This is a genomic window from Flavobacterium sp. W22_SRS_FK3 (assembly GCF_052113665.1).
Lineage (GTDB): Bacteria > Bacteroidota > Bacteroidia > Flavobacteriales > Flavobacteriaceae > Flavobacterium.
In genome coordinates this window covers 1-57,671 of record NZ_JBGQOF010000012.1, presented here as the reverse complement: position 1 = coordinate 57,671, position 57,671 = coordinate 1, and the positions used below count along the sequence as shown (strand labels likewise).

57 protein-coding genes (1 of these 57 running past the window's edge) are annotated in these 57,671 nt (G+C 34.0%); 28 read left to right on the top strand and 29 right to left on the bottom strand.

What is annotated here, in order from left to right; translation table 11 throughout:
• Nucleotides 1-916, bottom strand: the 5' portion of a protein-coding gene (locus ACEN2I_RS13175) for a PSP1 domain-containing protein (protein WP_441766562.1). 419 nt of this gene lie to the left of the window's left edge; 916 of the gene's 1,335 nt are visible here — the first part of the coding sequence; the start codon lies at nucleotides 914-916; the stop codon falls past the left edge of the window.
• Between the two features lie 380 nt (nucleotides 917-1,296).
• Between ACEN2I_RS13175 and ACEN2I_RS13170 the strand changes: the two genes are divergently transcribed.
• Both ACEN2I_RS13170 and ACEN2I_RS13165 read left to right on the top strand, forming a co-directional pair.
• On the top strand, nucleotides 1,297-1,836 hold the full coding sequence (locus ACEN2I_RS13170; protein ID WP_441766561.1) for a hypothetical protein: 540 nt from the start codon (nucleotides 1,297-1,299) through the stop codon (nucleotides 1,834-1,836).
• Between the two features lie 170 nt (nucleotides 1,837-2,006).
• A complete protein-coding gene (locus ACEN2I_RS13165) occupies nucleotides 2,007-2,759 on the top strand; it encodes a hypothetical protein (protein WP_441766560.1) in 753 nt (250 codons plus the stop codon).
• Nucleotides 2,760-2,870: 111 nt separating this feature from the next.
• On the opposite strand, the gene trhO is transcribed toward ACEN2I_RS13165, so the two are convergent.
• From trhO to ACEN2I_RS13130, 7 genes are all read right to left on the bottom strand, one after another.
• Complete coding sequence (gene trhO / locus ACEN2I_RS13160) at nucleotides 2,871-4,229, bottom strand: oxygen-dependent tRNA uridine(34) hydroxylase TrhO (RefSeq protein WP_441766559.1); 1,359 nt, start codon at nucleotides 4,227-4,229, stop codon at nucleotides 2,871-2,873.
• Nucleotides 4,230-4,491: 262 nt separating this feature from the next.
• Complete coding sequence (locus ACEN2I_RS13155; protein ID WP_056247939.1) at nucleotides 4,492-4,902, bottom strand: BrxA/BrxB family bacilliredoxin; 411 nt, start codon at nucleotides 4,900-4,902, stop codon at nucleotides 4,492-4,494.
• A 140-nt stretch (nucleotides 4,903-5,042) separates the two neighbouring features.
• Complete coding sequence (locus tag ACEN2I_RS13150; protein ID WP_441766558.1) at nucleotides 5,043-6,206, bottom strand: lycopene cyclase family protein; 1,164 nt, start codon at nucleotides 6,204-6,206, stop codon at nucleotides 5,043-5,045.
• Nucleotides 6,207-6,224: 18 nt separating this feature from the next.
• Nucleotides 6,225-6,689: a thioredoxin family protein gene (locus ACEN2I_RS13145; protein WP_441766557.1), complete on the bottom strand. Its 465-nt coding sequence runs from the start codon at nucleotides 6,687-6,689 to the stop codon at nucleotides 6,225-6,227.
• Between the two features lie 249 nt (nucleotides 6,690-6,938).
• Complete coding sequence (locus ACEN2I_RS13140) at nucleotides 6,939-9,236, bottom strand: TonB-dependent receptor (protein WP_441766556.1); 2,298 nt, start codon at nucleotides 9,234-9,236, stop codon at nucleotides 6,939-6,941.
• Between the two features lie 250 nt (nucleotides 9,237-9,486).
• Nucleotides 9,487-10,395: an NAD(P)/FAD-dependent oxidoreductase gene (locus tag ACEN2I_RS13135; protein ID WP_441766555.1), complete on the bottom strand. Its 909-nt coding sequence runs from the start codon at nucleotides 10,393-10,395 to the stop codon at nucleotides 9,487-9,489.
• 19 nt (nucleotides 10,396-10,414) lie between these two features.
• Nucleotides 10,415-10,759, bottom strand: a complete 345-nt coding sequence (locus ACEN2I_RS13130; protein ID WP_441766554.1) for a MerC domain-containing protein — start codon at nucleotides 10,757-10,759, stop codon at nucleotides 10,415-10,417.
• Between the two features lie 94 nt (nucleotides 10,760-10,853).
• On the opposite strand from ACEN2I_RS13130, the gene ACEN2I_RS13125 reads away from it, so the two are divergent.
• The 3 genes from ACEN2I_RS13125 (at nucleotide 10,854) to ACEN2I_RS13115 (ending at nucleotide 13,941) form a co-directional block, all read left to right on the top strand.
• Nucleotides 10,854-11,252, top strand: a complete 399-nt coding sequence (locus ACEN2I_RS13125) for a Fur family transcriptional regulator (protein ID WP_441766553.1) — start codon at nucleotides 10,854-10,856, stop codon at nucleotides 11,250-11,252.
• A 66-nt stretch (nucleotides 11,253-11,318) separates the two neighbouring features.
• Nucleotides 11,319-13,190 carry an Nramp family divalent metal transporter gene (locus ACEN2I_RS13120; RefSeq protein WP_441766552.1) on the top strand — a complete coding sequence of 624 codons (1,872 nt, stop codon included), beginning with the start codon at nucleotides 11,319-11,321 and terminating at the stop codon, nucleotides 13,188-13,190.
• Nucleotides 13,191-13,287: 97 nt separating this feature from the next.
• Nucleotides 13,288-13,941, top strand: a complete 654-nt coding sequence (locus ACEN2I_RS13115) for a metal-dependent transcriptional regulator (protein ID WP_441766551.1) — start codon at nucleotides 13,288-13,290, stop codon at nucleotides 13,939-13,941.
• Nucleotides 13,942-14,101: 160 nt separating this feature from the next.
• Here ACEN2I_RS13115 and ACEN2I_RS13110 read toward each other — a convergent pair whose 3' ends face one another.
• The 10 genes from ACEN2I_RS13110 to ACEN2I_RS13065 form a co-directional block, all read right to left on the bottom strand.
• The gene (locus tag ACEN2I_RS13110; protein ID WP_441766550.1) at nucleotides 14,102-14,536 is read right to left on the bottom strand and encodes a DinB family protein; all 435 of its coding nucleotides are present in this window, start codon (nucleotides 14,534-14,536) and stop codon (nucleotides 14,102-14,104) included.
• 65 nt (nucleotides 14,537-14,601) lie between these two features.
• A complete protein-coding gene (locus tag ACEN2I_RS13105; protein WP_441766549.1) occupies nucleotides 14,602-15,003 on the bottom strand; it encodes a hypothetical protein in 402 nt (133 codons plus the stop codon).
• Between the two features lie 120 nt (nucleotides 15,004-15,123).
• A complete protein-coding gene (locus ACEN2I_RS13100; RefSeq protein WP_441766548.1) occupies nucleotides 15,124-15,906 on the bottom strand; it encodes an enoyl-CoA hydratase/isomerase family protein in 783 nt (260 codons plus the stop codon).
• Nucleotides 15,907-15,917: 11 nt separating this feature from the next.
• The gene (locus ACEN2I_RS13095) at nucleotides 15,918-17,333 is read right to left on the bottom strand and encodes a sensor histidine kinase (RefSeq protein WP_441766643.1); all 1,416 of its coding nucleotides are present in this window, start codon (nucleotides 17,331-17,333) and stop codon (nucleotides 15,918-15,920) included.
• A gap of 132 nt (nucleotides 17,334-17,465) precedes the next feature.
• Nucleotides 17,466-18,014 (bottom strand): CopD family protein, encoded by a 549-nt coding sequence (locus tag ACEN2I_RS13090; RefSeq protein WP_441766547.1) that lies wholly within the window; start codon nucleotides 18,012-18,014, stop codon nucleotides 17,466-17,468.
• Between the two features lie 34 nt (nucleotides 18,015-18,048).
• The gene (gene hemH, locus ACEN2I_RS13085) at nucleotides 18,049-19,062 is read right to left on the bottom strand and encodes a ferrochelatase (RefSeq protein ID WP_441766546.1); all 1,014 of its coding nucleotides are present in this window, start codon (nucleotides 19,060-19,062) and stop codon (nucleotides 18,049-18,051) included.
• 142 nt (nucleotides 19,063-19,204) lie between these two features.
• A complete protein-coding gene (locus ACEN2I_RS13080) occupies nucleotides 19,205-20,071 on the bottom strand; it encodes a helix-turn-helix domain-containing protein (RefSeq protein WP_441766545.1) in 867 nt (288 codons plus the stop codon).
• Nucleotides 20,072-20,202: 131 nt separating this feature from the next.
• Nucleotides 20,203-20,742, bottom strand: coding sequence for a YceI family protein (locus ACEN2I_RS13075; protein ID WP_441766544.1), 540 nt, complete (start codon nucleotides 20,740-20,742; stop codon nucleotides 20,203-20,205).
• A gap of 159 nt (nucleotides 20,743-20,901) precedes the next feature.
• Complete coding sequence (locus tag ACEN2I_RS13070) at nucleotides 20,902-21,447, bottom strand: YceI family protein (protein WP_441766543.1); 546 nt, start codon at nucleotides 21,445-21,447, stop codon at nucleotides 20,902-20,904.
• A gap of 14 nt (nucleotides 21,448-21,461) precedes the next feature.
• Complete coding sequence (locus ACEN2I_RS13065) at nucleotides 21,462-21,830, bottom strand: hypothetical protein (protein ID WP_441766542.1); 369 nt, start codon at nucleotides 21,828-21,830, stop codon at nucleotides 21,462-21,464.
• 168 nt (nucleotides 21,831-21,998) lie between these two features.
• On the opposite strand from ACEN2I_RS13065, the gene ACEN2I_RS13060 reads away from it, so the two are divergent.
• The 15 genes from ACEN2I_RS13060 to ACEN2I_RS12990 all read left to right on the top strand — a co-directional run bounded on the left by ACEN2I_RS13060 (nucleotide 21,999) and on the right by ACEN2I_RS12990 (nucleotide 33,774).
• On the top strand, nucleotides 21,999-22,388 hold the full coding sequence (locus ACEN2I_RS13060; RefSeq protein ID WP_441766541.1) for a hypothetical protein: 390 nt from the start codon (nucleotides 21,999-22,001) through the stop codon (nucleotides 22,386-22,388).
• A gap of 29 nt (nucleotides 22,389-22,417) precedes the next feature.
• Nucleotides 22,418-23,257, top strand: coding sequence for a DUF5777 family beta-barrel protein (locus ACEN2I_RS13055; protein WP_441766540.1), 840 nt, complete (start codon nucleotides 22,418-22,420; stop codon nucleotides 23,255-23,257).
• A gap of 148 nt (nucleotides 23,258-23,405) precedes the next feature.
• Entirely contained in the window at nucleotides 23,406-23,840 is a 435-nt protein-coding gene (locus tag ACEN2I_RS13050; protein ID WP_441766539.1) for a hypothetical protein, read from the top strand.
• A gap of 19 nt (nucleotides 23,841-23,859) precedes the next feature.
• Entirely contained in the window at nucleotides 23,860-24,447 is a 588-nt protein-coding gene (locus ACEN2I_RS13045) for a hypothetical protein (RefSeq protein WP_441766538.1), read from the top strand.
• Between the two features lie 360 nt (nucleotides 24,448-24,807).
• Nucleotides 24,808-26,112 (top strand): glutamyl-tRNA reductase, encoded by a 1,305-nt coding sequence (gene hemA, locus ACEN2I_RS13040; RefSeq protein ID WP_441766537.1) that lies wholly within the window; start codon nucleotides 24,808-24,810, stop codon nucleotides 26,110-26,112.
• Nucleotides 26,113-26,160: 48 nt separating this feature from the next.
• Nucleotides 26,161-27,084, top strand: coding sequence for a hydroxymethylbilane synthase (gene hemC / locus ACEN2I_RS13035; protein ID WP_441766536.1), 924 nt, complete (start codon nucleotides 26,161-26,163; stop codon nucleotides 27,082-27,084).
• Nucleotides 27,084-27,758, top strand: coding sequence for a uroporphyrinogen-III synthase (locus ACEN2I_RS13030; protein ID WP_441766535.1), 675 nt, complete (start codon nucleotides 27,084-27,086; stop codon nucleotides 27,756-27,758). The genes hemC and ACEN2I_RS13030 overlap by 1 nt, the downstream gene beginning before the upstream one ends.
• Nucleotides 27,759-27,881: 123 nt before the next feature.
• On the top strand, nucleotides 27,882-28,910 hold the full coding sequence (hemE, locus tag ACEN2I_RS13025) for a uroporphyrinogen decarboxylase (protein WP_441766534.1): 1,029 nt from the start codon (nucleotides 27,882-27,884) through the stop codon (nucleotides 28,908-28,910).
• A 75-nt stretch (nucleotides 28,911-28,985) separates the two neighbouring features.
• A complete protein-coding gene (locus tag ACEN2I_RS13020; protein ID WP_441766533.1) occupies nucleotides 28,986-29,369 on the top strand; it encodes a hypothetical protein in 384 nt (127 codons plus the stop codon).
• A complete protein-coding gene (locus ACEN2I_RS13015) occupies nucleotides 29,366-29,917 on the top strand; it encodes a GNAT family N-acetyltransferase (protein WP_441766532.1) in 552 nt (183 codons plus the stop codon). Before ACEN2I_RS13020 ends, ACEN2I_RS13015 begins: the two co-directional genes overlap by 4 nt.
• The gene (hemF, locus tag ACEN2I_RS13010; RefSeq protein WP_441766531.1) at nucleotides 29,907-30,809 is read left to right on the top strand and encodes an oxygen-dependent coproporphyrinogen oxidase; all 903 of its coding nucleotides are present in this window, start codon (nucleotides 29,907-29,909) and stop codon (nucleotides 30,807-30,809) included. The genes ACEN2I_RS13015 and hemF overlap by 11 nt, the downstream gene beginning before the upstream one ends.
• Before the next feature lie 101 nt (nucleotides 30,810-30,910).
• Nucleotides 30,911-31,798 carry a fructose bisphosphate aldolase gene (locus ACEN2I_RS13005; protein WP_441766642.1) on the top strand — a complete coding sequence of 296 codons (888 nt, stop codon included), beginning with the start codon at nucleotides 30,911-30,913 and terminating at the stop codon, nucleotides 31,796-31,798.
• A 55-nt stretch (nucleotides 31,799-31,853) separates the two neighbouring features.
• Nucleotides 31,854-32,846 carry a porphobilinogen synthase gene (gene hemB / locus ACEN2I_RS13000; protein ID WP_441766530.1) on the top strand — a complete coding sequence of 331 codons (993 nt, stop codon included), beginning with the start codon at nucleotides 31,854-31,856 and terminating at the stop codon, nucleotides 32,844-32,846.
• Nucleotides 32,847-32,849: 3 nt separating this feature from the next.
• The gene (locus ACEN2I_RS12995; protein ID WP_441766529.1) at nucleotides 32,850-33,359 is read left to right on the top strand and encodes a DinB family protein; all 510 of its coding nucleotides are present in this window, start codon (nucleotides 32,850-32,852) and stop codon (nucleotides 33,357-33,359) included.
• Nucleotides 33,360-33,366: 7 nt separating this feature from the next.
• Nucleotides 33,367-33,774, top strand: a complete 408-nt coding sequence (locus ACEN2I_RS12990; protein ID WP_441766528.1) for a c-type cytochrome — start codon at nucleotides 33,367-33,369, stop codon at nucleotides 33,772-33,774.
• Nucleotides 33,775-33,858: 84 nt separating this feature from the next.
• On the opposite strand, the gene ACEN2I_RS12985 is transcribed toward ACEN2I_RS12990, so the two are convergent.
• Complete coding sequence (locus ACEN2I_RS12985; RefSeq protein WP_441766527.1) at nucleotides 33,859-35,916, bottom strand: M13 family metallopeptidase; 2,058 nt, start codon at nucleotides 35,914-35,916, stop codon at nucleotides 33,859-33,861.
• 168 nt (nucleotides 35,917-36,084) lie between these two features.
• Here ACEN2I_RS12985 and ACEN2I_RS12980 point away from each other — a divergent pair, with 168 nt between their 5' ends.
• From ACEN2I_RS12980 to ACEN2I_RS12965, 4 genes are all read left to right on the top strand, one after another.
• The gene (locus tag ACEN2I_RS12980) at nucleotides 36,085-36,750 is read left to right on the top strand and encodes an SCO family protein (protein WP_441766526.1); all 666 of its coding nucleotides are present in this window, start codon (nucleotides 36,085-36,087) and stop codon (nucleotides 36,748-36,750) included.
• A 104-nt stretch (nucleotides 36,751-36,854) separates the two neighbouring features.
• A complete protein-coding gene (locus ACEN2I_RS12975; RefSeq protein WP_441766525.1) occupies nucleotides 36,855-37,094 on the top strand; it encodes a FeoA family protein in 240 nt (79 codons plus the stop codon).
• Nucleotides 37,094-39,193: a ferrous iron transport protein B gene (gene feoB / locus ACEN2I_RS12970; RefSeq protein ID WP_441766524.1), complete on the top strand. Its 2,100-nt coding sequence runs from the start codon at nucleotides 37,094-37,096 to the stop codon at nucleotides 39,191-39,193. Before ACEN2I_RS12975 ends, feoB begins: the two co-directional genes overlap by 1 nt.
• 6 nt (nucleotides 39,194-39,199) lie before the next feature.
• Nucleotides 39,200-39,322, top strand: coding sequence for a FeoB-associated Cys-rich membrane protein (locus tag ACEN2I_RS12965; RefSeq protein WP_393046336.1), 123 nt, complete (start codon nucleotides 39,200-39,202; stop codon nucleotides 39,320-39,322).
• A 125-nt stretch (nucleotides 39,323-39,447) separates the two neighbouring features.
• Here ACEN2I_RS12965 and ACEN2I_RS12960 read toward each other — a convergent pair whose 3' ends face one another.
• The 3 genes from ACEN2I_RS12960 to ACEN2I_RS12950 all read right to left on the bottom strand — a co-directional run bounded on the left by ACEN2I_RS12960 (nucleotide 39,448) and on the right by ACEN2I_RS12950 (nucleotide 41,995).
• Entirely contained in the window at nucleotides 39,448-40,101 is a 654-nt protein-coding gene (locus ACEN2I_RS12960) for an HD domain-containing protein (protein WP_441766523.1), read from the bottom strand.
• A gap of 107 nt (nucleotides 40,102-40,208) precedes the next feature.
• Nucleotides 40,209-41,201, bottom strand: a complete 993-nt coding sequence (locus ACEN2I_RS12955; protein ID WP_441766522.1) for an acyl-ACP desaturase — start codon at nucleotides 41,199-41,201, stop codon at nucleotides 40,209-40,211.
• A 53-nt stretch (nucleotides 41,202-41,254) separates the two neighbouring features.
• Entirely contained in the window at nucleotides 41,255-41,995 is a 741-nt protein-coding gene (locus tag ACEN2I_RS12950) for a lysophospholipid acyltransferase family protein (protein ID WP_441766521.1), read from the bottom strand.
• Between the two features lie 126 nt (nucleotides 41,996-42,121).
• Here ACEN2I_RS12950 and rnpA point away from each other — a divergent pair, with 126 nt between their 5' ends.
• From rnpA to ACEN2I_RS12930, 4 genes are all read left to right on the top strand, one after another.
• Nucleotides 42,122-42,526, top strand: coding sequence for a ribonuclease P protein component (gene rnpA, locus ACEN2I_RS12945; protein ID WP_441766520.1), 405 nt, complete (start codon nucleotides 42,122-42,124; stop codon nucleotides 42,524-42,526).
• 80 nt (nucleotides 42,527-42,606) lie between these two features.
• Nucleotides 42,607-43,398 carry a DUF4349 domain-containing protein gene (locus ACEN2I_RS12940; RefSeq protein WP_441766519.1) on the top strand — a complete coding sequence of 264 codons (792 nt, stop codon included), beginning with the start codon at nucleotides 42,607-42,609 and terminating at the stop codon, nucleotides 43,396-43,398.
• A gap of 3 nt (nucleotides 43,399-43,401) precedes the next feature.
• Entirely contained in the window at nucleotides 43,402-45,039 is a 1,638-nt protein-coding gene (locus tag ACEN2I_RS12935) for a S41 family peptidase (RefSeq protein ID WP_441766518.1), read from the top strand.
• Between the two features lie 3 nt (nucleotides 45,040-45,042).
• Nucleotides 45,043-45,846 (top strand): OmpA family protein, encoded by an 804-nt coding sequence (locus tag ACEN2I_RS12930; protein ID WP_441766517.1) that lies wholly within the window; start codon nucleotides 45,043-45,045, stop codon nucleotides 45,844-45,846.
• Here the strand turns inward: ACEN2I_RS12930 and ACEN2I_RS12925 are convergent.
• The 7 genes from ACEN2I_RS12925 to ACEN2I_RS12895 form a co-directional block, all read right to left on the bottom strand.
• Nucleotides 45,843-46,289 carry a GNAT family N-acetyltransferase gene (locus ACEN2I_RS12925; RefSeq protein WP_441766516.1) on the bottom strand — a complete coding sequence of 149 codons (447 nt, stop codon included), beginning with the start codon at nucleotides 46,287-46,289 and terminating at the stop codon, nucleotides 45,843-45,845. The genes ACEN2I_RS12930 and ACEN2I_RS12925 overlap by 4 nt on opposite strands.
• A gap of 139 nt (nucleotides 46,290-46,428) precedes the next feature.
• Entirely contained in the window at nucleotides 46,429-47,070 is a 642-nt protein-coding gene (locus tag ACEN2I_RS12920) for a DUF1579 domain-containing protein (protein ID WP_441766515.1), read from the bottom strand.
• A 51-nt stretch (nucleotides 47,071-47,121) separates the two neighbouring features.
• The gene (locus ACEN2I_RS12915; RefSeq protein ID WP_441766514.1) at nucleotides 47,122-48,096 is read right to left on the bottom strand and encodes a DUF4837 family protein; all 975 of its coding nucleotides are present in this window, start codon (nucleotides 48,094-48,096) and stop codon (nucleotides 47,122-47,124) included.
• 48 nt (nucleotides 48,097-48,144) lie between these two features.
• Nucleotides 48,145-49,989, bottom strand: a complete 1,845-nt coding sequence (locus ACEN2I_RS12910; RefSeq protein ID WP_441766513.1) for a LysM peptidoglycan-binding domain-containing protein — start codon at nucleotides 49,987-49,989, stop codon at nucleotides 48,145-48,147.
• A 110-nt stretch (nucleotides 49,990-50,099) separates the two neighbouring features.
• Nucleotides 50,100-51,287, bottom strand: coding sequence for a phosphoglycerate kinase (locus tag ACEN2I_RS12905; protein ID WP_441766512.1), 1,188 nt, complete (start codon nucleotides 51,285-51,287; stop codon nucleotides 50,100-50,102).
• A gap of 440 nt (nucleotides 51,288-51,727) precedes the next feature.
• Nucleotides 51,728-52,702, bottom strand: a complete 975-nt coding sequence (locus tag ACEN2I_RS12900; protein ID WP_441766511.1) for a PorP/SprF family type IX secretion system membrane protein — start codon at nucleotides 52,700-52,702, stop codon at nucleotides 51,728-51,730.
• A gap of 43 nt (nucleotides 52,703-52,745) precedes the next feature.
• A partial coding sequence (locus tag ACEN2I_RS12895; RefSeq protein WP_441766510.1) for a T9SS type B sorting domain-containing protein occupies nucleotides 52,746-57,671 on the bottom strand: 4,926 nt, incomplete at its 5' end.

Below are 57,671 nucleotides of genomic sequence, written 5' to 3'. Positions count from 1 at the left end.
TATTGGTGTAGGCAAACCACATTAAACCTTTAAAAATATCTTGTTTTTGACAGATTGCATCTCCTTTTTCGGTTACTAGTTTCGTGTCGTAATCCGGAAAGTCTTTCAAAGCATCCATGTACGTATCTAACTCATAGTTCAGACAACACTTTAATTTTCCACATTGTCCGGCCAATTTTTGAGGATTCAAAGAAAGCTGCTGGTAACGTGCTGCTGAAGTATTTACACTTCTAAAATCGGTTAACCAGGTCGAACAGCAAAGTTCACGACCGCAAGAACCGATTCCGCCCAAGCGAGCCGCTTCCTGACGAAAACCAACTTGTTTCATTTCGACTCTCGTACTGAATTCTTTAGCAAAATCCTTAATCAGCATTCTAAAATCCACACGATCGTTTGCTGTGTAGTAAAATGTTGCCTTTGATCCGTCTCCCTGAAATTCAATATCAGATATTTTCATTTCTAATTTATGCTGAATCGCTAATTCACGTGCACGGACTTTCATTGGTTCCTCGCGATCACGCGCAACCGACCAGATATCAATATCTTTTTGCGAAGCTTTTCTGTAAATTTTAGGAACGTCGTTACTTTCGTGATTAACCCCTTTTTTCTTCATTTGAATTTTTACCAATTCGCCTGTCAGAGTCACTATCCCGATATCATGTCCTGGTGAAGCAACAGTTGCTACAATATCACCAATACTTAAAGTTAATTTTTCTGTATTTCTAAAAAATTCCTTGCGTCCATTTTTAAAACGAACCTCAACACAGTCAAAAATTGCTTCTCCATTAGAAGGGCTCATGTTTGAAAGCCAGTCAAAAACCGTTAATTTATTGCAGCTATCGGTGCCGCAAGTCCCATTATTTTTACAACCTTTTGGTGCGCCGCCATCTGAGGTTGAACAACTTGTACATGCCATAATTCTATATGTAGTGTTGCAAAAAAGCAACTTAAGTTCATAAACGTTTGATCGGTAAAGATAGTATTTTTTTTAGTTTGCTTTTTACCGATTAATTGTAAAGGGCTGTTAAATAAAAAGCCTGTCCTTTTTTAAATCGAAATCATTTCAAATTTCCCTTCTTTTATCCTAAATTTTAAACATATTCGTAAAAAAAGAGAATTCTACTTAGTCTGCACATAAAAATGTACTTTATACTTTTATCCTGAAATATCTTTTTCATTTTAATGTTTTATCTTACAACATAGTTTTTCAAAGTAAAATTCAGAATTTAGACTTTGATAAATAATTATGAAAAAAAATAAAATTTTAAAAGGATAAATACTAAACAAACTTAAAAAATGAAAAAGACCTTAAATAAATCCTTCTTAGTATTAATATTAATCGCCGCAAGTGTAGTTTCTTCCTGTACAAACCTTTCGCCGGAAAAAACTTTTGAAATTGCTGCACTAAACTCGAATTTGTTATCGCGATTTGGCAGTAAGGATATCAATTTTAAATTGGAGTCTGAACCTCAGATATATGATGAAACCCAAAAAAAAATGGTTACATCTTCTTATTATGATTATTTTAAATTTGATATAGCTAATTTAGATACTCAGTTTAACAGAATTAAAGAAATCAATGAAGATGATGACAATAGAGAAATTCTTCAGGCATCGAAAGACCTATTTGCGTATGCGATTGCTAAAGAAAAAGAAGGTTATTTGCCAATTGCTAAAATGAAGGATGAAAAGGCTTCGCCTGGACAAATACAAAAAGCAATAGCAGATTTTGACACTACAACTCAAAACGAAATAGATACCAAGTTTACAAAATTGAAGAATGCTGCAAAAGCATATGCTGAAAAGCATAATATTGATGCGGAAATTGGTGCTTAATCATTTCAGAAAGCTTTTGATAAAAAAAGAAAAAGCTGTTTTTCTAAAGAAAATAAATCAAAGATAAATATCATATTGGTCTTTTCTGATATTTATTTCTTATTCCCAAATTTATAAAACTTGTATTTGATCCATTGTAAACCTAAAATCCACTTAAAAAAACATTAACTATGATCAAGAAATACTTCACCATTACTGGAACAATTCTTCTGCTGTCTATGATTACTAGCTGTAAAGACTCCAAAAGCAATGACAAAGAATCGAATAGTGAAGTCACAGAACTGAAAGATATTCCAGAAGTTGAAGAATCAACTATCGAAATCAAAAAAGATATTGCCGATTTTATACCCAAAAACTATGTCTCTTTCGATACCATTTATGGCGATCTAAACAAAGATGGATTAGAAGACTGCGCTTTAATCATTAAAGGCACGGATAAAAGCAACGTTATTACAGATGAATATCGCGGTAAACTAGACCGTAACCGAAGAGGAATTATCATTCTTTTAAATAAAAAAAATGGTTACGAATTATTTGTAAAAAATGAAAATTGTTTTTCATCTGAAAATGAAGATGGCGGCGTTTATTTTGCACCAGATTTAAGTGTTGAAATAACTAAAGGAAAACTTTTTATCCACTATGGACATGGAAGATATGGCTATTGGCAATATATGTTCAGACTTCAGGACAGTGATTTAGCACTTATAGGTTATGATGCAAGCAGAAATAATGGTCCGGTTGTAAATGTTGAAACCAGCATAAATTTTTTGACAAGAAAGAAGATAACTAATGTAAATACAAACGAAAATGCCGATGATGGAGAGGAAGTTTTTGAGAAAACCGAAACAAAAATCACCCGAAGTAAATTGATTAAATTATCTGAAATTAAAGATTTTGACGAACTCCGTTTTTTTGATGAATAAGCTAAAAAAAAACCGGATTTGACAGATACAAATCCGGTTTGTAAAATATCTTCATTTCTATAACCGTATAATTATATCAATATCAAAATTTTATTTTTTTATACGTATCGGCTAATTTAAAATTTTATACAATTTATCCGATAAACGGATACGAAACGGAACCTCAAAAGTAACCTTATCGCCAATCTTAGCGCTAATAGTTTTTGCTCCATCGACAACCATTTTCTCTAAAATCAATTCCTGATTTCCTGTTGTTGGTCCGGAAATTAAGATTTTATCGCCTATGTTCAACTCCTGATTTTCAATAATGAACTGTCCCACTTGCGCTTTTACATAATAATGTTCTGCTTTTCCAAGAAGTACTTTCTTTACCTTTACTTTTTGACGAATATCTACAGGTTTATCAGTTGTCGCCAAAGCAGTATTTGGCAGCTCGCCTGAATGTTTGAATTTTAAATTTTCTGATTTTCCTTTTCTAAAAACTTTATTTCCAACTTCTTTTCCGGCCCTCATCCTAACCTGATCAACCAGGGGCATGTGAATAATTTCAAGACATTCTGTAGAGCAGCAGTTTTCCATTGCAGCTTTACATTCGTCACATTGAATAAACAACAAATGACAGCCGTCATTTTCGCAATTGGTATGATTGTCGCAAGGTTTCCCGCATTGATGGCATTGCGAAATAATATCATCTGTAATTCTTTCGCCAAGACGATTATCAAACACAAAGTTTTTTCCTATGAATTTGCTTTCCAATCCTTCTTCTTCAAGTTGTTTGGCGTAATTAATGATACCGCCTTCTAATTGAAAAACATTTTTGAAACCCTGATGTTTGAAATATGCACTTGCTTTTTCACAACGAATTCCGCCTGTACAATACATAACGAGGTTTTTATCTTCTTTATGATTTTGAAGCTGTTCGTTGATTATGGGTAAACTTTCTCTGAAAGTTTCAACATCCGGCGTAATCGCATTTTTAAAATGCCCTACTTCACTTTCGTAGTGATTTCTAAAATCAACTACAATCGTATTGGGATCCTCCAGAATTTCATTAAATTCTTTGGCTTTCAGGTGAATGCCTTTATTCGTTACATCAAAAGTTTCGTCGTTTAAACCGTCAGCAACAATTTTGTCACGAACTTTAATCGTCAATTTTAAAAAGGAATGGTCATCATGCTCTACGGCTTCATTCAAACGGATGCCCTTCATGAAATCATACACTTCAAGAGTAGCTCTAAAAGCTTTCAGATTTTCCTCAGGAATACTCATTTGAGCATTTATTCCTTCGGTTGCGACATAGATTCTACCTAAAGCATCGAGGTTATTCCAGGCTATAAATAAATCGTCGCGAAATTTTTTGGGATCTTGAATTTTGGCATACGCATAGAAAGACAACGTTAGTCGTTGTTTACCGGCATCATCGATCATGATGGCTCTTTCTTCTGCGCTCAAAGTGTTGTACAGTTGCATGCTATAAACAGTTTTAAGTTTAGAAATTATTTTTGAAAGCGCAAAGTTAGGAAAAAGCTCTTAAGCTGCAAAGGTTCTGAGTTCCTAAGTTTTTAAATGCATTGAAAACCTAAAGGTCTGTGCTGCCTTGATTTTTAGACCGGATGGGAACGACATCCTTTTGTGACGGGTTTGGCGCAAAAGATATAGTGGACAGCCGGAATAGCTTCAAATAAAAAAGACTGCCTAAACAGACAGTCTTTGTATTTATTTTATTGGGAAATTAGCAAAATTCGTTGAATGCATCTTGCAAATTCTCAGCGATCAATTCAGCCGGACGTCCTTCGATGTGGTGACGCTCTAACATGTGAACCAATTCTCCATTTTTGAACAAAGCCATAGATGGCGATGATGGAGGAAAAGGAAACATATGCTGTCTTGCAGCATCAACCGCTTCTTTGTCAACACCAGCAAAAACTGTAATTAAGTGGTCTGGTTTTTTAGCACCTTCTAAACTCATTTTTGCTCCCGGACGTGCATTTCTTGCCGCACAACCACAAACAGAGTTTACAACTACTAAAGTGGTACCTTCAGCTTTGATAGCGTTATCTACAGCGTCAGCACTATGTAAATCTTGAAAACCTGCAACTGTTAGTTCAGCCTGCATTGGTTTTACCATTTCTTCTGGATACATATTTTTTTATTTTTAAATTTTACTTTGATTGTGCAAAGTTACAAAGTTTACCCGCAACTAGTTAATTTGAAGTATAAAGTTTTGTTATAGTTCGATTGATAAAAGTCGAAAGTTAAAATAGATTGTGCAACAATATGTTTTCATTTCATCAAAACACGCAACAATGCTTTTATAAATGGCATTTTTGGGCATTTCAAAATCACTTTCAAATCTTCTATCAAACTCGTTTCTTCATCTAAAAACTTAAAGATCAAAGCCGGATTTCCTTTTTTAAATAAGGATGAGAATATGGAACTTCCCAGTTCATTATGGCGGTAAAGTATATCCAAAAGCAATAAATCGTAAAACCAGAATCGTTTTTTTTTATGAAACAAAGACATTTTAGGCGAATTCGAATTTTCAAGAAACTTAATCAATTCAGATGATTTTTTATCCGAGTTTCTAAAGGTATAACCCGTACTGGCTTTGGTCCATCCTCCTGCTGTTCCAATATTCAAAACTCTTTTGGTGTTTTTCTTCCAAAAAGGGAAACAGGTCATTGGGATACTTCCTTGTTCCTTTTCAATTATTTCATATTGATCTGCTCCTAAGTTTCTTAAGTAGATTTGAATCTCATTTTCATATTCTTGTTTTGGAAGAAGGTTTTCAGAAAACAACGTATATTCTACCAAAGCTTCGGTTTTGGAAGTTGGCAACACATACATAAAACGCGTATTTCCTCTTTGTTCAACAGAAAAATCCATGAAAGTAGCTTCTTCCGGATTAAAGATTTCTTTTTCTGATTTTACAAACCAACCTACAAAATGCTGTTGTAAAACCGGATATTTAGTTTGATTTTGGACTGTCGCTTTTGTGTAAATACTGTTGAATAAATTATCGCAGGTATATCTGTTTTCTTCAGTTCCAACAAAAACATGGGTTTCGAGTTCGTTGATATCCGTTACTTTCTCTTTTAAAAAAGTAATATTCTTATGTTTTGAAATTTCTTTAAAAACAAAATCATAGAAATCAATTCCTCGAATTTGATTGTATTGATAAGGATTTAAGTCCAAATCTCTCTTGAAATCTTCATTGGCAAACAGAGCCAAATCCCATTTTTTAGAAATGATAGAATTCCAAATTGTTACTTCTTTTGCCCAAAAACACCAGGTTCTGTCATTAGTTTTCTTCTGATTTTCATCTAAAAGCAAAATAGATTGGTGAGCAAATTTTCCAGATAAAACCATTTTATAAACGGTCATCAATGCTGATAAGCCCGATCCTGTAAAAATGTAGTTGAAATGTTTTATTTGTGAAGAAATCATTCTCAAAAATAAGGAATTTTATTCTTTCAATTTTTCTAAAAGCAGTTTAAAATCTTTTGGGCTGAGGTAATTGTTATACTGTAGAATAATTTCGTATTTCTCATTCAAAATACACAAAACCGGATATACAATTTGGTTGTTGATTGTTCCTAACTGCAAAGCTAATTCATGAACACCAACATTATTACCTGATGGTTTATATTTAAAAGTCTGATTATTAAATATAATATCTCGTTTTTCCTCGGCATTCAAATCCAAAAAATAAAAATCTGAATTCAGTTTTTGAATAATTTCCTGATTTTTAAAAGCAATTTGTTTCATTCGTTGGCAAAACTGACACCAATCAGTATGAATAAAAACGATTATATTTCTATTTTGAATTTGCTGTAAATCCTCAATTTCTTCAAAAGTTATGCTTTTAATCTGACAGAATCCTGTTGAAATTATTCCGAAGAAGAAGATAAGTATCATTAGTTTTTTCATTTTTTGGGAGTTTGTAATTGAATAACAAAGTTATTTAAACACATAGCTAAGTAAGTCAAAAGTTTAAAAGTCGTAAAGTCAAAATAACCAATATTGTCAATAGCTGTTTAAAATCATGTATTACTTCATATCAACTGATTTTAAAATGCGACATTACAAGATGATTGTTACTTATGTGTATGGTTTTGTCATTTATTTTAACCTTAATCAAAAAGAGAAAAAACTATGTTTATCTATGTGTTTAAAAATTTATCTGAAATTATATCGCAATCCGAAAAACCCGCGAATCGACTGATTTTGTCCATAAACATAAGTTGTGTCAAAAGTCAATCCGTATGGATTATCCGGAGTGTCAACAACCTGCCCTTGAGGCACTACTTTTCCATAAATACCAACATTGGTTCCATCTGAAATCTGTACGTTTTTATCAAAAGGGTCATTCGCTCTTGAAATCAAAAATGGATTATTTTGTTTTGGAGTAAAGTTCAAAAGATTCTTGATTCCTCCATAAATTTCAAAATCTTTCCATCCCGTGTAGGTAAACTGAATATTCTGAATACTGTACCAAGGCGATTTTGGATTTCTGGGATCATATTCGCTCAGCAATGGCAGTTTCATTGGACTGTAAACATTTCCGGTGTAATCGAGCAGTAAATTCCACGGTTCGATTTTATAAGAAATGCTCCAGGTTGCTGTAAAATTCTCTGTCAAAAAAGGTTGTTCTGAAACTCCATTTTCAACATTTTTATTATCCAGAACCGTTGCGCCCAGTATAAACTTTAATCCATTGGTGAAATTCAAATCAACATTGGTGCTAATTCCCTGACTTATGGCATATCCGTCGATATTATCATAAATGATTTTGTTCGGATCAGTTTCATAGTCGGATATGATTTTATTGCTGAATCTGGTATAAAAAGCCGTGGTTTCAATTCCGATAAAAGTGCCATTTGTAAAATTTATTTTTTGAATGTAATTGAGATTCGCATTTATTGATTTTTCAGGATTCAAATTATTTGCAATCACAACATCTCTAGAACCTGTAAGTGCCGCGTGATCTTCGGTAAATAAATTGACAACCCTAAATCCGGTTCCGGCGTTTAATCTAAAAATAGTATTTTCATTTGCCTTAAATCGATAGGCTGCTCTTGGGGTAAAAATCGAACCGTGAATCGAGTTGTAATCGTAACGCGCGCCAAGCAAAACCTGACTTTTTGGTGAAACTGTTATTTCGTCCTGAACAAAAATTCCCGGCAACCAGGTACTTTCGGCTTCTTTTGTTGCCGTTGTATTGTCATCGTAATAGGTATAACGGCTGGCAATTCCGGCAAGAAAATCATTTCGCCCTAATTTTTTATCCCAGGTCAATTGCAAAAAACCTATTTTTTGATTGGCGATATACGATGTTGTTCCGTAACGGCTATCCTGATAATGAACATTTCCGGAGAACGAAAGCATCAGTTTTTCTTCAAAAGGCAATTGATAACTTCCTATCAATTCTCCTCTTTTGGTATAAATGCTTTCACCGTAAATTTCATCGCCTCCGCGGAATTTTTTCTCCCAACGCACATCTCCGCCCCAGCGATCTTCATACATTACGCGTGCTGCGATAGTAAACAATCGATTATTATTTCGCTGAAAACTCCATTTATTGAAAACCGAAATACGTTCAGATAAAGTCACATCAGTAAAATTATCGTGGTCTTTATCAATAACCTGATCGTAATTGAAGTAATTTATACCTAAAATTGAAGTTGCTTTTTTTCCGGTATTAAACTTCATTCCGAGATCAAGATTACTTTCAAAATAAGATGTTGTAAAATAATCCGCAGAAAAAACCGGCGCATTCTTTGGGTTTTTAGTGATAATATTGATCAGACCGCCAACGGCTTCACTTCCGTACAAAGACGAAGCCGGGCCTTTTACGATCTCAATTCGTTCTACCAAAGAATTCGGAATTCCGGATAATCCGTAAACCGTCGAAAGACTGCTCACGATGGGCATTCCATCAATTAAAACCAAAGTATACGGTCCCTCCAAGCCATTTATGTGAATATCGCCCGTATTACAAACACCACAATTAAGCTGTGGTCGAACGCCATTGATATTTTGCAACGCTTCGTAAATACTCGGAGTTGGATTTTTCTTGAAGAAAACAGGCGAATAAACCTCAACTGGAACAGCACTTTCTAATCGTTTTACAGCTTTTAAAGTTCCGGAAACCACCACTTCATTTAATTGATTATCATTATCTGTCAATTCAAAATCAAATGAATTTATAGAATCTTGGACAACTTCAATTTTCTTCTTCAAAGTTTGAAAACCCAATTGAGAGATTTGAATTGTATAATTTCCAACAGCAACATTTTCCAACAAATAATATCCCAGACTATCCGTCACTGTTTTTTGATTTGTTCCTAATAAATGAACATTCGCGGCATGTATTTTTCTTCCTTTTCCAGAAACAAAGCCAGATACAGTAGTGGTTTGCTGCGCATAAGAAAATTGTAAAATAAACAGAATCAATATCACTATTGAATTTTTCATTGTTATAAAATTAAATTTAGACAAAACTAAAAATTAAATTTGACAAACAATAATTAGAAACAAAAAAATCAATTGAATTTAAATCAATATTTAGGATTTTTGTTTAAGCACATAGAAAAATAGCTTTATTAGTTCTGTTATAAAGATTACTAAAATGGCTAGCTTTCACACATAACTATGTTTTTTTAATGCAAGTGAAACGTCTTTTTACTGAATACAAAGACTATTATTCTATATGTCTAAAAAAATTTCAAGCAAATGATTCCTCAATAAGTTCTTTATTAATAGAAGCTCCAGCAAATGATCCGGAAGAAACCGCCATCGCCACAGATCTCGCCTGGATAACACAATCACCGCTTGCAAAAACTCCGGGGATACTCGTCTTCTGCATAATATCGACTTTGATCAAACCTTGTTCTGTTAAAGTACAACCTAAAACTTCAGGTAAAGAACAATGCTGTTCAAAAGGAGACCTGAAATAAATTGCTTTTAGAGTTATTTTTGATTGCTTTTTGAAGATTACCTGCTTGATATTTCCATTTTCATGTTCCAAAGATTCAATTTCGTCTTCAATGATTTCGATTTGATGTCTTTCAAGAACCTTAGTTTGTTCCGATGTTAATGTTGATTTTCCATTGGTTAGTAACCTTAAATCTTTTGTCCAGTTCGAAATTAGTTTTGCATACTCAAAAGCCATTTCTCCATTAGCGATAATACCGGTTTTCTCAGTTTTAACTTCATAACCATGACAATAGGGACAATGCAATACTGAAATCCCCCAACATTCAACCAAACCATTGATTTCCGGAAGTACATCCTTTACACCTGTAGCGAACAAGAGTTTTTTAGAAGTGAATAGTTCTCCGGATTCAGTCTTAATTTCGAAACCATTTTGTGTTTTAACAGCTTCAATGGCAAGTCCGTTGAAAAACCGAACTGTTTTATAAAAGTCAACTTGTAATTTGGCTTTCTCCGAAATAATAGCAGGACTTTCACCATCTTGTGTAATAAAATTGTGCGAATGTGGAGTTTGTCTGTTGCAAGGTAAGCCACTGTCAATAATTAAAACCTGACGTAAAGAACGACCCAAACTCATAGCCGCAGATAAACCGCTGTAACTTCCGCCTATTATTATAACTTCAAAATTTTTATTTTTCATGGTTTTCTGTTTTAATGATTTATTTTTTATGCATTCTATAATTTATTAAATGGCCAATAATCATTCCGATTCCTCCAAAATAAATTAGATGCAGATGAATTTCTAACAAGATCTCACACAAAATACTGCACCAAATTAAACTAATTGAAACAACCAAAATTGAGGAAACCAATGGACTTGATTTTTTCGTAATTTTGAAAATCGCGAATATTCCTATTGAAGCAAAAAATAAATCGATAACAGGATTATCATTTAAGCCTAGAGGAAGGATTGTGAGAAGCGGAAAAATAAGGCAATGAATTAAACAAATTGTTGCACTTGAAATTCCTAAAATATCGTAAAAAGATGATGTTATATTCTTCATTTTTTTTAAATTTAATTAATGCAATTTTGTTGCAAATATACACATTAAAACTTATCGCAATATAGTTGCGTTAAATATTTTTAGACAGATAAAAATGAAAACAGCAAGAAATACTACAGCAAAGACAGCCGTTTTAGAGATTTTTGGAAAATCCAAAACGGCTCTGTCTCACACCGAAATTTACAAACAAATAGGAGATGTATGTGATCGCGTTACTGTTTACAGAATTCTGGACCGTCTCGTTAACGATGATATTGTTCACAAAATCGTTGACCTTGACGGAACAGTAAAATATGCCAAATGCCATCATAATGCACAGAGGGTACACATTCATAATCATGCCCATTTTAGTTGTGAAAAGTGTCTTGAAATAACTTGTCTTGAAAATGTAAAACCAAGTTATATTATGCCTCATAATTACAAAGTCACTAATATAAATTTTACCCTATCAGGATTATGCCCTAATTGTTTAAATTCAAACATCTCAATTTAGACTTGTCTAAAAATTTTGTTGTGCAAATATAATTTTTATCTATATTTGTTTAAACAACGTTTTAAAATGAGCAGATCTTTAGATGAAGTAAACCAATCGGTTGCTACAGAACATAAAAAAACTGGATTCCGTAAAATATTAGCCTTTTTGGGTCCCGCATATTTAGTTAGTGTTGGTTATATGGACCCCGGAAACTGGGCTACTGATATTGCCGGTGGTAGCCAGTTTGGATACTCTTTACTTTGGGTTTTGTTAATGAGCAACTTAATGGCTTTGCTGCTGCAAAGTTTGAGTGCACGGCTGGGAATTGTTACTCAGCGAGATTTGGCTCAGGCCTCACGCGAAACCTATTCAAAATTCATCAATTATATATTATACTTTTTAGCCGAAATTGCCATTGCTGCATGTGATTTAGCAGAGGTTTTGGGAATGGCAATCGGAATTAACTTATTATTTGATATTCCGCTTATTGAAGGTGTTTTAATTACTGTTTTGGATACTTTTCTATTGCTGTTTCTTATCAATAAAGGAATCCGTAAAATGGAAGCTTTTATTATTGTATTAGTTGCTATTATAGGTTTCTCTTTCATTTTTGAAATGATTTTTGCCGAACCGGAACTTGACAAAGTGATTTATGGATTGGTACCTTCAATTCCGAGTTCAGCTGCTTTATACATCGCCATCGGAATTATTGGGGCAACCGTAATGCCACACAATTTGTATCTGCATTCTTCTTTGGTACAAACCAGAAAATTCGACAGAACTCCAGCCGGAATAAAACAAGCACTAAAATATAACTTTATAGATTCAACAATTGCCCTTAACCTCGCCTTCTTCGTCAATGCAGCCATTTTAATTTTGGCAGCAGCCACATTTTACAAAAACGGAATGTTTGAGGTTGCCGAAATTCAGGATGCACATCAGTTTTTAGAACCTTTGTTAGGAACTAAATGGGCGCCCATTTTATTTGCCGTTGCTTTGATTGCCGCAGGACAAAGCTCAACAGTAACCGGAACTTTAGCCGGACAAATTGTAATGGAAGGATATTTAAACTTACGGATTCAGCCTTGGGTTCGCCGAATTATAACACGTTTAATCGCTATTATTCCTGCTGTTGTTGTGATTTTAATTTATGGAGAAAGCGTAACCGGAAAATTATTGATCTTAAGTCAGGTTATTTTAAGTTTACAATTGGGATTTGCGATTATTCCGTTAATACATTTTGTGAGCGATAAAACCAAAATGAAAGGTTTCCATATTTCAAAAACCACACAAATCGCCGCCTGGATTATTGCTTTAATTATAGTTTCATTAAATGCTAAATTGGTTTATGATGAAATTACTTCCTGGCTCGAAAGCTCTAATAATCCTGCAATACTTTGGATTACCGTTGTTCCTTTAGCCTTTGGATTTCTTGGATTACTGCTTTACATCGTATTCAAACCTTTTATTGCAAGAGCAAAATCAAATATTGAAAATCACTCTCCGCATCATTTAAAATTAGAGTACACTCCAAAAGAAACTTACAACAAGAAAAACATTGCTATTTCAGTCGATTTTTCAAAAGCTGATGAAGCCGCATTAAATAACGCCTTTGAACTGGGCGGAATTGATGCTGAATATACCTTAATACATGTTGTTGAAACCGTTGGTGCCCTAATGTACGGTGTTCATGTTGACGATCATGAAACAACAATAGATGAAAAATTATTATTAGAATATAAAGAAATGCTTTCGCAGAAAGGCTTCAGGATTAAAACTGAACTTGGTTTTGGAAAACCCAATAACGTGATTCCGAAGATAATCAATCAAGGAAATTTTGATATTTTAGTAATGGGAACCCACGGCCACACTGGTCTAAAAGATATTTTATTTGGCACAACCGTAGACAAATTGAGACATAAAATTTCGATACCTTTGTTGATTGTTAAAAAATAGCTGCTAAAGCACTAAGTTGCTAAGATACTAAGGTTTTTTTCCTGAATTCATTCGACTTAGCAACTTACTATCTCAGAACCTTAGAAACTTTCAAAAAATGACTTTCTCAGAAGAAAACTACCTTAAAGCGATATACCATCTTACGGCTTCCTTAGAAACAGAAGTCAGCACGAATGCCATTGCCGAAATGATGGAAACCAAAGCTTCATCGGTTACGGATATGCTTAAAAAGCTATCGGAAAAGGATTTGGTGAACTATAAAAAATATCAGGGAGTTTCATTGACAGAGAACGGAAAACTCTCTGCAAAAATGATTGTCAGAAAACATCGGTTGTGGGAAGTTTTTTTGGTAGAAAAATTAAATTTCAGCTGGGATGAAGTCCACGATATTGCAGAACAGCTTGAACACATCAAATCAGAACAATTGATTAACCGTCTGGATGATTTTCTGGGCAATCCTACAGAAGATCCGCACGGAGACCCCATTCCGGATGCCAATGGCCGTATCATTAAAATTGAAAAATACTTACTTTCAGAATTAGCAGAAAACCAAACCGGTGTTTGCGTAGGCGTAAAAGATACTTCTTCAGAATTTTTGAAATATCTTGACAAGCAGGAAATTGCTCTGGGTTCGCAAATTGAGTTTCTCTCTAAAGAATCTTTTGATTTATCTTTGAAAATTAAAGTAGATGGCAATGAATTGTCTATTTCAAATAAGATTGCTTCGAATTTGTTTGTAAAACTGGTTTAGAAGTTATTCCACAGAGATTCGCAAAGACTTCGCAGATTGAACACAAAGATTCCAATATTTCGTATTTTTTTTAAAATTGAAGAGGAACAATTAATATTGCAGCGACTCATTTTAATTCGTTCCAGATAAAAATATAATATTGATTCGAAATTAATCTATTCTAATATCTTTTATCCGTTTGAGAAATCCATATCCCGGCAACATCTTCATTTTGTCTCAATAACAAATTCAATTGCCCCACATGATGCTGGATATGTCGCATGTTGTAAATGATCATTTCGATCCTGCTGTAATTTTTCTTTTTGGTGATGAATCTTTCTTTTGCCGTTTCTTCAGTTAGACCATCAATTAAAATGAAGCCTTTTTTACGCGAATACTCAAGATATTCCAGCAATTCTTCTTTTGAATAAATTCTTTCTGGAAAAATTCCTTTTGGATCAAATTCAGATAGAGAAAAGGGTTTAGGAGGAGAAAATGTCTCCGGTTCAGTAGATGAATAATAATCTAACCAAAAAATAGTGTGATAAACAAAATACCAAAACTCTTTTTTTTCCCAGAAGCTTTCCGGACAAACTGAAATAGAACTTTCAAGCATATCAATGACAGCTCCAAATTGTTTCCATAGTATTTTTTAAGTTCATCCATACTATCTTTTTAATGTTATACAATCCCTCTTTCAATCATTTCCAGCATTACTGGTGAAGCATTTTTGAATGTTGGCGGCTGTTCGATAATGCTTCCGGCATTTTTCTTGTTTACTTTGAATGTTACATCATTATCTGTTGTAAATAAAAGTGCCGTCAAAAACGGATTTTTAATATGAGAACCCAATATCAGTAAAGCTTCATCTAAAGTGTGAATACTTTCAATTTCTTCGGTTTTATAGCGAGTGGTTAAGGAAATTGACCAAGTATTGTCTTCATTTAAAATCAAACGGAAATAAATATTCTTGATTTCTGTATCTCCAATCGTTTTGGCAAGTGTTAATTTGGCAAATGTACCGCTTTGAATGCTTTCTTTGACACGTTCGCAGAAGAGAGCAAATATTGGTTCGTATGACATAGTAATGTATTGTTATATTTAACCACAAAGGTCGCTAAGATTTACGCAGGGTTTGCTAAGTTTTTTTAATTTACTTGCATTCTTGGCATAATACCTTGCGGACTTTTCGGTTAAGAAAAATTATTTTCCTGTAAATTCGGCTTTTCGTTTTTCTAAAAAAGCGGTAGTTCCTTCTTTAAAATCCTGAGTTCCGAAACATTTTCCGAATGATTTTATTTCGACTTCAAAACCGTCTTTTCCGTCTTTGTAATTAGAATTGATGGCTTTTATCGCTTTACTGATGGCAAACGGTGCATTTTTAATTATTTTTTGGGCAATTACATTTGTAAAGGATAAAAGTTCCGCCTGTGGTACTACGTAATTTACCAAACCATATTGTTTCGCTTCTTCAGCAGAAATCATTCCTGCAGTCATGATCATTTCCATAGCACGTCCTTTCCCTATTAATTGCGGCAGACGCTGTGTTCCTCCATAACCCGGAATCAATCCTAAAGAAACTTCCGGCAAACCCATTTTGGCTTTGTCAGAAGCTACTCTAAAATGACAGGCCATTGCCAATTCTAATCCGCCGCCCAATGCAAAACCATTTACGGCTGCAATTACTGGTTTTTTTAAACCTTCAATAAAATCAAACAATGTTTCCTGGCCTTCAGCAGCAAGTTGTGATCCTTCTACAATAGTATAATTTGCAAATTCTGAAATATCCGCTCCGGCTACAAATGCTTTTTCTCCACTTCCGGTTAAAATGATAACGCGAACATCCTCATTTTTTCCTAATAATTTGATTGCTTTACTCAAATCACTAATTGTTGCTTTGTTTAAGGCATTCAACTTTGTAGGTCGGTTAATGGTTACGGTTGCAATTCTTTCTTCAATAGAAATTAAAACGTTTTCGTAGTTCATGACGCTGTTTTTTATGAGTTTGTGATAGGCAAAGAAACTCTAAAAGTGGTTCCTTTTCCGTAAGTTGACTCAAAGGTAATTGTTCCTTTGTAATTTTCGATGATGTTTTTTATAATTCCTAAACCAAGTCCCATACCGCTGGTTTTGGTGGTGAATTTTGGTTCAAAAATTCGGCCGGTATCCAGCTTCTGAATCCCGATTCCGTTGTCTTTTACTGCAATTTCAACATGATCATTAATGCGTTTTACGGTAACTAAAATTGATTTATGAAATTGGCTTTCCGGAATTGCCTGTGTTGCATTTTTAACCAGATTGGTAATCACACGAATCAGTTGCGTACGATCCATTTTAGAAATGATTTCTTCTTCGTCGCTTTGAAACGAAATATAATCTTCATTGAAAATATCCAGCGCCAATTCTACAACCTCAACAACATTTAAAGTCTCATTTTGCTGTGCAGGCATTGAAGCAAAATTCGAAAATGCCGAAGCCACCGCAGTCATCGTATCAATTTGCTGAATTAAAGTTTCGGAATAATCGTTCATTTTTTGTTTGACATCTGGATCATTCGGATCAAACTTACGCTGAAAACTCTGAACTGTTAATCGCATCGGGGTAAGCGGATTTTTAATTTCGTGCGCAACCTGTTTCGCCATTTCGCGCCAGGCTTCCTCACGCTCGCTTTGTGCAAGCTTTATGGCGCTGCTTTCTAATTTTTCAACCATTCCGTTGTATGCCTTAATAAGGAAATTAACTTCCTTGCTGTTGGCTTCTAAAACAATTTTCTCGTTTTTCTGGTCCAGATTGGTCTCTTCCAATCTGTCAGAAATTGTTTTTAATGATTTTGTGATGTAAGTCGAAAGGAAATATGCCAATGCAAAAGCGACAAGCAGCATAAACGAATATACCTGACTTAAACGAATCAGGAAAGTATTCAATTCGTTGTCATAATACCCGTCATCTTCTAAATAAGGAAGGTTTAAAATACCAAGAGGCTTGAATTTTTCGTCTTTGATTAAACTGTATGAAGATCTGTTTTTGATGCCATCAATAGTTTTAATGTCTACAAAACGCTTTTCTATTGAGGATTTAACCAATTTCAGAATATAATCCGGAACAGGAGGTGCTACTTTATCAACTGCAAAAGACTCCTTGGATGATTTGAGTAACTTACCGTCAAGACTGTAAATATTGATTTCTATTTTGTGAATTTGAGCTAATTCATGAATTTTATCTTTAAAAATCAAATCCAGATTTCCGGTTTTTAAAGGATAGGTTGTAGTAGCCAGAACGTAATTGATGTGCTCTTTTACAGCATTCTCTTTTCGTTCTAAACGTTCCTGATGGTATTCTTTGGCTTCATTTTTAAATTGAATAATCGAAATCGATGCCAATAAACAAGATGCCACAACAATCAATACAATCATCGACAGGAAAATCCTGGTACGTAACGAAAGCATTGACATTTTTAAGTTGTTCATTTAATTCGTGATTAGTGAATAGTAATCAGTGATTTACAAAGCTTAAAAATGCTAATAACTAATCACTGTTTTTACTAATTACTTCTTTTCTCTTATTCTTTTATAAAACTTATAGCCCAGCATTAGTAAAACCGAGAATAAAATGATTCCAATTACACCGAAAATCCAGTTTATGGCACTTTTTAAAACGACTAAAAAAACTACTGCAAAGAGAATAATAGTTGCGCCTTCATTCCACAAACGCATATAACTACCGGAATATTTTACCTTATCATTTTGCAATTGCCTGAAAATTTGATGACATCTTAAATGATATAAATATAATAAAAACACAAAACACAATTTTACGTGCATCCAGGGCATTTTGAGCCACGCATTTCCTAAATCCGTGAAAAACAGCATCCAAAAAGCAAAAATACTTGCTAAAATTGCTGATGGCCATGTTATAATATACCACAGACGATAACTCATTATTTTGTATTGCGCCTGTAAAATTTCTTTTTCAGGTGATGGTTTTTCATTGGCTTCAATTTGATACACAAATAGGCGTACAATATAAAACAATCCTGCAAACCAAGTGATTACAAAGATTAGATGTAGTGATTTTAAGTAGTTATAATAATCCATTTAAGTCTTTTTTCTTTACTCTTTCTTCTATTATCTATTTAGCCCAATCATTAATCCAATTACTAACCGTCTCACACCACTCGTCATCATCATTCAAACACGGAACAGCAAGAAACTCTTCTCCTCCATTTGCTTCAAAATCTTCTTTGGCGCGCATGGCGATTTCTTCCAAAGTTTCCAAACAATCCGAAACGAAAGCAGGTGTTACAACGGCCAGATTTCTGATTCCCTTTCCGGGCATTTTATCGATTTCTATGTCAGTGTATGGTTCTAACCATTTATCACCTGCTAAACGGGATTGAAATGTCAAACTATATTTATCTTCAGGGATACCTAATAACTTCACTACTTGTTTGGTTGTTTCATAACATTGATGGCGGTAGCAAAACTCATGAGCCGGTGAAGGCGTATTACAGCAGGAACCATCAATTTTGCAATGCGACTTGGTTATATCGGTTTTGCGGATATGACGCTCGGGGATTCCGTGATACGAAAACAACAAGTGATCATAATCAAATCCAACTAAGTGTTTTCGAATAGAATCTGCTAAATTCTTGATGTAATCTGGTTTGTTGTAAAAAGCCGGAACATCGGTAAAAGTCATGTTTGGAAATTTCTTTTTACGGATTTCCTCAGCTTTAACTAAAATAGTCAAAGTCGAAGCCATCGCATATTGCGGATATAATGGAAAAAGCATTACTTCATCCACACCTTTATCATGTAATTCCTGAAGTCCTTTTTCGATAGTCATTGATCCGTAGCGCATGGCCAAAGCAACCGGAACATTTACCAAAGGCTGTACTTTTTTCTGCATTCTTTCAGAAAGCACTACTAATGGAGAACCTTCTTCCCACCAGATTTTCGCATAAGCGTGCGCTGATTCTTCAGGTCTTTTTCTAAGAATAATACCGCGAACCAGTAATGCTCTTAACAAATACGGAACGTCGATTACGTATTTATCCATTAAAAATTCGTCTAAATATGGTTTTACATCTTTTGGTGTTGGACTTTCTGGAGATCCTAAGTTTACTAATAATACGCCTTTCATTGATTTTTTTGCTTTAGGCTTTAAGCTTTAGGCTTTAAGCATTTGTTGGTTTAAATTTTCGTCAAAAGTAGATTTCTCAACTTTCTGGAAATATGATAAATGTTATTTTTTATTTATGTTTTGATATATAAAAGTGATGCCTTTACACATTCGTATTAATCGACATCAAATATTTTTTTGGAGTTGTCGCAAACTTCTTCTTGAATGCCGCAATGAAATGACTTCCTGTACTGTAACCAATTTTCAATCCCACTTCGTTTACGTTGTAAGATCCGCTGTCCAGCAGTTTTCTGGCAAAATCCATTTTGTAATCGAATAGAAAACCGTAAACCGTATCGCCGTAAATTTGTTTGAAACCCATTTTGAGTTTCTTCAAATTCAAACCAATTTCATCGGCCAACTCCTGTAATCCTGGAGGTTCGGCCATATTCGCGATGATGATTTCTTTCGCTCTTCGGATTTTCAAAACATTGTCTTCATCAACCAAAAACGGACATTGTTCTGCATTTGGGTCTTCGGTTCGATTAAAATACAAACTCAATAATTCATATCCTTTTCCTTTGTAATACAGGTTTTTTATGGATGGGTGAAGGTTATAATGAAACAGCTGACTCAACACAATAGCCATAGAAGGACTGATATTTCCTTCGTTATAATATTTTTTGTCCTTATTATCAGGACTTAAAAAAGTAATATAATCTGCTTCTGCAGAAAACAGCGCATGAAATTTCTTGATCGATACAATTACGGAGATTACCCAGGAATTTGGAGTGAGTTCTAAATTTAGAGGTAATTCTTTTTGTGGATTATACAAAAGCAATGATTTTTCTTCCTTCAAATCTAAAGCATAATTGCCTTGGTTGAATAAAAATTTAGCATTGCCTTTTAGTCCGAAATGAAACTGTATCAAACCACTACCCACTTCGCGTTGTGCAAAAAAAGGCTTTGAACTGTCGTTTTGAAAACGAATAAGTGTAAAGTCGTCTTCAATTTTTATTTCCTCCTCCATTTTTGATTTACTTTCTAGTTACTATTGCCGTTTTTTACAAAACGAATAATTGGTCTTTCAAAATTAAATCTTTTTGATGGTTTATTGTTTACTTGCTTCTAAATTTATAAAATCTTTATTGTTTTGATACATTATTTTAAAGTAGCAGCAACTTTAATATTTATTTTATTAGAAACTTTGTTTTTAACGAGTGAAGGTATTGCAATATTAAAATCACTGGCGTTTACAGCAAAATCAGATACAATACTAATTGCCGATTCTGACATGCTTATTTGCGCTGTGGTCGATATATCTTTCAATTTTCCATGAAGCTGTAAAGTCCCTTTTATAATAAAATCTTTAGGACCGGCAGTAAGGCTGTTTAAATCGAAGTCTTCTATTTTTCCTTTAAATATTGCTTTTGGATATTGATCACTTTCAATATAATTTTCGTTAAAATGTTCTTCCATCAAAGCAACTTTAAATCGAAATCCTTTCATTAAGGCTAAACTTGCAATTTCACCTGTAGCCGGATTCAAAACAAAAGTTACGTTCGTATTGGTTGCTTTAACTTCTTCAAAGGAAGGAACTGAAGCTTCAAAAGTAATCTTTCCTGTTTTACTGATCCTTTTTTGTTGCGAAAAGCTAATTGTAGAAACACATAATAATGCTATAAGTATGAGTTTTTTCATGTCTTTGATTTTAAATTATTATTCAGGTTTTTAATTAATTTCAACGGATAAGCAATTATCTCTTTGTTTTCCAACAATTCGCGCTTTGAAATGTCAAGTTTTATTAATGCTCAGGATCATTGCAATTTTGCATTTTGCTGATTTTTAATTTCAATTGTTTTAGCTCTGTTTTAAAACAGCAATAATCTGAACCTTGACTTTATCATCAAGTTTATACTTAATAAGCGATGGAATCGGGATGCTAAAATCACTTGCATTTACGGCGAAATCTGAAATAATAGTAATTCGGGAACTCGTTTTGGTGATTTTTGCAGTAGCATTTACATCTTTAGATTTTCCATGAAGTTCTAATTTCCCTTTTATCACATAATCTTTATAATCTTCCGTCAGCTTATTAGCATCAAATCCTTCTATTTGTCCTCTAAAGATGGCTTTCGGAAATTTATCTGTTTCCATATAATTTTCATTAAAATGTTCTTCCATCAAAGCCATTTCAAACTGGAATCCTGTTATTAAAGCCAGGCTTGCAATTTCTCCTGTTACCGGATTTAGAACAAAAGTCACATTACTGTTAGTTCCCAGAACCGGCTGAAAAGAAGGAACTGAAGCTTCAAAAGTTATTGTTCCTGATTTAGTTAACATTTTTTCCTGCGAAAAAACGATCAATGAAGCCAATAACATTGGTATCAGTACGATTTTTTTCATGTTTTTATTATAGATCATTTTTCTAATAATCCATCCTGTTGCCACATTGCAATCACATCTATAGTAGTTTGTGGCAATCTAGGTCCGCCTTGTGGCATTAAGGAACTGTTTCCGTTTTCTAAAGAAATTCGGGTAAGCAACCCACGATTTAAAACCGCATTTTTTACCTGGTCATAGGTAACCAAAGACATAGGAGCTCCATTTTTAGGAACTGTTGCATGACATACAACGCAATTATTGTCAATAATAGATTTCACATTCTGATTGTATGTAGCCAAACCTGTAATTAGCGTAGTATCAATTAAAGTGCTGGGATCATCATTAGCACAGCTCACAATAACTGAAGCAAATGATAAACCGGCGAAGAGTGTTTTTAGATTCATAACGATTGGTTTTTAGTTAAAGATTAAATGATTTTACGAATTGCAAAATCATTTTAAAAACATATACGTTGAAATGAATGATATAGATTTTTGGAGAGACGTATTTGGCAGTTTAAATCCAATAGATACTTTTTAACGTAGATAATTTAAGCATTAAAAAAAACAGCCATGACAAAAAAAATACTTACAGCAATCTCACTTTTCCTACTACTTGCTATTTCGGTTTATCTCTACAGCTACAAAGGGCACCGGGATATCGAATCGGAAACTGCAGATTATGTAGTGACCGTTTACGAACTCGAAAAAGAATTTGCTTCGAATGACAGTCTGGCTTACATCAAATATCAGGACAAAACAATTGAATTAACGGCACAAGTAACCACTATTGATAGTGCCAGTAATGGAATTGTTATTGGCGAAAAAATATTTGCAACATTCAAAGATTCTTTACCAAGAGATATCACATCCGGTAAAATGCTAAAAATCAAAGGACGTTTTTTAGGATATGATGAACTGTTGCGGGAATTTAAAATAGATCAATCTTCAGTAGTACACTAAAAAACAAATAACAATTTAAAACTAACCTCATGAAAAAGCTCATTCTATTATTATTTTTATTTCCACTACTAACCTATTCCCAGGAAGACTTATTATCCGGAGTAGAGACGCCTGTTACAAAAGAAAAGGTGACATCTGCATTTAAAGCATTGAAGATTGTTAACCTCGAATCTACAAAACTGGCGGCAAAAGGAGATTTGTATTTTGTTGTTGCGCATCGGTTTGGTTCTGTAAAAGATGGCTTCGAAGGCTTCTACGGACTGGATAATGCCAATACTCAAATAAAATTCATATACGGATTAACCAACGGACTTAATATAAGCGCTGCCCGAAGTGAGTTTGCTTATGACTTTGCAACAAAATACACTTTGCTTCCTCAAATAAAAGACGGATTTCCAGTTGCTATTGCCGGCTTTAATAGTTTGTCTATTAACAACACACTAAAAGAAAGTCTGTATCCTAAACTTCAATTTAAAAACAGGCTTACTTATGTAGCACAACTCTTAATTTCCAGAAAGTTTTCTGAAAAGCTCTCTTTAGAAGTCGTTCCAACATTTTTTCATGAAAATTTTGTTGAAAATGTGGATCAAAGCAATTCACAATATGCAGTTGGTTTTGGGGGAAGGTATAAGTTTTCTAAACGCTGGTCATTAAATGTTGATTATGCAGCACACTTAAACAGAAGTCCAACTTCTCTTTATAAAAATCCATTATCTGTAGGTTTTGATTTAGAAACCGGTGGACACGTTTTTCAAATGCATTTTACCAGTTCTCAGGGAATTGATGAGGCAGGATATCTTGGCAGAACAACTGGTGACTGGACAAAAGGCGATGTTTTTTTTGGATTTAATCTTGCAAGAGTATTCTAATAGTTTCTTGAGTAAAACATAAAGATACCACGTCTATAATGTTTTAGTTATTTAAAACAATTCTAAACTGATCTTTTTGTCCATATAAATAAAACCAAGGTAAAAAAGCAACCGTATATAGTTTTTAAATCAAATTATTTTAAAAATTATGAAAACGAACAAAATAATAAAAAAAGCACTTTGGACGGGACTAATAATTACTGGGTTATTTTTTGCCATTCTTGTTTTTCACATTATTACGGCTAAGCCTGCTGTTTATGAGAGTCCGAATCTGCAAGTAAGCCGAATAGATTTTAAAGCAAATATAGATTCTCTTCAGGCCAAGCAAATATGTTCTGATTTAAGATCTATTAAAGGATTGACATCAGATTCTATTATTGTTAAAAGAAATGTAGTTGTGTATTTCCACAATAATAAAATCACTAATTCTGAAAAAGTATATAACCAATTAATGGCAAAAAGACATTACGAAGCCAAGCGTTACATTTTACCTACAAATTTAGCAAACAAAGAAGTTTGTCCTGTCAATCAAAATAGTTTGAGTTACAAACTATCTCAAAAAGTAAATCAATTTTTTAATTAACCCTTTAAATATTATTATTATGAAAATTTATTCTAAAATTACACTTAGTGTATTACTACTTTCATCGGCTGCTTTTACTTCCTGCAGTAATGATGATGATCCGGCACCAGAAGTAAAAGCTTCTATTTATACACGTTTAGGCGGTACGACTATGGTTGCTGATCCAGATAATTCAGGACAAATGATTGAACAAGGACGTTTATCATTTCGTAAAGTTGTAAACTCAACTATAGGGCTTATTGTTGCAGATGTTCAATCGAATGCATCTGGAAACTTATCAGCGCATTTCGCTCCACTTTTGGCAGAAACAGGCAATACCCAAGCTACTAATATTGCTAAATTATCAGATAATCTTACTGACTTCTTTTCGTTCAATACGGGAGGGACTAATGCTGTAAATACGTATTCTGGTTTGAACATGGTAGCAGCACATAATCCTGCAACAAATCCTCGTATGGGAACAAAAGCAAGTAGTGCGGATTATACAAAATTTGAAGGTTACGTAGGCGCTGCAGCCAATGCAAATGGTGTTGCTTCAAACACAGAACTTTACACTGATATTGTTGCTGTTTTAGAATCATTGAGAACGCCGATTGTTCAAAAATAATTTTCTTCTAAAAACGCTGCCTGTTTCAGGTAGCGTTTTTATTTAAAAAGTCTGCTTTTTTAATCCACAAAATCTTAGCAGCGATGTGAAAATGAATCATTTATAAAAAATAATTTCATTTTAAGACCCCATAGCGATATTTTTCGCTAATCATTTTTAAGCAAAAACAAGGTTTTTATTTAGAACAAGTATATATAACAAGTTATTGAATGCTTGATTTCATTATAAAAGGCAGAAAATACGATTTAAAATTGCCAATTTGAATCAATTTGTCCAGTAGCGATATAAAAAGTACCTCTAGCGTTGTTTTTATAAATTAGTTAATAATAATTTTGTTGAACTTTTTAAGGAAAGTATAATATGGAAAATTTTAATATGTCCAAAACTACCACTTTTTACGCTTTAGGTTTAAGTTATAAAAAAGCAGATGCCACAATTAGAGGAAAATTTAGTTTAGATACTAAAGCACAATCTGATTTGCTGATACAAGCCAAAACAGAAGGTATAGAATCATTGATTGTTACTTCAACGTGCAACAGAACTGAAATTTATGGTTTTGCCAATCATCCATATGAATTAATCAAATTACTTTGCGACAACAGCAACGGATCTGTAGAAGAATTTAGGGAAGTTGCGTATATATATAAAAATCAGGAGGCAATTAACCACATGTTCCGTGTAGGAACAGGTTTAGACAGTCAGATTTTGGGTGATTTCGAAATCATCAGCCAAATTAAAATTGCTTTTAATAACAGTAAATTAGAGGGTCTGATAAATACATTCCTTGATCGTTTGGTTAACTCGGTTATTCAGGCAAGCAAAAAAATCAAAACAGATACTGAAATTTCTTCTGGTGCAACATCTGTTTCGTTTGCATCAGTTCAATATATTATTCGAAATGTAGAAAATGTTGGAAATAAAAATATTCTATTATTCGGAACCGGAAAAATAGGCAGAAATACGTGTGAAAATTTAGTAAAACATACTAAAAATGGCCATATTACGCTTATAAACAGAACAAAAAACAAAGCTGAAAAATTAGCTGGAAAATTAAATGTTATTGTAAAAGATTACGCCAATTTACAAGAAGAAATTCAACAAGCTGATGTTCTCGTCGTAGCCACAGGAGCAAAAAACCCTACTATCGACAAAACATTACTGAATTTAAAGAAACCTTTATTGATTTTGGATTTATCAATTCCAAGAAATGTAAATCCGGATGTAGAACAAATACCGGGTGTAACTTTAATACATTTGGATTATCTGTCTCAAATTACAGATGATACTCTGGAAAGAAGAAAACAGCATATTCCTGCTGCCGAAGCTATTATCGAGGATATGAAATTAGAATTGAATACCTGGATAAATGGTCGAAAATATGCTCCAACTATTCATGCTCTAAAAGCAAAACTAAACGATATTGTAGCAAACGAATTAGCTTTTCAAAAAAAGAAAACAATCAATTTTGATGAAGTACAGGCTGATTTAATCAGTTCCAGAATTATTCAAAAGATAACAAATCACTTTGCAAGCCACTTAAAAAATGAAAACACTTCATTAGATGAAAGTATTGAGTTCATTGAAAAAGTATTCCAAATTGGACAGCTTGCACCAAAAAATACGCCTTCACCAGTCGAAGAAAAATACAAAATCAATCTCTCATAAATAGTTTAAAAAAGAATGTTCCTTATTTTCTAGGATTTCAAAAATAATATGGTTCAAAAAGTTATTAGAATAGGAACGCGCGATAGCGAATTGGCACTATGGCAAGCACATACTGTCGAAAAAAAATTAAACGATTTAGGATATAAAACAGAGATTGTTGCCGTAAAATCTACAGGTGATATTATTCTTGACAAACCTCTTTACGAACTTGGCATTACCGGAATTTTTACTAAAACCTTAGATGTAGCCATGATTAAAGGTGATTGCGATATTGCGGTTCACTCCATGAAAGATGTACCTACAGCTTTACCAAAAGGAATTGTGCAGGCTGCCGTTTTAGAAAGAGCAAATGTTTTAGATCTTTTGGTTCATAAAAGTAATCCTGATTTTGACAAGCCAAGTACAATTGCAACAGGCAGTTTACGTCGTCAGGCAATGTGGCTAAATAAATACCCAAATCATACTGTAGTGGATTTACGAGGAAACGTGAATACTCGCATGCAAAAATTACAAGACAACAACTGGGATGGAGCTGTTTTTGCTGCCGCAGGATTGGAACGCATCAACCTGAAACCTGAAAATTACATCAATTTAGACTGGATGATTCCTGCACCTGCACAAGGAGCAATGCTTGTTGTCGCAATGGAAAATGACAATTATACTTTAGATGCACTTTCACAATTAAATCATATTGAAACTGAAATTTGTACTTATATCGAGCGTCAGTTTTTGAGAACTTTAGAAGGTGGCTGTACTGCGCCAATTGGAGCTTTAGTAAGATATAATGAAGACGAAGACACTTTGCATTTTCAAGGTATTTTACTTTCTGTTGATGGAAAACAAAAACTGGAAATCAATAAAACTGTTGATATTAGTGAATGGAAAAAGTTAGGATTTCATTCTGCTCAGGAAATCTTAAACAATGGCGGAGCTCAATTGATGACATCAATTAAAGAAACCCTGAAAAAATAATGTCAAAATCAATTCAAATATTATCTACTAAAATACTTTCGAATAGTCAAAAGCAAGAATTTGTAAAAGCCAATATTGAAGTAATCGAATCTGATTTTATTCAAACTCAAAGTAAATCTTTCGAACTTAAAGACCTCAACCTAAATCTGATTTTCACAAGTCAGAATGCTGTTCATAGCGTTTTATCAAATCCAAATGCGGAAGAGCTTAAAAGTAAAAACGTTTTTTGCGTTGGATTAAAAACTAAGATTCTCCTTTCTGAAAATGGTTTCGATGTAGTTGCTTATACAGGCTACGCTTCAGATTTAGCTGAAATCATCACTTTGATTTACCGCAATGAAAGCTTTACTTTTTTCAGTGGAAATCTTCGCAGAGAAACGTTGCCAAAAGCTTTAAAAGATGCCGAAGTAAAATTCAATGAAATTCAGGTTTACGATACATCATTAACACCTCAGAAAATAAAAACTGCAGTTGATGCAATTCTATTTTTCAGTCCATCTGGTGTTGAAAGTTATCTGAAAGACAACACCATCAAAAAAGAAACATGCTTTTGCATTGGAGAAACCACTGCCGAGGCTTTACATAAAATTACCAAAAACATTATTATTGCAGATCAGCCAACGGTTGAAGATGTGATTGAAGATGTGATCACTGAGTTCAGCAATACGCTTTAAGCCTTAGGCAATAAGCAAAAAATTAATACAGCTATAGGCTTTAAGCAATAAGCCATAAGCAAAAAAAAGTATAGTTAAACATAGCTTAAAGCCTAAAGCTTAAAGCCTAAAGCAACAAAAAAAATGTTAAAAAACGACCTATTTTTACGCGCCTTAAAAGGAGAAACTGTTCAACGCCCACCCGTATGGATGATGCGTCAAGCTGGAAGATATTTACCGGAATTCAGGGCTTTGCGTGATAAATATGATTTTTTCACCAGATGTGAAACTCCTGAATTAGCGGCAGAAATCACTGTTCAGCCTATACGCAGAATTGCTCCGGATGCTGCTATTTTATTCTCAGATATTTTGGTTGTGCCTCGTGCCATGGGAATTCACGTAGAACTGAAAGACAACTTAGGTCCAATTATTCCGGATCCCATTCGTACTATGGAACAGGTAAACCAGGTTTTTGTTCCGGATGTTAATGAAACTTTAGGATACGTTTTTGACGCTATAAAATTGACTAAAGAAATGCTGAACGATGAGGTTCCACTTATTGGTTTTGCTGGTTCTCCATGGACCATTTTTTGCTACGCTGTTGAAGGAAAAGGATCTAAAAGTTTTGACACTGCAAAAGGATTCTGTTTTTCAAACCCGGTTGCAGCACACTCTTTATTACAAAAAATTACAGACACCACTATTTTATACTTAAAAGAAAAAGTAAAATCGGGAGTTAATGCCGTTCAGATTTTTGATTCCTGGGGCGGAATGCTTTCTCCGGTTGATTATCAGGAATTCTCATGGAAATACATCAATCAAATCGTTGACGCCTTAGCTGAGGTTACTCCGGTTATTGTTTTCGGAAAAGGATGTTGGTTTGCATTGAACGAAATGGGCAAAAGTAAAGCTTCTGCGCTTGGTGTAGACTGGACTTGTTCTGCCAGAAATGCACGTTACTTGTCTGGTGGAAATGTTACTTTACAAGGGAATTTTGATCCGTCAAGATTGCTTTCTCCAATTCCAACCATCAAGAAAATGGTTCACGAAATGATCGACGAATTTGGAAAAGATAAATATATTGTAAATTTAGGTCACGGAATTTTACCAAATATTCCTGTAGATCATGCAAAAGCGTTTATTGACGCTGTGAAGGAATACGGAGTAAAATAGTTAATAGTTTGTGGTTGATAGTTGTTGGAAACTCATAACTATCAACCAAAAACTGTCAACCAAAAACTAATATAAATGCTCAACAAAGGCCTTAGAGACGAAGAAAGCATCAGAATAGAAAACACGCTTCGAACTTTGCACGCGCTTGTTTTTGTGCCAAGATTTTGGAACGCTGAAGATATAAGCCTTGTAGATGAGCAACTGAAGGGTTTTGGTTTAAGTTTAGAACGAACAATTGAAATTCCAGAAGAAGAATTAATTATTCTGCTTCAAAAATATCATTTAGATTGGAATCAGCAAGAGCAGTTTGCCGATATTTTGGTCAGATTATCTCAAGAAAAACAATTTGATTTCTTAGGTAAAGCACTTGCTATTTACCAATACGTCCAGCGAGAAAGCAAAGTTTTCTCCTTTGGAATAAATGCCAAAATCGCATCGGCCAAAAACAAAAAAAAATGAGTTTTACAGATTGGAAAATAGACCGAATTGAACATGTTCTCACTGAAGAATTTTTCAAACTAATTGACAAGAATAGAAATCATATTGAAAAAACTTTTCCGGTAACGTTAGCCAATTCTGATTCTTTAAAAAAAGCAGAAGATTTTCTGGCAATTAGTCTTAACAAAGAAAAAAACAGTGAAGGGTTTTATTTTTATGCTAGAGAAATCAAAACCAATCACTTAATTAGTTATTTAACTGTAAAGACTATTGATTATCGCATTTCTAAATGTGAATTAGGTTATTTTGTTGATGAAGAGTATCAGGGAAAAGGAATCACATCAAAAATGGTTTCAACTGCACTTGAATTTTGTTTCAAAGAATTGATGCTTAACAAAGTTTTTATCTGCACATCAGAAATTAATTTGGCAAGCCAAAGAATTGCATTAAAACATAACTTCAAACAAGAAGGAATTTTACGAGACGAATTCAGAAATGGTGACGGCGAATTGCAAAACACTGTTTATTTTGGATTGCTTAAATCAGAATATAATACTCATGAAAGATAAATTTTACACTTACATACAACAATTACAAGACCAAATCTGTGCCGGATTAGAAGCTGTTGACGGAACTGCAAAATTTCGTGAAGATCTTTGGAAACGTCCAGAAGGCGGCGGCGGAAGAACGCGCGTTATTGAAAATGGAAATGTTTTCGAAAAAGGAGGTGTCAACATTTCGGCCGTTAACGGAAAATTACCGGAAGCCATGCAGAAAATGTTTGGCGTTGGCGAAGCTGATTTCTTTGCCTGCGGATTAAGTTTGGTTTTACACCCTAAAAATCCAATGACACCAACGGTTCATGCGAATTGGCGCTATTTTGAAATGTACGATGAACATGGAAAAGTGATCGAACAATGGTTTGGCGGCGGACAGGATTTAACGCCGTATTATTTGTTTGAAGAAGATGCAACTCACTTTCATCAAACTTGTAAAACGGCTTGCGACAAACATAACCCGGAGTTTTATCCAAAATATAAAAAACAATGTGATACCTATTTTTGGAATGCTCATAGAAATGAAGCCCGCGGAATTGGCGGTTTATTTTTTGATTATTGCAAAGCAAATGAGTCAATGTCAATGGAAGATTGGTTCAATTTCGTTTCTGAAGTTGGGAATAGTTTCTTAGAAGCCTATGTTCCGATTGTAGAAAAAAGAAAGAATTTAGAATATACTCCGGAAAACAGAAACTGGCAGGAAATCCGTCGTGGACGTTATGTCGAGTTCAATTTGGTTCATGATAAAGGCACCTTATTCGGCTTAAGAACCAACGGAAGAATCGAAAGTATTTTAATGAGCCTTCCTCCGCACGTACAATGGGTTTATGATCATCATGCAGAACCTGGAAGTGAAGAAGAAAAATTAGTAAATGTGTTAGAAAATCCCCGGGAATGGATCTAAAAATTAAACACAATATTCATTTAACTTCTTTGTAATCATAAATTTAAATTGTAATTTAATCTATAATTCAGTCTAATTTAAATAGTATGAAAAATAGAGAAATGAACATGGCACAATTAGATCGCATGCATTCCGGAAAAGGATTTATCGCCGCATTAGACCAAAGTGGCGGAAGTACTCCAAAAGCATTAGCACAATACGGTGTTCTGGAAAGCAGTTTCACGAATGATGATGAAATGTACACCCTTGTACATGAAATGAGAACCCGAATTATTAAGAGTCCTGCTTTTGAAAGCAACTCTATTTTGGGTGCGATTTTGTTTGAAAACACTATGGATCGCAAAATCGACGGACAATGGACGGGCGATTATTTGTGGGAAAAGAAAAATATCGTTCCGTTTTTAAAAGTCGACAAAGGACTTGCAGATCTTGCCAATGGCGTGCAATTGATGAAGCCCATTTCCAATTTAGAGGAATTGTTGACACGAGCTGTAGAGCGAAACATTTTTGGAACCAAAATGCGCTCTGTTATTAAAGAAGCAAATGCCGAAGGAATCCGTAGAGTTGTAGAACAACAATTTACAGTTGGTAAACAAATTTTCGAAAAAGGACTTGTTCCCATCATTGAACCGGAAGTTGATATTTATAGCGTTGACAAAGAAAAGTCTGAAGAAATACTAAAAGAAGAAATCAAGAAGCAGCTTAATTTATTGGATAAAGATGTAAAAGTGATGCTGAAACTCTCTATTCCTACTGTAAATGACTTTTACAAGGAATTAATCTCAGATCCGCATGTCGTACGTGTTGTGGCATTGTCCGGAGGATATACTGAAAAAGAGGCCAATCATAAGCTTTCACAAAACCATGGATTGATTGCAAGTTTCTCAAGAGCATTGTCTGAGGGGCTTTCTGCTGGTCAAACTAATGATCAATTTAACAGCAAGCTTGATAAAACAATCAGAGAAATTTACGATGCCTCAATCACATAAAATATAGAATAACTTCAGGATAAAAACTGAAACATGAAACTTTAAACAAGAAAATATGTTCCCATTACAAAGAAACCGCCGTTTAAGAACCAATGACTCCATTCGTTCATTAGTTCGTGAAACTAGTTTAAGTCCACAAGATTTTATGCTTCCAATGTTTGTTGCCGAAGGAAAAGATGTAAAAGTCGCTATTCCGTCAATGCCTGGAATTTATCGCCATTCATTGGATCACACCATTAAAGAAGTAAAAGAAGCCTGGAATCTTGGAATCAAAGCGGTGAATATTTATGTCAAAGTGAGTGATAATCTTAAAGACAATAAAGGAGTTGAAGCCTGGAATAAAGACGGCTTAATGCAGCAAACTATCCGCGCTATTAAAGACGCTGTTCCTGAAATGATTGTAATGCCGGATGTGGCTTTAGACCCCTATTCAATTTATGGACATGACGGAATTATAGAAAACGGTCAATTGATTAATGATGCTACAGTGGATGCTTTAACCCGAATGAGTTTAAGTCATGCCGAGGCCGGAGCCGATTTTGTAGCACCAAGCGACATGATGGACGGAAGAGTATTAGCTATAAGAAAAGCTTTAGAAGAAAACGGATATCATAATGTAGGTATTATGAGTTACAGTGCTAAATATGCATCTGCATTCTACGGACCCTTTCGCGATGCATTGGATTCCGCTCCGGTAGATTCTCAAAATATCCCTAAAGATAAAAAAACGTATCAGATGGATTATGCCAATCGAATTGAAGGAATTCGTGAAGCATTATTGGATGTTGAAGAAGGAGCTGACATTGTAATGGTAAAACCCGGTATGGCGTATTTAGACATTGTCCGTGAGGTAAAAAATGCCGTTCACGTACCGGTTGCGGTTTACCAGGTATCTGGTGAGTACGCTATGGTAAAGGCCGCAGCAGAAAAAGGATGGCTCGATCATGATAAAATTATGATAGAGCAACTTTATTGCATTAAGCGTGCAGGAGCAAGTATTATCTCTACTTATTTTGCGAAAGAAGCTGCTGTAATTTTAAATAAGTAAATAATGAAAAAGACTTTATTTTTAATGGCAGTTCTCTTTGGTAATTTACTTACTGCTCAAGATTTAGTGAATGAAACTTTTGTAGAAAAATGGGATAACTCTAAAACATATATTTTGGATATTCTAAAAGTGATGCCAGAAGAAAAGCTCGATTATAAGCCTACCCAAAGAGAAATGAGTTTTAAAGATCAAATATTTCATATATTAGATAATATGGCTTGGTTGAGTACTACTTATTTTACAAATGAAAAACACATTAAAAAAGACCATTCTTCGATTGTTCGAAAAGAAGATATTCTAAAAGAAATTGAAAATTCATTTGATAATACAAAAAAGATAATTGAAGCCAACAAAGGAATTGATTTAAGTCAAAAAGTAGATTTTTTTGCCGGACAGAAAACAAAACTTCAAATTCTGAATTTATTGCAAGATCATGTTACACATCATCGTGGACAATTAATAGTTTATTTAAATTTAAACCAAATTCAACCTCCCAAGTATGTTGGTTGGTAAATCAATTATGAAAAAAATAGTATTCTTAGCAACAGTTTTAGCTTTTGTTTCTTGTAAAAAAGAAAGCAAGGAACCTTTTGAAAAAACTACAGAAAGTACAGAAGCTTATTCTGAGGGAGAATCAGCAGAAACCAAAACACCAGAAGAACTAGGTAAATCGATTTTTGAAGGAAAAGGTAATTGTACTTCTTGTCATCAGCCTGATCAAAAAATAATTGGTCCAAGTATTCAGGAAATCGCCAAAATTTACAAAGATAAAAATGCTGATATCGTTACTTTTTTAAAAGGAAATGGTGAACCAATCGTTGATCCGGATCAGTTTGCTATTATGAAAACCAATTTTCCGGTTACACAGTCAATGTCAAATGAAGAATTAAAAGCAATTGAAACTTATATCTACGGTCATTTGAAATAATAAATATCACATTTCATTTATATTCAAAATAGATCTTAAAATAAAACGGCGCTACAACAGCGCCGTTTTTACCTTTATAAAAGATTACCAGATTTTAACCCTTTTTTCAGGTTCTACATACATAGCATCTCCCTTTTTGATTTTGAAAGCTTCATAAAAAGCATCCAAATTCTGAATTGGCACTATCGCCCTGTACATTCCCGGAGAATGTGGATCTGTTTTAACCTGACTTTTGATAGCCTCATCTCTGGATTTTGTTCTCCAAACTGTAGCCCAGGAAATAAAGAAACGCTGTTCCGGAGTAAATCCGTCAATTAAACCTGGATTTCCTTTTTCTTTCAGATACAATTGCAAACCGTCATAAGCAGCATTTGTACCTCCTAAGTCTCCAATATTTTCTCCAAGAGTAAATTTACCGTCTACATGAATTCCTGGTAAAGGCTCTAATGCGCTGTATTGTGCTGCAAGGTCTCCTCCAAGAGCAGTAAATTGTTTTAAATCATCAGCTGTCCACCAGTCAACCAGGTTTCCGTCTGCGTTGTAGCGTGCTCCTGAGTCATCAAATCCATGAGAAATTTCATGACCTATTACAGCTCCAATTCCACCATAATTTACAGCTTCATCAGCCTGATAATTATAGAAAGGCGGTTGTAAAATAGCAGCAGGAAAAACAATCTCATTATAAGATGGGTTGAAATAAGCATTAACAGTCTGCGGAGACATTCCCCATTCCGTTTTATCTACTGGCTTACCTAATTTAGCCAGATTTTCTGAATAAGCCCATTTTGATAAGCTTTTCATATTATCAAAATAAGTCCCACCTTCAGAAACATTTTTAAGTTCCAAAGCCGAATAATCTTTCCATTTATCCGGATATCCGATTTTGACTGTCAGTTTATTTAACTTTTCAATAGCTTTAGTCTTCGTTTCTGATGACATCCATGGTAAAGCATTAATTCTGTTTTCATAAGCCCGCATTACGTTTGCAATCATATTTTTAGCTTTTTCCTTAGCTTCAGCAGGAAACAATTTCTCCACATAAAGTTTTCCCAATGCTTCTCCGGTAGCTCCATTAATAACCTGTAAAGCCATTTCTTCACGTGGACGCTGTTTCAAAGCTCCTGTCAATGTTTTTCCGTAGAAATCAAAATTTGCATTTTCGATATCAGTGCTCAAAGTAGAAGCTGCTCTGTTCAACACTGACCATTTTAGGTATTCTTTCCATGCTTCAACTTTCTTTTCAGTAAACGTCTTTTCAAGGGCTGTCATATAACGCGGCTGTGCAACATTTACCGTATCTAATTTTGTCATTCCGATACCTGCAAAATATTTCTCCCATTGAATCGAAGGTGTATTCTTTTTCAAATCTGCAACAGCTGTAGGATTATATTGTTTTCTGCGGTCTCTTCTTTCAACACGATCCAGCCTTGGAGCTGACATTTCTATTTCTAAAGCCAGGATCTGTTTAGCACTTTCTTTTGCTTTTGCAGGAGATTCTCCAATAAATTGCAACATCCTTGCAACGTGAACTTCGTATTTTTCACGTTTTTCTTTAGAATCTTTATCGTCAGAATTGTAGTAATCTTTATCAGATAATCCTAAACCTCCGGGACTTAGGGTAACGGAATTTTTATTACTGTTTTTAGAGTCAGCTCCAACATGTACTCCAAAGAAACCAATACCTCCCTGAGGCTGCATTTCAATTAATAAATTTTCAAGATCCGTCACGTTTTTAATAGCGTCGATTTTCTTTAGATAAGGCTTAAGAGGTGTAATACCCCTTTTATTTCTCCCTACAGTATCTAAAATAGTGTTGAACAAAGCAATTGCCTTACCCTGATCTGTATTTGATTTATATTTTGGATCTTTTGAAGCTTCTTTTAAAATTGCCAAAGCATCATTATCTGTTTTTTGACGTAATTCATTAAAACTTCCCCATGAATTTCTATCATTAGGAATTTCAGTCTGGTCTAACCAGGTTCCGTTAACATATTGAAAGAAATCCTGACCTGGACTAATTTCTTTATTCATAAAAGAAACATTAATACCTGGTTCTTTTGTTGTATTTTGTGCCTGAACTACGGTTATTGAAACCATTGCAGAAAAGGCATAAAACATTGAATTAGTAAGCTGTTTTATCATTTTTATTTAATCTTTAAGTGTATCTGCAAACATATCGCTAATATTTATAATTTTTTGTTAATTTTTAAAATTATAAACACTCTTTTTAAAGTTAATTATTTGGTTAAAAGCAAAGTTCTATTTGCCTTATAAAAAGTGCTTTTTGTACTTTTGCATCAAATCATGTTTATGAAATCTTTATTATATAAATATCGAAAATTCCTTATTGCTTTAAGTGTGTTTTCAGTCATTACAATTTCGCTGTTTTATTTTGCTTTAAAACCTCAAAAAAATTTACCTGTTTACAATCCGGCTGATGTAAATCCTGAATTGGTTGACAGTACGGTACAATACAAAAGTAAATATCATACGATTGCTGATTTCTCATTTGTAAATCAAAATGGAGATACGATTACGCAAAAAAATTACGAAGGAAAAATTTATGTAGCCGATTTTTTCTTCACCACCTGTGGATCTATCTGTCCGAAAATGACAACTAACCTTGAAGAAGTTCAAAAAGCAGTTCTCAATAATCCAAAAGTAATGTTGCTTTCTCATACTGTTTTTCCAGAAGTAGACAGTATTCCGGTTTTAAAAGCATATGCGATAAAGCATGGAGTTGTTGACAGTAAATGGAACTTGGTCACTGGTGATAAAAAAGAAATTTACACGATGGCCCGAAAATCATATTTGGCTGTAAAACTGGGAAGACCGGATCAGCTTTATGACATGGTACACACAGAGAATTTTGTTTTGGTAGACCAAAAACGTCGGGTTCGCGGATTTTATGATGGAACTGATAAACAAGAAATCAAACGACTTCTGGAAGACATCAATTTCTTATCGCAAGAGTAAAAATCGACTTATTTAAGTAAATTTTTGCACAATCAAAACGGTTAAATACCTTTAAATAAAGAATTATTACCTACTTTTGCAATCTAAATTCAATCTAAATAAGCTTGCAAAATACAATCCATACCCTCAAAAAAGGCGAAAAAGCCATTATCAAAGATTTTGATATCGATCTTATTCCTTTAAAATTATTAGAAATGGGTTGTTTGCCAGGCAACTTAGTTGAATTACTTCAAATTGCTCCTTTTGGAGATCCCTTATATTTAGACATTAATGGTTCGCATGTGGCGATTCGTGTTGAAACTGCTCGTGAAATTGAAGTTGAACTTATGAAAACCAATTTATAATGAGCGTTCAAAATATTAATGTTGCCCTTATAGGAAATCCAAATACAGGAAAAACCTCTGTTTTTAATCAGCTGACAGGTTTAAATCAACAAGTTGGAAATTATCCCGGAATTACGGTTGAGAAAAAAATAGGTTTCTGTAAACTGCCTCATAACATCAAAGCCAACATTCTGGATTTACCGGGAACGTATAGTTTGAACGCCAGTTCAATAGACGAAAGCGTTGTGATTGAACTTTTGCTCAACAAAAACGACAAATTATATCCGGATGTCGCAGTAGTGGTAACAGATGTTGAAAATCTGAAACGAAATTTGCTGATTTACACCCAAATAAAAGACCTTGAAATTCCGACGATTTTAGTCATTAATATGTCTGATCGCATGGCAAGTAAAGGTATAACACTAGATATTCCTTATTTAGAAGAAAAACTACAAACTAAAATTGCATTAGTAAGTTCCCGAAAAGGATTGGGTATTGAGGAATTGAAAGAACTAATTGTTTCTTATAAAACCATTTCGCATACACCTTGTTTAAATGCATCGGTTATTGACAATCAGTATTTTGAAAAACTTCAAAGAGCATTTCCTAATCAGTTATTATACAAATTATGGCTGGTCATTACTCAGGATGTGAATTTTTTAAATTTAGACAGAAATGAAATCCGAAGCACTTTTACCAAATCACATTCAGAATTAAAGCGTTTGCAACAAAAAGAAACCATCAAAAGATATCAGTTTATAAATGATGTTTTAAAAGAGGGTTTACAAGTTGATGCTTCGATGGCAAAAGATTTCAGAGCTAAACTGGATCGTGTTTTAACGCATAAATTTTGGGGTTATTTCATTTTTCTGGGAATACTGTTTGTCATTTTTCAATCTATTTTTAGCTGGTCAACAATCCCTATGGATTTTATTGACAGCACTTTTGCTTCATTAAGCAGCTGGGTTGCCGAAGAACTACCCAGCGGTATTTTAACCGATTTACTTTCGCAGGGAATTATTCCTGGAATTGGCGGGATTTTGATTTTCATTCCGCAAATTGCATTCTTGTTCTTATTTATTTCTATTTTGGAGGAAAGCGGATACATGAGTCGTGTTGTTTTCCTGATGGATAAAATCATGCGAAAATTTGGGCTTTCGGGAAAAAGCGTTGTCCCTTTAATTTCAGGAACTGCCTGTGCGATTCCGGCAATTATGGCAACCCGAAATATCGAAAACTGGAAAGAACGTTTAATTACCATTTTGGTAACACCGTTTACTACTTGTTCAGCAAGACTACCGGTTTATGCCATTATCATTTCGTTGGTTATTCCTAATAAACGAGTTCTTGGAATATTAAATCTTCAGGGATTGTCCTTGATGTTATTGTATTTGTTAGGATTTGGAACTGCAATTTTATCTGCTTACATTTTAAATAAAATTTTAAAATTTAATACCAAAACGTATTTCGTAGTTGAAATGCCTGGGTATAAATTACCTCTTTTAAAGAACGTTGGAATTAATGTTGTCGAAAAAACAAAAGCATTTATTGTTGGCGCAGGTAAAATTATCCTTGCGATATCTGTTATTTTATGGTTTTTGGCTTCATACGGTCCCGGAAAAGATTTTAACGAAGCCGAAACTATTGTAAAAGAAAGATTTGCAAATAAACCGCTTAATGAAGTTGAATTTGAAAACGAAGTAGCTTCTCAAAAATTAGAGAATTCCTATATCGGAATTATGGGCAAAGCAATTGAACCTGCAATTCATCCTTTGGGTTATGACTGGAAAATTGGCATTGCAATTATCAGTTCTTTTGCTGCACGTGAAGTATTTGTGGGAACATTAGCCACAATTTACAGTGTTGGAGACAGTGATAATGAAACAACAATAAAAACCAAAATGCAGAAAGAAGTAAATCCTCAAACAGGAGAAAAGATTTTTAATTTTGCGTCAGGAATTTCATTATTGTTATTTTATGCTTTCGCCATGCAGTGTGCCAGTACGCTTGCTGTTACCAAAAAAGAAACAAATTCCTGGAAATGGCCCGCTATGCAGTTAGTGTTAATGAGCGGACTTGCTTATTTCGTAGCACTTTTGGCTTATCAACTTTTAAAATAAACGATCATGGTACAAGAAATTATTGCATTCGTCATTTTATTTATTGCCATTGGTTTTTTGATCAAAAAGTTTTTTTGGAAATCTAAAAAGAAAAAAGACTGCGGGGATGGTAATTGCGGATGTTCTTAGAGAAAAAATTCTAAGATCCTCAGCATTAAAGAAAGTAATTTCTCAGAGAACACTAAAGTCACAAAGCTTCACAGAGTTTTAATTCTTTGTGAAGCCTTTTAACTAGCCTTTGTAAAAGAGAAGAACTATTTAACACCCTCCCACTCTGCATAAAACTGCGCCAAAAACATTTCCATAAAACGATGTCTTTCAGCCGCAATTTGTTTTCCTGTTTCGGTATTCATTTTATCTTTTAAGAGTAAAAGCTTTTCATAAAAATGATTTAGGGTTGGCGCATTATTGTTTTTGTATTCTTCTTTGGTCATATTAGTTATTGGAGCTATTTCAGGATTATATAAAGCTCTGTTTTTAAATCCGCCATAATTGAACGCTCTTGCAACTCCGATTGCCCCTATGGCGTCTAAACGATCTGCGTCCTGAACGATATCCAATTCTATAGAGGAAAACTTCTTTTCGAAATTTCCGCCTTTATAAGAGATGTTTTCAATAATATTTACCACATGTTCAATAATTTTTTCAGAAACATTCTCTGATTCCAGAAACAAACGCGCAGTTTTGGGCCCGATAGTTTCATCCCCATTATGAAATTTACTGTCTGCAATATCATGAAGCAAAGCTCCAAGTTGAACAACCGTAAGATCACAATCAATATCTTTGGCAATCAAAAGAGCATTTTTATGAACTCGTTCTATGTGAAACCAATCGTGTCCGCCTTCAGCATTATTCAATTTTTCTTTTACGAATGTGATTGTTTTATTAATAGAATCTGTAGTTTGCATAACCTAATTTATTAAAAAATGTTGATTATCAAAGTTTTAAAAACCTCGCTAATCAACATTTGATTTGTTATTATTACTAAATGCAACTAAGTTGCTTTTTTTAAAATTTAAAGTCTCGCTGGTTCAACCCATTTAAAAATATGAGATTCCTGTGGAATAACTATTCTCTCAGAGATTCTTGCCATACGTGCTGGTAATTTCATTAAGTAATCACGAGCTTTTTCGGCTTCATCTGTTAGATTAGAAATTTTGTCAATTTCCCATTTATCAATTAATTTCTGCATAATGTCTACATAATCATTGGCAGTATAAACCCCGATACGTTGTGCAGAATCAGAAAATTGCTCAAAAGCAGTACTGATTTTTTGACCAGATTCTCTTAAGAAATGTGCAGGCATAACGATTTTTTGCTTCATCATATATTGAAACGCCAACATCATTTCGCTTGGATCTACAGCAAAAATACGAGTCACAAATTCACTATAGGCATGGTGATGACGCATTTCGTCTCCTGCAATCATTTTGCACATTTTAGACAACTTGTTATCGCCAAATTTCTTCGCCATTTGAGCTACTCTATTGTGCGAAACATACGTTGCTAATTCCTGAAAACTGGTGTATACAAAATTTTTATATGGGTCAGATCCAGTTCCAATATCAAAACCGTCGTTAATCAAGTGCTGTGTTGTCATTTCGATTTCACGCATGTTCACACGACCAGACAAATACAAGTATTTATTTAGCAAATCTCCGTGGCGGTTTTCTTCTCCAGTCCATTGACGGATCCATTTTGACCAACCATTTCCACCGTTTTCAATTTGATTTATGCCTTCAACATCCATTAACCAGGATTCATAAGTTGGTAAAGCTTCTTCGGTGATAGTGTCACCTACTAAAGTTACCCAGAAATCATATGGTAGTTCTTTGGCAATTTCGCGTAATTCTCTAACCTCCTCGAAGAAATTATCTCCTTCAGAATTAGGCAGAAAATCTGACGGCTGCCAAATTTTTTCTACTGGAATTAAATACTGTTCTACGAAGCTATCCACGTTTTTTTCTAAAAACTGCATTACTTCTAATCTAATGTTTTTTATAGACATTACTTATTTAAGATTGGGATTTCTGTTTCAGAACAATTTCTAAAATCAAAAATCTATTTATACTCGTTTACTCCTTCTACAACTGCCTTTTCTGTCAAAGCCATCAACTCGGCAAAATTATAATCTTTTACTGCCATTGCTTTATGAGCGGTAAAGGTAAGATGATTTCCTAACCCAACAGGAAAAAAACCGTATTTTACCATTTTCCATGAATTGTTGATGCTTACCGGAACAACATACGCTGATGGCGCATATTTACAAAGAATCTTCAAACCGCTTTGAGCGAATTCTTTTGGTTTGCCGGTTTTACTTCTCGTGCCTTCGGGGAAAATTACTGCAGATCTTGTATTCTTTTCAATATATTCTGACAAACCTTTGATTACCGGAATAGCTTGTTTTGGGTCTTTGCGGTTGATTAGCACTGATCCTCCATGGCGTAAATTATAAGACACACTTGGAATTCCGCTACCTAACTCCTTCTTACTTACAAATTTACAATGAAAACGTCTAAAGTACCAAATCATTGCCACGATATCGTACATACTTTGGTGATTTGATACAAAAATCAATGGAGCTCCCGTGGGAATTGTCTCTCTATTTTCAATTGTATATCTCGTTCCCACAAGATTGGTACATCTTAAAAGGAAAAAATTTAAATAATCTACGCTAACTTTGTGGGCCTGATAACCAAACACATTAAGGCAAATCCATTGTATTGGGTGAAAAATTACCAAACACAATCCAAAACATAAATAATAAATGACGGAGATTGGATATGAAATTATTTTTTGCATGCTTGAAAAATTAAAGGCCAAAAGTAATAAATATATTTGTAGCCGTATTAAAATTAAAAACAATAACCGTTTTTCTGGTTTAATTGTACCTTTGTCCTATAAAATTGCAAATTTTTTCTGAATTAAATGAACTTCACATACCCTAAAAATGAACGCTTAAAGAGCAAAACGACAATTGGATTACTCTTTTCTGAAGGAAAATCGGTTTCTAAATATCCGTTGCGTTTGGTTTACCGTCAGGCGGAAGCTGATTCAGAAGAAAAAATTAAAATTGGCGTTTCAGTTTCGAAGAAGTATTTCAAAAAAGCTGTTGAGCGAAATTACTTCAAAAGAGTTTTAAGAGAAACTTATCGATTGAACAAACATTTGCTCTTGGAAAACCTTCAAGAGCCTTATTCTTTGATGTTTTTTTATCAAACAAAAGACCGATTATCTTATGAAGAAATCAATATCAAAACGATTCAGTTGTTTGAGAAATTTATCCTGCAAATAAATAAAACTACAAATTCAGAAACTAAAACAGAACTCTAAAACTCAAAACGCAACTTTGTATATCAAATAAGACAGAAAATTATAAAAAAATTGTAGTTTTAACTCTTAATTCGAATTTTATGAGATATATTTTCTTTTTTCTTTTTTTTGGATTATTTTTTTCAAGTTGTGAAAAACAAATTGGAAGCATAAATTATTCTGATGATAAAATTATGGCGGTAAAACTTGATTCTCCCGGAAAGCCTGAGTCAAATGTTTCACAAAAAATAATCAAAACAGCCTCGCTTCGATTTGAAACAAATAATTTAGAAAGTACATTCACTCAAATTCAAAAAGCAATTATTGCGAATAAGGGAACTGTTCAAAATGATACCGAAGGAAAAGATTATAACAATATTTATAGAAATCTTACTGTTAGAATTCCTAGTCAAAATTTTGATTCATTTATAAAGTCAATATCAGCAGGTGTTTCTTATTTTGAAAGAAAAGAAATTTCTGCACAAGATGTTACAGAGCAATACATTGATCTCAGCACAAGATTAAAAACAAAAAGAAAACTCGAAAGTCGTTATCTTGAGATTTTACAAAAAGCGACCAAAATAAGTGAGATTTTAGAAATTGAAAAGCAAATCTCAATCATTAGAGAAGAAATTGAATCTAAGGAAGGTCAGCTAAAATATTTAGAAAGCCGAATTTCTGAAAGTGTAATTACAATTGAATTTTACAAAACTGTTGCTAAAAAAGAAGGTGTAAAAATTTCATACGGTTCTAAAATCTGGGCCGCTATTGAATCCGGTTTTTTTAGTCTTTCAGAATTTTTAATATCATTCATTAGTCTTTGGCCATTTATTATCCTATTAGTTCTTCTAGTTTATTTTATTAGAAAACGATTTAAAAGAAAAAAAGTATAAATCATGTATCCTTATCTCAAAAAGAAGTTCGTTATACCAGCCGTAGCGGCAGGATTTTTATTTATTGGAAGCAGTTTTAAAGATGATTTCTTTGAAATAGCCAAACAAATAGAAATTTTCACAACCCTTTTTAAAGCCGTTAACACCAATTATGTCGATGAAACAAATCCGGGCGACCTGATGGATAAAGGAATTAAAAGTATGCTGGGGAGTTTAGATCCATATACCGTGTACTTTAATGAACAGGACGTTGTCAATTTTAAAATCAACAATACCGGAGAATATACCGGAATTGGCGCCATGATTGCCCGTAAAAAAGACAGGTTAATTGTTCGGGAACCTTATAAAAATTATCCGGCAGATAAAGCAGGATTAAAAGCAGGCGACGAAATTATTCAGATAGGTGATGTTTTGATAGCTGATTTTAAGGATGATGCCTCACAATTACTCAAAGGAACAAAGAACACCAAAATTAAGATAAAATACCTTCGTCAGGGAAAAATCAATACAACTGAATTAATTTTGGATGAAGTTGATATTAAATCGGTTCCATTCTACGGAAAAATTGATGATAAGACCGGATATATTGTTTTAGCACATTTCAGCCGAAAAGCCGCTACAGAAGTCAAAGATGCTCTTGAAAAACTAAAAACCGAAGGAGCAACACAAATAGTTCTTGATTTAAGAGGTAATCCGGGTGGTTTATTAAACGAAGCTATTGATATTTGCAATCTTTTTGTTCCAAAAAATGAAGTTATTGTAACTACAAAGTCAAGAATTGAAAAACACAATAATACGTACAAAACAACTAAAGAACCTGTTGATACACAAATTCCGCTTGCCATTTTAGTAAATGGAAGAAGTGCTTCGGCATCAGAAATTGTTTCAGGAGCATTACAGGATTTAGACCGCGCTGTAGTACTGGGAAGCCGCAGTTTTGGAAAAGGTTTGGTACAACGCACTGTAGAGTTAACTTACGGAACGCAGCTAAAAGTAACAATTTCGCGTTACTACACACCTTCTGGGCGCTGTATTCAGGCATTGGATTATACTCATAAAGACAAAAATGGTATTGCACAAAAAACCGATTCTAAAAATTTTAATGCTTTTAAAACCCGAAAAGGAAGAACGGTTTATGATGGTGGTGGTGTTTTGCCTGATATTGAACTGGAAGAGGCTAAAATGAGTGCAATTACAACTGCATTAATGAAAAATGACGGAATTTTTGATTATGCAACTTCTTACTATTACAAAAATCCAAATTTAGGAGATAAGATACCAACGATTACAGATACAGATTATACCGCTTTCAAACACTATTTAAAAGCCAATAAATTTACATTTGATACCGAAACAGAACTGGCCCTGAAAAATACTTTGGCAGCAGCTAAGACCGAAGAAATTGACGAAACAATTGCTATAGAATATAAGCAATTATTAAGTGCACTTGAAAAAAGCGAAACAACATTGCTGGATAAAAATCAGAAAGAAATCAAAGGCCTAATTCAGGAAGAACTCATCAAAAGATACCAATATCAAGAGGGTTTGTATCAATTTTATATTAAAAACAATTCAGAAATTAAAAAAGCCGTTAATGTCTTAAACAATCAAACTGAGTATAAAACGATTTTAAAAATGTAAAAGATGAAAGTTTGTAGAGCCCTATTTCTGTTATTTATTTACAATGTATCGGCACAGCAAAAAAACATCGAAACCATTTATTTTGATTTTGACAAATATTCACTTACCAATCAACAAACCAAAGTCATTATTGATTTTGTAAAAACCATTGACACAACAAAAATTGAATCATTACAAATTTATGGCTATTGCGATGACCGCGGAACTGATCAATACAATTACCGCTTATCAAAGGATCGTGTCAATACTGTACAGGAGATATTGATTTCAACCGGCTTTAATAAAAGCAGGATAATCATACTTGAAGGAAAAGGACGTGTTATAATTAAGAGTGATACGGTTGAGAATTTACACGAAACACGGTCTAAAAACCGGAGGGTCGATTTAATTGCAGTTAAGAAAAACAGTTATGGAAAAGGAGTTCGTAATTCTCTACAGGATGATTTAAAAGTTGGTGATAAAATTTACCTGGAAAACATATTGTTTGATATTGGAAGTTCAAAACTTACACTCGCCTCTAAAAATGAATTGGATAAGATAGCTTTAATTCTACAAAATAAAAAAACAATTCAGTTTGAAATCAGGGGCCATGTTTGCTGCACCCCTGATCTTTATACAGACGGAATTGATAACGAAACCAACGAAAGGAGACTATCATGGAATCGTGCAAAAACGGTTTTTTTCTATTTGTCATCGAAAAAAATATCCAAAAGCCGCATGACCTATCAGGGTTGCGGAAACAAATATCCACTTGGTAAAGGAGATGAATTGGACAGAAGAGTAGAGTTTTTTATCACGAAGATTTAATTTAACTGCATCTGAATATGCGGAATATCGTCTTCCAGATACATTTCGCTGGTTTGTACAAATCCGTGACTTTCGTAGAATTTCTTAAGGTATAACTGAGCTCCAATTGTGATTTTATCTTTTCCAAAATTGGACTTTATTGTCACAATCGCTTCACGCATTAAATCATGACCCCATTTTCTGTCGCGGTAATTAACATCAACTATAACTCTGCCAATTGAAGCATTATCAAAACTGACTCCTGCATCAAATAAACGTGCATATGAAACGATTTTAGAATCATATTCACCAATTAGGTGCAAAGCTTTTTTATCTTTACCATCAAGATCTAAATAGGCACAATTTTGCTCCACTACAAAGATTTCGCTTCTTAATTTTAATAAATCATATAACTCTTCTACAGTTAAAGCCTCAAAAGCCTTTACTTTCCATTTTAATTCCATTCTTCCTTATTACTTTGTTTTGAATTCTAATTTAAAAAGCAAAATTAAATTTAAAAAAACAAAACGTGTTAACATTTAAAAAAAATCCCAATTACAAAATGCAATCGGGAAATCATTAAAAAATCATTAAAAATGAAAATTATTCCTTTGTCATCGTAATTTCCATGCTCTTATATTCCTTACCGTCTTTAGTATCGTACATTTCCATTTTACGGTTATTAGGGTCAACAAAAGTATAAACTTCACGATATGGTGTTTTTTTACCATTAAGCGGACTTACCATTTCACCTTTTAACTCTGCTATTTTGGTTTTCTCATCATATTTTCCTGTGGCAACCATCATTCCTGTACCCATATTATCAATAAATGTGGTTGTATATTCTTTACTTGCATTATTAAATGCCAGCGTGCCTATTCCTTCAAATGGCTCTCCCATCATAGTTCCTGTATACTTTGTTTCCTGATATCGGCCACCTAATATCATTTTGACATTTGCCGTTGAAGTTGCATAACTTGGTTTTCCGTTTGGCTCTTCCCAAAAAGTCATATCACATTTCCAGGTTCCGGTTTCGTCTGCCATTAATTTATGAGCATTACCCGGTGTTGCGTATGCTTCCCATAATTTCATCTGAGTAGCAGAATCTAAAGGCTCCTCGGCAATTGGTTCCTTTATTTTAATGCTGTCCGCCATAGTACCGGATTCCATTTCTGATTTTACTTCTTTTTTACAAGAAATAAAGAAAATTACTAACATTGATAATACAAGACAAAAATTTTTCATAATCAACTGATTTAATGTTTGTTATAAACAAAAGTAAGAAAAATAAAAATATTATCTCTTATCAATCCTGACCGATTTTATAATTGCTTCTAATTCTAACATCAAGTCACGTTCCTGATTTGAAGGTGAATAACAAAATCCTTCAATGACTAAAACTCTATTATAAGCTTTATCAACTATTGCGTAATTGATAAAAGGTCCAGTCATAAAATCATTTTTTAATTCCCACGTTCCTTTGGTTTCAAAAGTCTTTTTTCCATTTAAAGTGGTAATCGAGAAATAAGGAGCATAATCTTCACCAGTAATCATCTGAGTATTTGGCTCTCTTCCTTTAATATAATACCCAACAGAATCGCGCATTCGAACAATATTACCTACAGCATTTGGGTCCTTCGTAAGTCTGTTCAAAGGAATCTGATAAATAAGCAGACTTGTGTTACCACTAATAATTTCTTTCTTGAGCCAAATAAAATTACGTTTATGTAGCATGTATTCATAACCAGTCGGAATTTGCAAATCGATATGAAATTTGTTTTTGATAACGGCAGGATTCAAAAGTGATTTACTGTTGTCCTGCTGTAATTTCTTGATTTCAGTTTGCCGAATTGTCTTAATGATTTCAGGTGAATTCATTTCGATACTGCAAATTATATCTTCAATAGATTTTCCGTAAATGCGAAAAGTATTATGGGGCAAGGCCTCAATGTTTGTTTTAACCTCAAATTTATCTACAGCTGATTTTTTAACCACAATAATACTTCGACTATCAGTCACAAAACCTTCAAGCAGTTTAGCCGGATACTGATTGATCGTAAATAAGGGTTCTTCCTGTGTAAGACCTAAAACCGGTGAAGCAAATTTATTTCGAATACTGTCACCTACTTCGCCATACCACAACTGATCGTCTATAATGATAGAAATTGTATTCGTTTTGCCTGGATGTGGCTGAGCTTGATTATCATTTTTTTGAAAACAGGAAACCAGCAAAACTGAAAGTAATAGAAACAAAAAATGGGTTTTATTCATTTTTATAAATTATATGAAATAAAACCCAAATTTAGACAAGATATTTTATTATCCGTTTATTTTAAGCTTCATTCCTGGTTTTATATCCTCATCTTTAATTCCATTCCATTTTTTAATATCTGAAATGGTTACTCCTGGATATTTCTTTGAAATACTGTATAATGAATCTCCCTTTTTAACATAATAATCTTCTCCGATGGTTTTGGCAGAAGCAGCTTTTTTCTTGAATGAATCAATTGAATTAGAAGCAATTGCAGTAGTAGTTATAGTTGTATTTTCAGGAACTTCTTCAATGATTTTAGAAATGATCAATAATTTTCCTAAGCCAATATTGTTAGAAGTGAGATTGTTCATTTCTTTTAATTCAGCTAAAGTAAGATCGAATTTTTTAGCAATATTTCCTAAATTATCACCTGCCTGAACCACATATTCATTGGTTTGGATTTCGCTTTTTTCTAAACTTTCATTAGTTGTAGAGGCAATTACAGTCTCTGGCTCTTTTTTGGTAACTTCAGGAGTTATTTTTTGCTCTTTTGAATTTTTAATAATCTCTTTTGAATTAATCTTCAAAATTCTGCCTGAAGCTACAGAATTTGTTTTAAGACTGTTCCATTTTTTTAAATCTAAAACAGAAACATTATATTTTTCTGCAATAACAGATAAATTATCGCCTTTTTGTACTTTATATAACTCTGTATTTTTAGCAAGATTAACTTTTGGTTTATACAATTTAGTCTTTGGAGTAATTCTGGATGCTAATAGCGTAGGATATGTTTCGATTCCTTTTTCATGTCTCAGATATGTGTAAATTTTATCTTCATTTGAAGTAAAAGTTGCAATTTTATCTTTCGGTAATCTTATAAAATGCTGTTCATCCTGATAGAAAGGAACAACTTTTAATTTATAGGAAGGATTTAAAAGTTCTAATTGAGATTGAGGCATGTCTAACAAATCTGCAATTTGTTTAAATGACATTTGGCTTTTAATTCGAATGGTATCCGTTTCAAAGTTTTTTAATACCGCTCGTTCCGGATTGATTCCGTGTTCTTTGTGGTATTCAAAAAGATACATTGTAGCTAAAAAAGCGGGCACATATCCTTGTGTTTCTTTAGGAAGATAATTTCGAATATCCCAATATTTAGTTTTTCCGCCAGAGCGACGAATTGCTTTTGTAACATTTCCGGGACCTGAATTATAGGAAGCCAAGACCAGTTCCCAATCACCAAAAACAGTAAACATTTTAGTCATATATTGTGATGCTGCCGCAGTTGCTTTCAAAGGATCGCTGCGCTCGTCAATATAGGAATCAATTTTAAGATCGTATTGTTTTCCTGTACCGTACATAAATTGCCAAAGCCCTGTAGCACCCATTCTAGAAACTGCTTTAGGATTTAAAGCAGATTCTACAACGGCTAAATATTTAATTTCCAGGGGAACATTCTGTTTGGCAAAAGCATCCTCAAACATTGGAAAATAATATTCTGATAAAGCCATTAGTCGAGAGAACGATTTTTTACGATTCTTAAGAAATGACTTTATTATATTCTCTAATCCCTGATTGTATTCTATTTCAAAAGGAGATTTTTCATTCATTGCCTGAAGACGCTGCTTTAGCAATTCAGTAGGCAATTCTTCATCTACACTTAAATCTTTATTAATAGTCTGAATATCTTTCGTCAAGTCGTCATATATATCCAAACTGGTTAGCTCCTTCATCCAAAGACTATCTACACGAGTACATAATTTGTCTTTAACGAAAGTACTCTTAATTGAGTCCAGAAAGGAAAGTTTTACCTCGGGCTTTATTTCCAGCGAAGCCGAAGCAGTTTCCTGCGCAAACATCGACATAGAAAAAAAAGTTACTACAGCGACAGATATTTTCTTTATGATCATATAACATTTTTTTAAAATTCTATAATCCAACAAATTATGGATAAGCCTACTTTTGCAAAAATAAAAAGTAAAGGTCTAAAGATATGTAAAAAAATGTTAATTCTGAAAATTTAGTCTAAAATAGCTGCAATTCCAGGTAACACTCTTCCTTCTAACATTTCAAGCATTGCGCCACCTCCCGTAGATACATAGCTCATTTTATCTTCGAAACCGAATTGTTTTACTGCGGCCACAGAATCACCACCACCCACTAATGAAAAGGCTCCATTTGCAGTAGCTTCAGCAATATAATCTCCTAAAGCGATAGTTCCTTTTGAGAAAGTTTCCATTTCGAAAACGCCCAAAGGACCGTTCCATAAAATCGTTTTAGACTCTAAAATTACTTTTTTGAAGTTTTCTAAGGATTTAGGACCTGCATCCAGACCTTGCCATCCATCAGGAATTTTGGTCACATCAACAATCTGAGTATTAGCAGTATTTGAAAAATCATCGGCAGCAACTACATCAACCGGAATATGAATCTGAACGCCTTTTTCTTTAGCCAATCTTAAAATTTCAAGTGCTAATTCCTGTTTATCATCTTCACAGATAGATTCTCCAATTTTACCTCCTTGAGCTTTCACGAAAGTAAAAGTCATACCGCCTCCAATAATCATGTGATCCACTTTATCCAGGATATTTTCTATAACCGTAATTTTAGAAGAAACTTTAGAACCTCCTAAAACCGCAACTACAGGCTTTTCACTGTTTTTAAGTACTTTATTTAAGCTTTCTATTTCTTTTGCCAATAGTGTTCCGAAACATTTTTCAGTAGGAAAAAATTGTGCAATAATTGTTGTTGAAGCATGCGCTCTGTGAGCTGTTCCAAAAGCATCGTTTACGTAAATATCTCCAAGTGAAGCCAATTCTTTTGCAAAAGCTACATCTCCGGCTTCTTCTTCAGCATGAAAACGTAAATTTTCAAGCAATAAAACTTCTCCCGGTTTTAAGTTTTTAGCAGCTGTCTGAGCTGGTTCACCTACACAGTTTTCAGCAAACTGAACTTCAACATCCAAAATTTCTGAAGCAGTCTTTAAAATATGTTTTAATGAATATTTTTCTTCAACACCTTTTGGTCTTCCTAAGTGTGACATTAAAATTACGCTTCCTCCCTGTGCTAAAATCGCATCAATAGTTGGCTTTGCCGCTTCAATTCGTGTAGCATCTGTTACGTTGAAGTTTTCATCCAAAGGAACATTAAAATCAACACGAATAATTGCTTTTTTATTTTTAAAATCGAAATCGTTTAGAGTTTTCATTTGATAATTATTTTATGGTTTTTTTGAAAGAAAACAAATATAGAACTTTTAAGCCTCTTATAAATTCGGATAAACCAAAAAAACGATAATTTAAAGAACGAAATCGTTATAATTTCACAAATAAATTTCATTATTAAATATTAAACACAAATTTAGATGGCGAAAAATCCAAATCTATTTCAAAAAAAGCCTTCTAATAAACTATGAAAGGAAAGGTAAAATTGAGTTAATTAAAGCTAAGGAATTATAGTTCGAACGATCCGTGTGATAATTGTAAAAATTTCATTCAAAAATATTGAATATCCATCGTAATTTTTATTCAAAAAATCCAATAAAAAAACAGGCACTAATTAAATGGAAAATTAGTGCCTGTTATATTCTGTTTGTATGAATCCTGCAAAAAAAAGCAGAAGCTTATGATTTTTAATATCCACAATTTCCTAATCATGAACAGGACTATCCGTACAAGGACAGCTACTTAACGCCTGAAGGAAATCGAAACCAAGTGTTATAACGTGTGTTCCTGAATTGTAATACCCTAAATCGTTGAACATAACCTGATATGAATATGCAAAATAGAATTTAGATTTCATGAAACCTGCCATTGGACCTACCGATAAAGGTTTTGGAAACTGGTCATTCAGCATACGGTAAGAAACACCAATCCAATAATACTCTTCATAGCGATTGTATCTTCTGTATTTAAAGTTGATATCTGTAGCAGAACGCTTATCACTTGCAAAATACTGATAAAATACGGAAGGTTCATATTCTATACGGCTGTTTTCGCCATCTCTAAATGTAAAGCCGGTATAAACCTGATAATTAGAAAGCAAATCTGGTTCGACACCTCTAAATTTATCTACGTTTTTCTTTAAAACATTATTCGCATTAAAACTCAGATAAAAGTTTTTATTACGGTATAAAGCACTAATATCAAAGTTATTATTTGATGTATAACGATTATTAGTAATAGACGGATCTAAAACAGGGTGCTCAATATCAGTAACAAATTCATCTGTATCAATTCTAAAATTATTATAATTATACGAAATACCAAAAGATAAATACTGCTTAGAATAGTAGTCTAAAATGATATGATGAGCAAAAGAAACCTTCGCACCTGTTTGCCTGGTATACCCATTTTTATCATTATAAACTGAAATTCCAACTCCTGAACGATCCAAAAGTCTAAAATCAAGATACGCAGACTGGTTGTCCGGGGCGTCTTTAATTCCGACCCACTGAGTCAATCCGTTAAGCCTGATTCGGACATTGTCACCGATACCCGCATACGCTGGTGAAAGAACAAAAGGGTTATCAGCCAAATATTGCGTAAACACTGGTAGGTTTAACTCCTGGCTGTAACCTGATGTTACAGCCATGAGTACTAAGGATACTAATAATTTTTTCATCGTAATAATTTTTTTAGATAACATCATAGGGGCTGTTATTTTGTTATCTGTATAAAGTGAAATGTCCAACAAACTCTCTATCATCTTTCTTGTCATTTAGTTTAAGAACATACCAGTAATCACCTGTTGGTAACTCCTCTCCATTATATTTACCATCCCATTTTTCACCATAGTGATATTTTGCAATCACACGACCGTATCTGTCGAAGATAGAGAACTCTAGGTTGTTATAAATATTAGTACAACCAGGACCCCATTGGTCGTAAAGACCGTCTCCGTTTGGCGTAAAGTAATTCGGGATACAAACATCAATGTAAGTCATTGGAACTATTAATTCGAATGTACAACCATTTTGATCTCTAACGATTACTTTATAATCTCCAGATTTGTAGATTTTGTATGTGTTAGAAGATGTAAAATCCTCACCATTAAAACTGTACTCATAAGCTGGTGATCCACCTGATGCTGTAACCGAAATCACATTCATTTCCTGCTGTCCGGTAGACAATGCTAAAGTTAATGGATCAACAGCCTTAATTAAGAAATTAGCTGTTGGCACTTCACAACCATTAGTGTGTCTCGCCACTACAAAGTGTGTTCCCGGAGCAACATTTGTGAAGATATTACTTGCCTGATAAGGAGCAATTCCGTCAAGAGCGTAATCAACATCTGCAAGGTTTGTAATGCTTTCGTCAATAGTAATTGTTACTGAATTAGATGCTGCATTATTTACACAGTCATAATTAATTACATATTGTGGATCAAGTACAACGGCATCCGGCATAATAACTTCAAGTTCGTACGTACAGCTTGCGGCATCTTTGATATAAACAATATGTCTACCTCCGGAAAGATTTTCAAAATCAAATCTAGTTTGCCCTGCAGCTCCTTGAGTATAAGTACCGTTTCTAACGTCAATACTATAGCTATATGGAGCAGTTGCTCCTTTTACTTCTATACTGAAAGAACCGTTTTTCTCATCTTTACATTGTTCCGGCAACATGGTATCCGGAATAAGTGATGCAAATAAAGGTGTTGGCTCTGTAATCTCAAATTCGTCAGTTACAAAACAGCCTGACACGTCCTGAGCAATTACCTGATAAAGTCCCGGTTCTAAATTATCAAAAACATCATCATCGAAGAACTGGTTCAAATTAGGAGAAATTGCATACATAATATGTCCGGTACCACCAGTGGCATTAATTATAATTTTACCATCTTTATTACCATTACATGTAACATTTGTTACAATAGGATCCATTGATACACTTAAATTTGGTTCAGTTATTGGAATAATAGCAGAGTCATCTGTACAATCTCCACTAACAACATGAACTGAATAGTCTCCTGCAGGTAAATCTGTAAAATTACCATCTGCTTTTGGTCCCTGAACGATTGTGTTTGTTCCACTATTTAATAAGGTATAAACATAATTACCTAAACCTCCTGTAGCAGTAGCAACAATAACTCCTGTTGCATCACCTTTACAGTTGATAACAGCATTTAATACATTTACATCTATATCAAGTTCCGGAAATTCTGGAATATTAATACCATTTGAAACATAACCAACGCAACCATTAGCATCTTTAACATAGTACTTGTAATCTCCAGGTACTACATTGAAAGTAACTGGACTTACCTCTGTAAATGAACCAAGTACCGTTGTAAAATTAGCATCTGCACTATAGGTATAAGGTCCTGTTCCGCCTGTTGCGCTTAAAGTAAGGCTATCTTGCGTTAAACAAGTTGCATTTCCTGACTGAACTAATAAAGGCGTAACAATAGTTGGTTCTGTAATTGTTATTTCTGCAGAAACACCACTACAAGTAAAGCCGTCAGTAACCGTAATACTATAAGTTCCTGCACCTAATCCTGAGAAACTTGGTGAATTTTGAGGTCCTGAAGAAATTACTTCAGTAGCCGTTATTCTATTCAAAGTGTAAGAATAATTTTTCCCTTCACCTCCACTTACATTAGTTGCTGTTATTGTAGCACTAGTATCCCCATAACATGGTACGATAGTCATATCTGGGCTAACTGTTACTACAATTGGTTGTGGATTTTCTAATTTTACATCTACCGTTTTAATACATGTTTTTGAATCTCTAACCGAAACAGTATAAGTTTCAGCTGTTAAACCAGAGAAATCACGAGTTGCAGACCAGTCAGAAATTACAGTACCTGCACTATTTACCAATTTATACTCGTATCCACCAGCCCATCCGCCAGTTGCAGTTACAGAAATACTTCCATCATTATTACCTGATATACATGTAATTTTATCATGTATTGCAGTAATATCTAATGCTGTATTTGGCTGTCCAATTGTGAATGTTGTAGACACCGGACAGAAAGGAGTACTGCTTAATATAGCTGAAACAGTGTACTCACCAGCTGTTAAACCAGACAAATTAAGTGGTCCTGCTGTAGCAGAAGTTCCTGAACTTGGTACTGGTCCTGAAACTGTGTAAGTAAAGGCTCCTGCTTGATCCGGATTACCAATATTGTCAATTAAAGTAATAGTCACCTCACCTTCATTCGAACCATAACAAATGACATCGCTCGTTTTCACAGCTTTTAAATAGAACGTATTAGGCTCGTTAACATAATGAGGCTTATCAATACTACATCCTGTTGAAGGATTAAATGCTGTAATGATATATTGTCCAACTGTTAAACCTGTAAAGATTCCGTCTGTATTTTTAGGGAACGTAATTACTCCGCTAAAATCCGTCAATGTATATTCGATTCCAGAAATAGCCGTTCCGGAAGCATCAACAGCTGTAGCCGTAATACTTTCAGGATTAGCACATGTAATCGCTGTTTTAACCACATTGATTTTATCTAAAGCAAGATATGGAGTAATTGTTATTGGACTCGCATAAGTACCCATACAGCCATTGCTGTCATAAACATTTACAGTATAACTTCCACCAGATAAATCATATTCAGTATAAGTGTTAGAAGTACCTTTTTGAACCGGAACCGGATTACCTGCTTTAATGAATTCATAAACAGTATACTTTTCTGAACCGCCCGTTACTCCCGTTACCGGAACTGTAATCGTTGCGAAATTAGATGTATTTGCTGTAGTACAAATAAATTGTGCCACGTCAATAGTGTTTACAACGACTGGATTTGGTTCTATAACCGTAATTGTTTCTGGAGCTTCACATCCTCTTTCTGATCTTACTATTACAGTATAATTTCCAGCAGTTAATCCAGTGAATACAGGTGAATCCTGTGGAGTACCTCCATTCAGAGTATACGTGTATTTTGGATTATCGTTAATACCATCGGCTGGCGTATCCATAGTTGCTGTAATAGTACCATCATTACCTCCGTTACAAGTTACAGCTGTTGGCGTTAATGCGAATCCTGTAATTTTGGTCGCTTCTTTTAAATCAATAGATACAAATACTTCACATAAAGTAGTAGTATCATGAACCCCTACAATATGAGTTCCTGATGAAACTCCTGTTAATGGTGTTGTTGCTCCAAAAGCACCACCATCAATGTTATAAATATAATTTCCGGAACCTCCTGTTGTTGCTACTGCTATTATACCATCACCATCTGTACAAGAAGGAGAAGCTGTTACCGTTGGGGTAAGAACTAATGGCTCAAGAATAGTAACAGGAGTAACTGCTGAAGTACAACCATTAGCATCTTTTACTACTACATTATAAGTACCTGGTGCATTAACCGTAATCACATTATTTGAATCATAGCTAACACCATCAATACTGTATAATAATGCAGTACTAAATCCTGTAGCGGTTACCATAATGTCATATGTTCCTGTTAAACTTGGACATTGTGTAGCTACTGCACTTGCAATAGCTGGATTTGTGTCTAAAAGAATAGTTTGAACGTTATTTGCATCACAATTATTGCTATCCAATACATAAACTATCCAATTTACATCAACACCATTATTGGTATCTACAACCAACTGATTATTAGTCACGAAACTTGTTGGAACCGGATCACCAGCTTTTGCTACAGCATATCTGTAAGGTGCTGTTCCTCCGTTTGCCGTTACTGTGATAGTCGCATTATCTTCATTACAGTTAATATTTGTTGCAATTGAAGTTGAGCTTAAAGCATCCGCAGGCTCATCAATTGTAAAAGGAACCTGAGATGTACAACCCGAAACATCATCCGAAATTGTAAATTTATAAGTACCCTGAGGTAAATTAGCGTAACTAAACACATCTCCATTTTGAGTCATTGTTCCTACATTAGGAGACAATGACGGTGTATAACTTCCTGCTGTAATATAATTTGTTACCGTAAATTCAACTGCTCCTGTGCTATCTCCTTTGCAATAAACATCACTAAGTACTTGAGCTGTAACTGATATTTTATCCGCTTCTTCAACTATAATCGTTTTAGTTGTACTACATCCGTTGTTGTCTGTAACTCTGATCGTATAAGTATCAGGAGACAAATTATTAAAACTATTGGTTGTGCCTGGAGCTGTAACTGCAGAAGCTGGAGAAATAATCTCATAAGAATATGGCGTCACTCCACCTGCAACTGAATTAACTGTTACAGTAGCAACTGAACCAGGTGTATTACAGTAAATTGCGCTAGCCGATAAATCCATATCTGTTGGTGGTAAATAAGGATTAACAACAGTTGACCCTGCTATACTACATCCATTTGCATCAAGAACAACATAATCAATTTTTTGAGCTGTATTAACAGTAAATAATGCTGATGTTTGGAAAGTATTACCTCCGTCAAAGCTGTAAGTATAATCAGACGTTCCTCCAGAAGCTACAATTGTAACAATTGCATCTTTAGCTGCATTTGAAGAGTCACATCCAAATGGCGTTACATCAGCACTAGCACTTAGAACTCCTGGCTCGGTGATGGTGATAGGAATAGCTGCCGAAGAACATCCTTTAGCATCGGTCATTACAATAGAGTAAGCACCTGCTATTAATCCTGTGTATGT

Excerpts from the sequence above, each read along its gene's own strand:
- ACEN2I_RS13145 (WP_441766557.1), bottom strand. The coding sequence starts at position 6,689 with ATGAAAAAACTAATGATACTTATCTTCTTCTTCGGAATAATTTCAACA.
- ACEN2I_RS13090 (WP_441766547.1), bottom strand. The coding sequence starts at position 18,014 with ATGGATTATTATAACTACTTAAAATCACTACATCTAATCTTTGTAATC.
- ACEN2I_RS13140 (WP_441766556.1), bottom strand. The coding sequence starts at position 9,236 with ATGAAAAATTCAATAGTGATATTGATTCTGTTTATTTTACAATTTTCT.
- ACEN2I_RS13050 (WP_441766539.1), top strand. The coding sequence starts at position 23,406 with ATGAAAACGAACAAAATAATAAAAAAAGCACTTTGGACGGGACTAATA.
- hemB (WP_441766530.1), top strand. The coding sequence starts at position 31,854 with ATGTTCCCATTACAAAGAAACCGCCGTTTAAGAACCAATGACTCCATT.
- ACEN2I_RS12960 (WP_441766523.1), bottom strand. The coding sequence starts at position 40,101 with ATGCAAACTACAGATTCTATTAATAAAACAATCACATTCGTAAAAGAA.
- hemA (WP_441766537.1), top strand. The coding sequence starts at position 24,808 with ATGGAAAATTTTAATATGTCCAAAACTACCACTTTTTACGCTTTAGGT.
- ACEN2I_RS12965 (WP_393046336.1), top strand. The coding sequence starts at position 39,200 with ATGGTACAAGAAATTATTGCATTCGTCATTTTATTTATTGCCATTGGT.
- ACEN2I_RS13045 (WP_441766538.1), top strand. The coding sequence starts at position 23,860 with ATGAAAATTTATTCTAAAATTACACTTAGTGTATTACTACTTTCATCG.
- ACEN2I_RS12910 (WP_441766513.1), bottom strand. The coding sequence starts at position 49,989 with ATGATCATAAAGAAAATATCTGTCGCTGTAGTAACTTTTTTTTCTATG.
- ACEN2I_RS13015 (WP_441766532.1), top strand. The coding sequence starts at position 29,366 with ATGAGTTTTACAGATTGGAAAATAGACCGAATTGAACATGTTCTCACT.
- ACEN2I_RS13055 (WP_441766540.1), top strand. The coding sequence starts at position 22,418 with ATGAAAAAGCTCATTCTATTATTATTTTTATTTCCACTACTAACCTAT.
- ACEN2I_RS13150 (WP_441766558.1), bottom strand. The coding sequence starts at position 6,206 with ATGATTTCTTCACAAATAAAACATTTCAACTACATTTTTACAGGATCG.
- ACEN2I_RS12930 (WP_441766517.1), top strand. The coding sequence starts at position 45,043 with ATGAAAGTTTGTAGAGCCCTATTTCTGTTATTTATTTACAATGTATCG.
- ACEN2I_RS13065 (WP_441766542.1), bottom strand. The coding sequence starts at position 21,830 with ATGAATCTAAAAACACTCTTCGCCGGTTTATCATTTGCTTCAGTTATT.
- ACEN2I_RS12980 (WP_441766526.1), top strand. The coding sequence starts at position 36,085 with ATGAAATCTTTATTATATAAATATCGAAAATTCCTTATTGCTTTAAGT.
- hemF (WP_441766531.1), top strand. The coding sequence starts at position 29,907 with ATGAAAGATAAATTTTACACTTACATACAACAATTACAAGACCAAATC.
- ACEN2I_RS13070 (WP_441766543.1), bottom strand. The coding sequence starts at position 21,447 with ATGAAAAAAATCGTACTGATACCAATGTTATTGGCTTCATTGATCGTT.
- hemH (WP_441766546.1), bottom strand. The coding sequence starts at position 19,062 with ATGAAAGGCGTATTATTAGTAAACTTAGGATCTCCAGAAAGTCCAACA.
- ACEN2I_RS12915 (WP_441766514.1), bottom strand. The coding sequence starts at position 48,096 with ATGAATAAAACCCATTTTTTGTTTCTATTACTTTCAGTTTTGCTGGTT.
- ACEN2I_RS13005 (WP_441766642.1), top strand. The coding sequence starts at position 30,911 with ATGAACATGGCACAATTAGATCGCATGCATTCCGGAAAAGGATTTATC.
- ACEN2I_RS13030 (WP_441766535.1), top strand. The coding sequence starts at position 27,084 with ATGTCAAAATCAATTCAAATATTATCTACTAAAATACTTTCGAATAGT.
- ACEN2I_RS12995 (WP_441766529.1), top strand. The coding sequence starts at position 32,850 with ATGAAAAAGACTTTATTTTTAATGGCAGTTCTCTTTGGTAATTTACTT.
- ACEN2I_RS12940 (WP_441766519.1), top strand. The coding sequence starts at position 42,607 with ATGAGATATATTTTCTTTTTTCTTTTTTTTGGATTATTTTTTTCAAGT.
- ACEN2I_RS13115 (WP_441766551.1), top strand. The coding sequence starts at position 13,288 with ATGACTTTCTCAGAAGAAAACTACCTTAAAGCGATATACCATCTTACG.
- ACEN2I_RS13110 (WP_441766550.1), bottom strand. The coding sequence starts at position 14,536 with ATGCTTGAAAGTTCTATTTCAGTTTGTCCGGAAAGCTTCTGGGAAAAA.
- ACEN2I_RS12985 (WP_441766527.1), bottom strand. The coding sequence starts at position 35,916 with ATGATAAAACAGCTTACTAATTCAATGTTTTATGCCTTTTCTGCAATG.
- ACEN2I_RS12935 (WP_441766518.1), top strand. The coding sequence starts at position 43,402 with ATGTATCCTTATCTCAAAAAGAAGTTCGTTATACCAGCCGTAGCGGCA.
- ACEN2I_RS13080 (WP_441766545.1), bottom strand. The coding sequence starts at position 20,071 with ATGGAGGAGGAAATAAAAATTGAAGACGACTTTACACTTATTCGTTTT.
- rnpA (WP_441766520.1), top strand. The coding sequence starts at position 42,122 with ATGAACTTCACATACCCTAAAAATGAACGCTTAAAGAGCAAAACGACA.
- ACEN2I_RS13135 (WP_441766555.1), bottom strand. The coding sequence starts at position 10,395 with ATGAAAAATAAAAATTTTGAAGTTATAATAATAGGCGGAAGTTACAGC.
- ACEN2I_RS13155 (WP_056247939.1), bottom strand. The coding sequence starts at position 4,902 with ATGTATCCAGAAGAAATGGTAAAACCAATGCAGGCTGAACTAACAGTT.
- ACEN2I_RS13105 (WP_441766549.1), bottom strand. The coding sequence starts at position 15,003 with ATGTCATACGAACCAATATTTGCTCTCTTCTGCGAACGTGTCAAAGAA.
- ACEN2I_RS12920 (WP_441766515.1), bottom strand. The coding sequence starts at position 47,070 with ATGAAAAATTTTTGTCTTGTATTATCAATGTTAGTAATTTTCTTTATT.
- ACEN2I_RS13095 (WP_441766643.1), bottom strand. The coding sequence starts at position 17,333 with ATGATTGTATTGATTGTTGTGGCATCTTGTTTATTGGCATCGATTTCG.
- ACEN2I_RS13170 (WP_441766561.1), top strand. The coding sequence starts at position 1,297 with ATGAAAAAGACCTTAAATAAATCCTTCTTAGTATTAATATTAATCGCC.
- feoB (WP_441766524.1), top strand. The coding sequence starts at position 37,094 with ATGAGCGTTCAAAATATTAATGTTGCCCTTATAGGAAATCCAAATACA.
- ACEN2I_RS12925 (WP_441766516.1), bottom strand. The coding sequence starts at position 46,289 with ATGGAATTAAAATGGAAAGTAAAGGCTTTTGAGGCTTTAACTGTAGAA.
- ACEN2I_RS13165 (WP_441766560.1), top strand. The coding sequence starts at position 2,007 with ATGATCAAGAAATACTTCACCATTACTGGAACAATTCTTCTGCTGTCT.
- ACEN2I_RS13020 (WP_441766533.1), top strand. The coding sequence starts at position 28,986 with ATGCTCAACAAAGGCCTTAGAGACGAAGAAAGCATCAGAATAGAAAAC.
- hemE (WP_441766534.1), top strand. The coding sequence starts at position 27,882 with ATGTTAAAAAACGACCTATTTTTACGCGCCTTAAAAGGAGAAACTGTT.
- ACEN2I_RS12905 (WP_441766512.1), bottom strand. The coding sequence starts at position 51,287 with ATGAAAACTCTAAACGATTTCGATTTTAAAAATAAAAAAGCAATTATT.
- ACEN2I_RS13100 (WP_441766548.1), bottom strand. The coding sequence starts at position 15,906 with ATGAACTACGAAAACGTTTTAATTTCTATTGAAGAAAGAATTGCAACC.
- ACEN2I_RS12900 (WP_441766511.1), bottom strand. The coding sequence starts at position 52,702 with ATGAAAAAATTATTAGTATCCTTAGTACTCATGGCTGTAACATCAGGT.
- ACEN2I_RS13075 (WP_441766544.1), bottom strand. The coding sequence starts at position 20,742 with ATGAAAAAACTCATACTTATAGCATTATTATGTGTTTCTACAATTAGC.
- ACEN2I_RS13130 (WP_441766554.1), bottom strand. The coding sequence starts at position 10,759 with ATGAAGAATATAACATCATCTTTTTACGATATTTTAGGAATTTCAAGT.
- ACEN2I_RS12955 (WP_441766522.1), bottom strand. The coding sequence starts at position 41,201 with ATGTCTATAAAAAACATTAGATTAGAAGTAATGCAGTTTTTAGAAAAA.
- ACEN2I_RS13060 (WP_441766541.1), top strand. The coding sequence starts at position 21,999 with ATGACAAAAAAAATACTTACAGCAATCTCACTTTTCCTACTACTTGCT.
- ACEN2I_RS12950 (WP_441766521.1), bottom strand. The coding sequence starts at position 41,995 with ATGCAAAAAATAATTTCATATCCAATCTCCGTCATTTATTATTTATGT.
- ACEN2I_RS13120 (WP_441766552.1), top strand. The coding sequence starts at position 11,319 with ATGAGCAGATCTTTAGATGAAGTAAACCAATCGGTTGCTACAGAACAT.
- hemC (WP_441766536.1), top strand. The coding sequence starts at position 26,161 with ATGGTTCAAAAAGTTATTAGAATAGGAACGCGCGATAGCGAATTGGCA.
- trhO (WP_441766559.1), bottom strand. The coding sequence starts at position 4,229 with ATGCAACTGTACAACACTTTGAGCGCAGAAGAAAGAGCCATCATGATC.
- ACEN2I_RS12990 (WP_441766528.1), top strand. The coding sequence starts at position 33,367 with ATGAAAAAAATAGTATTCTTAGCAACAGTTTTAGCTTTTGTTTCTTGT.
- ACEN2I_RS13125 (WP_441766553.1), top strand. The coding sequence starts at position 10,854 with ATGAAAACAGCAAGAAATACTACAGCAAAGACAGCCGTTTTAGAGATT.